This is a genomic window from Bacillus cereus group sp. BfR-BA-01310, from assembly GCF_022664325.1.
GTDB classification, from domain to species: Bacteria; Bacillota; Bacilli; order Bacillales; family Bacillaceae_G; genus Bacillus_A; species Bacillus_A paramycoides.
On sequence record NZ_JAKUHD010000003.1, the window covers coordinates 229393 to 286784 of the forward strand.

Genomic DNA, 57392 nt, shown 5'->3' on the forward strand with positions numbered 1-57392 from the left:
TTTCCGATGGAGAATACGAAGAGAAAGTAAAAGCTTATGTCGTAGTCAATGATGAACGAATCACCATGAATGACATTATCCAATTTTGTAAGGATAAGCTGGTTAAGTACAAGCTTCCTAGTCAAGTGGAATTTTCTAAAGGGTTACCTAAGAACTCAACAGGTAAAATTTTGCGCAGAGAGTTAAGACAATTGCTTGAAGTTAAGTAAGAAACTAATTAACTAACCTTATTATTGAAGGAGGATTATTTATGTCGCTCATTTTAAAGGAAAAAGTTCAAGGACCAGTAGCGTGGAAAAGTATTGATCTAGCTAAAGATGATTCATGGGTTTATTATTTGTCTGAGAAAACAATAGAATCTATCGAAAGCGCTTTATTTCATATTAAACAAAAGGGTTTAAAAGCACCTAATTTTAACAAGGAAGACTTCCTGATTCCAGATCTCTCTGACGAAATTGCATACTTTGTGGAAGAATTAGAGAATGGGAGGGGGTTTCTATTAATTCGTGGATTGCCAATGGAAAAGTATACTGATGAAGAAGTGAGCATTATTTATTGGGGGCTCGGACTTCACATGGGCATTCCGGTATCGCAAAACGCAAATGGTGATCTCTTAGGGCACGTCATTGATCAAGGTCTAAGTTTAGAAAATTCAAATGTACGTGGTTACCAAACGAAACTGCATCTTCCTTTTCACGCAGATGGATCTGATGTCGTTGGATTATTAAGCCTTCGAAAAGGGAAATCTGGGGGATTCAGTAGTATCATAAGCTCAATGGCTGTTTATAATGAAATTCTTGAGAAGTACCCAGAGTATTTGGGAATTCTCTGTCGTCCATTTATCTTTGATCGTCGTGGCGAGGAATCGCCAGGTGAATCGCCAGTATTTACATCACCAATTTTTAGCTACTATGATGGTAAATTGAGCTGCAGATATGTCCGTACATTTATAGAATCAGCACAGGCGAAAACAGGTATCCATTTGTCAAAAGTTGAAATCGAAGCTTTAGATATACTGGATTCCATCCTTCATGATGAAAATATGCATTATAATATGATGTTGGAAGAAGGTGATATGCAATTTGTCAATAATTATACAGTTCTTCACTCACGTACTCAATACGAAGACTATGAAGAACCGGAACGCAAACGCCATTTATTAAGATTATGGCTCACGATGCCAAATGGCCGAGAAATTGCACATGATTTTGCGATGTTTATTGATGAGAAAACAGGTAAAGCAGGTCGCGGCGGTATTCCCGTCCGTAGAAAAACATCTGGTGGTATCATAGAAAGCTTAAAGTAATTGGATTTGAATCACAAAGACTTAACTGTATAAATCGATTCATTAGAACACCAATTGATTCATGTAATGGGGAGCGCCTTTTCAGATGGCAGGAAAAGGTTTTCCCTTGATGGTAAAAATAGGGGGAATTTATACGTCGAGCACACCAAAATATTCTTGGATTATATTATTATTTCTAGTTGCTTCAGGTATGATCAACCAAGTTGATAAAATTGTTATTGGTTTGGTTTCCGTTCCTCTAATGAAAGAGTTACATTTAAGCCCTTCACAATGGGGATTGGTCGGAAGTTCCTTCTTTTGGTTCTTTACCTTTTCCTCTATCATTCTTGGTGGTATGGCCGATTCTAAAAATACGAAAAAAATGTTAACTTGGATGTCGCTGGCATGGTTGATTATTCAATTTCTCACACCTTTTGTTTCTAGTCTATCCCTGCTAGTCTTTACAAGAATGATCTTGGGAGCAGGAGAGGGTCCAGCCCCTGCCTTATCAACGGCAATAATGGGAAAATGGTTCCCGAAACATAGACATGGTATAGGCTTTGGTGCAGTTCTGTTAGGAACGACAGGCGGATCAGCTATTGCTTCACCATTATTAATCTCCTTAATCGATCAATATGGATGGAGATCTGCTTTTATAGCCATGGGGATTGTTGGACTTATTGTGCTAGTTTTATGGGTCATTTTCGGTAAAGAATGTCCACAAGAAATTGGATTGCCTTCTTTTCATCAAGAGGATCAGCATTCATCAACCCTTTCTAAGGTTTCTTGGCGTCAATTTCTTCCGCATCTTTTATCTAAAAATTTTGTTTTTACCGTTTTATGTGGAGGTTGTGCCTATTGGCTTTTGTCTGTTCAAGCAATATGGTTTCCGGCATACTTTACCAAAGTTCAACATTTTAATGGTCAAACATTAAAACTAGCCGTGTCACTACCTTTTCTTTTCGCTGCCATTAGTCAAATCGGATTTTCCATGCTATCAGACCGGATTTATCGCAAAACTGGGGATATTCGTAAAGCACGAATAAATCTTGCCGGTTCCATGATGGTGCTATCTGCTCTTTGTGTGTATATAGCAAATGCTGTGAATTCTTCTGCTGTGTCCATCCTGTTCTTCACCCTTGCTCCAGGTTTTGCGTATGTCATTCTTTCACTCGCACCCGCAATATTTATGGATTTTTTTTCTCCCAAAAACATCGGAAAAGCACAAGGGACGTTCATTGCTCTTGCAAGCTCAACAAGTATTATTGCTCCACTCGTATTCGGATATTTCATCCAGTATGCAGCGACTGAGTCAATTGGATATCGTTATGGGTTTCAAGTAACTGCTTTAGGGATGTTCGTTATCGGATTATTGTTTTGGATCGTTGTACGTCCCGCAAAGCAGAATAACACAAAAATAAAAACAGAGGAGCAAGTAGGGGTACAGTAATAACTTCAACGAAAAATCGTCTTAGTTAGTAAGTATATCAAATTGAGGTATGGTGACCATAATTCTGTTGATGGATTATTTGGTCAATGAATCTATTACTTAGTTTTTTGAAATGGTTGTTTATGAGATTGGATGCCGGTATATATAAATACAACTAATTTATAATTGTAAAAAATAAATTCGTAATATTCAGTGAGTTTATAGGCGTTTTGGAAAATAGCGAGAGGTTCGGGTCAAATGCGGTTAAGACGCTTCGCTTTTCTTCATTGTTAATGATAAAAAAATTCAGTGATCTTAAGTAGGAAAATAACCAAATTAATAAAGGAGGATTATTTATGTCGATCATCTTAAAGGGAAAAATTAAAGGGCGTTCAGTGTGGAAGGGTATTGAACTAGCTAAAGATGATTCATGGATTTATTATTTGTCCGAGAAAATGATCGCTGCACTTGAGAAGGCTGTATTACATGTTCAGCGTAAGGGATTAAAAGTACCTGATTTTGGAAAAGAGGATTTCCCGATTTCGGATCTTGCCGACGAAATCACTTACTTTGTTGACGAACTAGAAAATGGTAGAGGGTTCCTATTGATTCGTGGATTGCCAATGGAACGTTATACGGATGAAGAAGCAAGCATCATTTACTGGGGCCTCGGAATTTACCTAGGTATTCCAATCATTCAAAGTAAAAAAGGTGACCTTTTAGGGCATATCAAAGACGTAGGTCTCGACTTTAAAAATACAAGTGTACGTGGTTACCAAACGAATGTACATCTTCCTTATCACACAGACCTCGCTGATGTAGTTGGCTTACTATGCCTGCGCAAAGCGAAATCTGGTGGTCTAAGTAGTATCGCAAGTTCTATGGCTATTTATAATGAAATTCTGGAGAAGTACCCAGAGTATCTTGGAATTCTTTATCGTCCATTCTTCCATGATCTTCGCGGGGAAGAAGCACCAAGTTCATCTCCGGTAGTTTTATCACCAATCTTTAGTTATTACGATGGTAAATTGAGCTGCAGATGGATACGAAATTATATCGAATCTGCACAAACGAAAACAGATGTTTCTTTGACGAAATTAGAAATCGAAGCATTTGATTTACTAGATTCCCTTACTCATGATAAGAACATGCATATTGATATGATGATGGAACCAGGTGATATGCAATTCGTTAATAATTATACAGTTATGCATTCACGCACAGTATTTGAAGATTATGAAGAAGATGAGCGCAAACGTCATTTATTAAGATTGTGGCTTATGATGCCAAATGGTAGAAAAATTGCCCCAGATTTCGAGTTTTATATCGGAGGAGTACCTGTAAATAGATAAAGTGAAGCTTCTATCAGTGGGGGGCATCCCCTGCTGATGGAAAGCTCATTTAATCGGGCTCTTACTGCCAGTTAATGCGGGATATATATATGGTGAGAAATAAAATCACCATTGTATATTTTTTAATGATGAAGTGAATTTGAAGGTTTCAGGACAGGAAGAAAGGTTTAGGAAATATTTGGGTTAGTTTTAAAATAAATTGAAATGAGGCTGATGTTTCTTGGTAAATTTAGATCCGCAAGCAGAAAAATATTTACAAGTATGTAATCAGATGCCGCCAATTCATACGATGGATCCTAAGGCAGTAAGAGATATGCTTTCCAATGGACCGCGCTCTGCTATAAAATTAGATCGGGTTTCAAAGGTAGAAAATTTAATGATACCGGTGAGTCAAGGTGAAGAAATCAAATGTAGGGTATACATACCGGAGGGACAAGGTCCCTTCCCAATATTTATTTATTACCATGGCGGAGGATGGGTTCTAGGGGACATTGAAGTGGTGGATGCAAGTTGCCGAATGATCGCAAATAGAACGGCTAGTATTGTCGTATCTGTAAACTATCGTCTCGCTCCAGAGTATAAGTTCCCTACTCCAGTTGAAGACGCATATGCGGCATTGGAATGGGTTTATGAAAAAGGGTTCTCCTTTAACGGAGATGTTACTAGATTGGCAGTCGGGGGGGATAGCGTGGGTGGAAATCTAGCAACAGTAGTTACTATGATGGCGAGAGACAGAAAAGGCCCTAACATCACTGCGCAGGCTTTAATTTATCCTGCGACAAATCTTGAGTTTAATACGGAATCCCACCAAACATTTGCAAAAGGATTTGGGCTAGATCGCGAACAGCTGGTTTGGTTCCGTGATCATTATTTAAGGAATGATGAGGACAGGTATAATGAATACGCTTCTCCTTTGGTTGCTGAAGATTTAAGTGGTCTCCCGCCAGCAATCGTAATCACCGCAGAAAATGATGTGCTTCGGGATGAAGGAATGGCTTATGCTGAACGTCTGAAAAAATTTGGTGTACAAGTTGAATATGCATGTGAACCTGGTATGATCCACGGCTTTTTTGCACACATGGCTATTTTCTCTAAGAACATTGAATCAACGGTTTCTAAGATTGACAAGTTCTTGAATACTGCTAAATATACAATAGGGATAGATTGAAATCGAAAAGTTATAAAAAACGAGCCCCAGCTTTTAGCGAAGCTCGTTTTTAAATACACTATTATTGGCAATATAAGATACAGTTACAATATCTATCCTAGCTTTTTAGTAAAAAACGGTATCTCCAATTCCGCCGGTTACTGAAATGACATCACCAGTAATAGATGCCGCCAAAGGTGAAGCCAAGAAGGTAATGACATTAGCAATTTCCTCTACTGTGATCAAGCGACCGATTGCATTGAGTGCGGCCATCTGACGTAAAGCCTCTTCGTTAGTGACTCGATTTCTAAACATTTCCGTATCGACAATCCCTGGATAAACAGCATTGACGTTAATTCCATGCTTTCCTAATTCCAATGATGCAGATTTTGTTAAATGGACAACAGATGCATTACGTGGACCAGAACTAAAATAATTGCCGCCAATTCTAGCAGCCAGACCACTTATACTTATAATACGTCCCCAATTATTTTCTATCATATAGGGAGCTACAGCTCGGATACACCGAAAATAGCCCATATACTTTTCTTCAAAATCTTTCAAAATAAGTTCATCTTTAATACTATTAAAATCTTCTGGCTCAAAGCCACCAACACGGGCTCCACTGTTGACTAAAATATCGATGCCTCCCATTGCTGCTGCTGATTTTTCAACTAAATTTAGAATAGAGTCAGGATCAGTAGTATCTGCTACAATCGGGTAGATATTTCTATTTGTTTCTTGGGCTAATTCCTCTGCTGTAACTTTTAGTGAGGATTCGTTTCTTGAACAAATCGTACAATCTACACCTTCCAGAGCCAACTGGCGGGCAGTAGCTTTACCAATCCCACGGCTTCCTCCAACAATAAGTGCTTTTTTTCCAGATAACTTTAAGTCCATATTTTAACCCCCCGTTTTGATTTAACCGTAAAAGACCAAACTTGGAAATTAATTCCCGGAATATTAAATCATTTCTATTTTTAATTCTACAGATAAATTATAATTAAATAAAATTAAAGATTTTAATTTGTAAATAAGTATTACTAATATAAATAATGAAAACAGGACTGATACTTTACTATTTAAAATGTATAGGTCTTGTACGATCGAATAGGCTCTTCAAGAGGAGGAACGTACTCCTATTCTTGTTTATTCCGCTATTTGTGTCCATCTCAAAGTTGCGAGATGCGAAGAAGATAGGTAAAGAGAGGTGTTTTGTGATTTCATAAATATATTGTAATTGTTTACTTTCTATAACTGTATCCCTGTTGAATATTAGCGATATTTACTTACATATTAAAACTTTTAATTTTATTTATCTGAAAATTATGAATATAATTTAAATAACAATCCATACAGTTGTATCGGTTGTTATTTAAAGCACTTTCGTTTAGGCGGAGAAGGAGGACAGTACTTAAGAATTTATAATTTATTTGACAAAGAATTTGAGAAGGGAGATGGAGTCAATCTTTTATTAGGAAACAATCTATAAAAACATGAGAACGCTTTCATAATTAAGGGGCCCTGTATTAATTTTATACACATTATGAAGAACCGGAACGTAAACGTCATTTACTAAGATTATGGCTCACGATACCAAATGGCCGAGTAGTTGCACGTGATTTTGCGATGTTTATTGATGAGAAGACAGGTAAAGCAGGTCCCGGTGGTATTCCCGTACGTGGGAAAACAGCTGGTGGTATTGTAGAAAACTTAAGGTAAGGGGAGATTGTTATATTGAACACCCCAAAATATTCTTGGATTATATTATTATTTATAGTTGCTTCAGGTATGATCAACCAAGTTGATAAAATTATCATCGGTTTGGTTTCCGTTCCCGTAATGAAAGAGTTACATTTAAGTCCTTCGCAATGGGGATTGGTGGGAAGTTCCTTCTTTTGGTTCTTCACCTTTTCTTCTATCATTCTTGGGGGCATGGCCGATTCCAAAAATACGAAAAAAATGTTAACTTGGATGTCGCTGGCATGGTTGATTGTTCAATTTGTTACACCTTTTGTTTCTAGTCTATCCCTGCTAGTCTTTACAAGAATAATCTTGGGAGCAGGCGAAGGCGCAGCCCCTGCTCTATCAACGGCTATAGTTGGAAAATGGTTCCCAAAACATAGACATGGTATAGGCTTTGGTGCTGTTCTCTGTGGAGCAACAATTGGGCCTGCAATTGCTACACCATTATTAATCTCCTTAATCAATCAATATGGATGGAGATCTGCTTTTCTAGTTATGGGGATTGTTGGACTGATTGTATTAGTTTTGTGGGTCATTTTCGGTAAAGAAAGTCCGCAAGAAATCGGGTTGCCTTCTTTTCATCAAGAGGAGCAGCATCCATCAACCCTCTCAAAAGTTTCTTGGCGTCAGTTTCTGCCGCATCTTTTATCTAAAAATTTTGTTTTTATCATTTTGTGTGGAGGTTGTGCCTATTGGTTATTGTCTGTTCAAGCTATATGGTTTCCGGCATACTTTACTAGGGTTCAACATTTTGATAATCAAACATTAAAATTAGCTGTGTCGTTACCTTTTCTTTTCGCTGCTATTAGTCAAATTGGCTTTTCTATGCTATCAGACCGGATTTATCGGAAAACTGGGGATATTCGTAAAGCACGAATAAATGTTGCCGGTTCCACCATGGTGCTATCTGCTCTTTGTGTATATATAGCAAATGCCGTGAATTCAAGTGCTATATCCATTTTGTTTTTCACCCTTGCTCCAGGTTTTGCGTATGTCATTCTTTCACTTGCACCTGCAATATTGATGGATTTTTTTTCTCCAAAAAACATCGGAAAAGCACAAGGGATTTACGTTGCTCTCGCAAGCTCAACAAGTATTATTGCTCCGCTCGTATTCGGGTATTTCATCCAGTATGCAGCGACTGAGGAAATGGGATATCGTTATGGATTTCAAGTAACTGCTTTGGGAATGTTCGTTATCGGATTATTGTTTTTGATTGTTGTACGTCCCGCGAAGCAAAGCCACACAACTATAAAAGCAGAGGAGCAAGTAAGTATTTAATAATCAATGATGGATCGAGGAGGGAAAGAAAGGAGTAAATATGAAAAGGAGGTTGCATAAATGGATCGTTGTGTACATTGTCATGAAGTATTAGCCATTATGGAGCGGAATCGCAGTGAGTGCTGGAATTGCCAAGAGAAGATGTCTGAGACTTACTCGGATGATTATATTGAAGTAGAAGATGAAGTAAAATAGGTTGTACGACAGAATTTGGAGCTTTGTAGGTAGCAAAAAAAGCAGGATATCCTCTGATTGAACCAACCTAAAAGAAATATTTAAGTGCTTATGAATCGCCAAATCAATTGGAATGATTTCACCTTTTATGACAAGAGGATAATTTTTTATTACGAAATCAGGAGCAAATTTAATGTCAAATTTTCAATGATGACTTGGAAACCTCTATCCATATGTATGGTAATCGTTCAATATTGATACTGTACTCCTTTTTGAATATTAATAATATTTATTTGCACATTAAAATCTTTAATTTTATTTAAATATAACTTATGAGTATAATCAATAACATAGTAAGTTTTAAAGATTTTGAATATTACAAATTTTTAAGGGGGTCTAGAATGTCATCTACACAATTGTTTGATTTAACAGGACAGACAGCAATGGTTACCGGAGGTGGTAGCGGGTTAGGGCGTGTAATGGCACTGGCGTTGGCTGAGGCCGGTGCAAATGTGGTAGTTTGCTCACGTCGTATAGAAGTTTGCGAAGAAGTTGTGAAAGAAATCGAGGCGTTAGGAGGACAAGCACTTGCTTTATCATTGGATATAACAGTTCCTGAATCTATCGCTCAAGGTGTGGAGATAGCGGTTTCTCATTTTGGGAAAATCGAAATTTTAGTCAACAGTAGCGGAACGGTTTTTGAAACACCTGCTACAGACATGCCTTTAGCACAATGGCAAGCTATGCTTGATACAAATGTGACAGGAACATTTTTAATGTGTCAAGCTGTAGGACGACATATGATCGACAACGAATACGGAAAAATCATTAACATTTCGTCTTCAATCGGCTCTAAAGGTACTGACCCAGAAGCTGTAGATTCTGTAGGATATACAACAAGTAAGGGTGCAGTTATGACTTTAACAAAGGATCTTGCAGTTAAGTGGGGCCGCCATGGTGTACATGTGAATTCTATTGCTCCTGGAGTTTTCACTACTGGAATGAATAACCCAGAAATACCGGGAACACTTGTGCATAAGGCCGGTCCGATTATAGCCTCCCAAGTTCCAGTAAGGAGGTTAGGTAGAGACAAAGATTTAGTAGGAGCAGTCCTTTATTTTGCTTCAGCAGCTTCTGATTATTGTACAGGACAAATATTGACTCTTGATGGGGGGCTTGGTGCTAAGTAAATCCCAGCCAAATAATTAAACTTAATTCGTGAATATATCAAATTGATGGTGTAAATTAGTAGAATTTAATTATAAGTTAAAAATAATCAGTTCACTTAATTTTTAATTATGAGCATACTGAAAATGATAAATTTGCAATAGTTAATCAACTGACTGTTGTAAGCGTTATTAATGTGCGGATTTTAAAAAATTGAAAGAGGGGATATAAGTGAGCAACGTAAAAAATGTAAAAGAGGTAGTGGCATTTCATGCCAATAATATTTGTCCGGATGATTTACCTTGGATTCCTTATTTTGGAGATGCGAAGTTTAAATTGCTTAAGGCCAATCCGGTGACAGGACAGACGGTTACGCTATTAAAAGTTCCTGCGGCTATGCAGCTTCCTGCTCATTTTCATCCTGGTACGGTCATTGTTTATACTGTCCAAGGCACTTGGAGATATCTCGAGGATCCTTGGGTCTCCAAAGCTGGTGATGTCGTTTATGAGCCAGCTGGCTCATCCCATACACCTCAAGCTGTAGGGGATGAAGAAGTTATTACGCTTAATATTGTTGAAGGAACATTAGACTATTTAGGTGAGAATGGAGAAATTATTGCCAGAGATAATTGGGAGTCATTTCTGAAAAAATACCATGACCATTGCGCAGCTGAAGGAATTGAACCTGTCGATGTGACTAAATTTTAAAAGATAGATTCGTAGAAAAGAGAAGCTCGACGTTCATGCGACGAAGATGCTCCTCTTTTTTTTTTTTAACTCTTAATAATTTGGGATTTTAGATGATGAATATATTTGTTGGCAAAAGTGGATAAATGTTTATTCTCTGATCGAACCATTCCTAAAGAAATATTTACAGTCCTATGATTTATCAAATCAACCGGAATAATATCACCATTGTTGATAGGAGGATAATTTTTCATTACGAAATCAGGAGCAAATGTAATAGCTAAACTTTCGATGATGGCTTGGAGAACTCCATCCATATTGTTTGATGTAAATAGGATTTTTAAAGGTTTATATTTGTTAAAGAAATCTTGAACAAAATACTGCATAAATTCACCTTTATATGTAACAAGGGTTTGATCAAGTATATCATGCGGAGTTATGGTACCAAGAAACGCTAAGGGAGAATGCTTAGAAACATATACTTTCTGTCGCCCTTCAAATAGGGTTTCAAAAGCTATTCCTTCCATATTTACATTTAAATCCGGCGAATACGTAATCAGACCGATGTCGGTCTTATGCTGTCGAATATCTTCAATTACAGCATGTCCACTTTTTTCGGTAACCTCCACATTTACATGTGGATATTCCTGTCTAAATGCAGCTATAGCTTTCACTAGAAATGTCGTCAATCCGGGTAAAGAAGATAACCTTAGTTCTCCCACTTCTATGGAGTTGAATGAGCTGGCTGTATCCTTTATTTCTTCAATTTTTCTCAGTACTCCGTAGGCAAGTTTTAGAATGATTCTACCTTCATCGGTTGGTACAGCACCGTGGCCCCGTGAACGATTAAGAATCTTAATTCCTAACTCCTTTTCTAAGCTGGTAATGGATTGACTAATCGTAGATTGGGTCACATGAAGATTCTGTGCTGCTTTAGTCAGAGAACTGTGTTTTGAGACCTCAATAATATATACTAATTGCTCAATGTTCATGACCGCCACCCTTTTCGAATATTAGTATTACTTACTTACAGATTAAAATCTTTAATTTTATTTAATTATAATTTATAAGTATAATTGATAACAATGATAAGTTTTATAAAATTTTGAACATTCTAAAAATTAAGGTATCTAGAATGGTACCTAAACAATTGTTTGGTTTAACAGATCCTGAAAGGATTTGTGTTGGTAAAGGAAGATGCAAACGTTGTAGTATGTTCACGTCGTATAGAGGCTTACGAGAAAGTTGTGAAAGAAATCGAAGTATTAGGGAAACGAGCCCTTGTCCTAGCACTGGATGTAACAGATTCTGAATCTGTTGTTCAAGGCAGGGATAAAAAGCAATTTCTCATTGCTCAACTGGATAAATAAAACAGGGGGAGAAGACGGATGAGAACAGAAACTGTTTTAATTACAGGTGCTACAAAAGGAATTGGTTTGGAATTCGTTAAAATTTTCGCAGGTCATAGCTATAATTTGGTGTTAGTCGCCAGAGACGCAACGTTGTTGGAGCAACAAGCCGAGAATTTAAAAAAGGATTATGGTATGCAAGTAAATACTTTTGCCGGCGATTTAGGCAACTATACAACGGTAGAGAGCTTGCATCGATACTTGAAAACCGGGGGAATTGACATCGATATTTTGATTAATAATGCCGGAGCTGGCGGATTCGGACTTATGACGGAAGTAGATATTCAGAAGGAAATGGAATATCTGCAACTCAATATGATTTCACTTACGTATTTAACCAGACTTTTTGCGGATGACATGGTGAAACGAAAGAAAGGTAAAATTTTAAACGTGGCTTCACTGGCGGCCTTTCAGCCAGTTCCACGAATGTCGATGTATGGAGCGAGTAAATCGTACGTCTTATCCTTTTCGGAAGCGATTGCTGAAGAACTGAAAGGAACCGGTGTTCAAGTCTCAGTGCTATGTCCAAGTTTTACCAAAACAACACTCACGCAGCAATTCTCCGGGGCAGGCACGAAGGTGTTCAATAAGAACATGTTGGATCCACAAACGGTTGCCAAGTGCGGATTTGAAGGATTAATGAAGAATAAAAGGGTAATCATCCCGGGCTTTAAAAATAAACTTATGGCTAAATCTGTGGGCCTGTTGCCAAGGAAATGGGTAACCATCTATACCCGAAAACTTCTTGAGCAAAAAGTGTGAATAAACATAAAATTCCTATCTTTGAAGGTATGAGAGTTTTTACACGTATCACCCCTATATAATTTCTGTGGCAAATTGCACAATCGTGCTTAATAAAAGAAATTATCGGGTTTGATTTAGTTGAATAGCAAAGCGGGGGCCATTCAATCTTTAAAGAGCGCTCTCAAACCTTATACGATTTACGGAAAATATTATGCTTACGTTATGATTGGAGGAAGCTTCATGAAGCTGAAAAAAAATTTAAATGAATACAATCAATTCAAACGCGAAATGGAAATATCAGCGCAGAAATATGGATTAACTAATCAAAAAACCGTTGAATTCAGCCAAAAGTTAGATTTAGTGGTCAATGAATTTATGATGATAAAATATTCAGAAGTAAACAAACAGGAGCGACTTGGGTAGGAGCTTATGTTTAATAGATGTTTCTAGAAATCATCTTTATCATATAAAACTGATAAAAAATTTTCCGAAAGAAAACGCAATAATTGTAGGTAGGCAGAAAAAATCAGCTAAAAAAGCCCTGTAAAACAAGTAAAGATATTTCGACCTCTTGGGATGAGATAATTGCAGAACAATTGAAGAAATGAAGGCCAGATAAATTTAAGAAGAAAGTGACCCCACAAAGTAAAGATATTTTCATTTTTCGCTTTGAGAGTAAGTGTTACTGTAAAATATTAATGAAGGGGTGACATTATGTGGGTCTGTACCTCACATATGAAAGAAACATTACTATTGTTAGACACTCCCCATGTTAGCAAAGCTTCGTATCAAATTAAGTGTTCTCTTTGTGATAATCTTGCTACTGCAAAAGTTTATTATACTCATAGAACTTACCATTATACTAAAAAACAATTCATGGATTCTTTATCAAAATCTTCCCCTATAAAATCTGGGTAATAAATTTTTGGACATACAATGCATATCAACTTATGAACAGATAGTTCACGACTATTTTGTAATTGATTCTAAAATAAACTGTAAAAGTCGTCCCTGTTAGTCTACAACTATGTTGTAATAATGAAAAAGAATGGGAGTGTCCCAAAAGTTCATTAAAAATGACCTTTTGGAGACATCTTCTTTTTATTTACCTTTATATGAATGAGGAAATGCTTCATATACAAGTAAATTTGTTGATTTTTTCTATGAATTTGTTTTAGGGGCTTTTTTTGAGTTATTGTTGTCCATTTCCGTAAGTTATGTGCAGCAGAAAGAAGCCCCCATTCCACATCTATTTTTCGTTTGTCATATAACTTCTTTTCTCTGTTTTTGATTGGTAATAGAGACTTGAATCGATTTTGTTTTTCCTTCAAATAAAAATGGGATTAACCCGAGTAGCTATTCAGCTACTTTTAGGCCAACCTCATTATGTGATAGTAGATTCTTCACTAAGTTCCCCGCGATAAAACAAGAAAAGCCATATAAAACTAACGAAAATACAGCATAAAGCTAGCGAACTACCGATTATTTGCGGAGAAAATATTTCTAAAAGCCATCCTGTTATAAACATTGATAACTGAATAAGAGATCCGTAAATGGAGTAGTGGAATGAGAAAACTTTACCAATCATGTTTTCTGACGTATACGTTTGTAGCAATGTCGTATCAAGTGGAACGATGATTCCTCCTGCTATACGCATACAGAGTAATGTAATGATACCGATAATAAGTTGATCGGATAGAATGAATCCGAGAAAGAAAAATCCTTGTAGTAAATAGGCCCAACCAAATGCTCTTTTCATTTTTTCTTCATTTATATATATATATATATATATATATAAATGAATTAACGAGAAGACTACCAATCATAAGTCTCGCTCCTTGAACCGTATATAAAATTCCGACAAGAATTAATGTTAAAATAATTTTTCTTTGTAATATGTATGTATAACCATCCTTTATATCAGTAATAAATGCTTTTTTCGTGTTAAAAGTATTACGAGAAGGGATATGCATTTTATAAATAATAAAGGCTGAAATAAAGTATGACAGGCTGTTCATTAAAAAAGCGATCTCAATATTTAAAGATTGTGCAATAATCCCACCTAAAGAAGCCCCCATAATAGACATAGAACCATTGATTGTACTAGAAAGAGAGTTAGCGGTTACTAAATGATTTCGATGTACGATATTCTTTAGAGTTGATTGCTTAGCGGGCTCGAATAAACAAGAGAGTACAGATAAACATATATTAGAAACGAAAATAATCTCAATTTTATAGAATGCAAATAAGTAAGTGAGGACGATAATCCCTCGTAGAATATCGGTGGAAATCATAATCTTCTTTTTGGAAAAACGGTCTACAATTCCGCCTATGAATGGGCTAAGAAGGAGTTGAGGTAATCCTTTACTCATAAAAGTGAGCGCTATCATAAACGGAGATTCTGTTATGCTATAGACGAATGTTAATAAAGCTACAGTATGAAACCAATCTCCAAGTACGCTTAACGTTTGACCATAAAATAGTTTTTTGAAGTTTTTATTTGTTTTAAGCAGTGTGGAATAAGAAACTGATTGCGCTGACATAAAAACTAATCCCTATCTATTGGTGATGTTTGTACATGCTTTTTCCATTCGCTTAAATACATTTTTTCTGCTTTGGGTAGTCCAATAGGTAATTTTGCAATAAATTCTAAACTATTTCCATCAAGATCGTTAAAATATACAGAGGCGTGTGCTAGTTCGGGAAAAACGATAGGCTCAATTGGTTCCATTCCGAAGTCTTTCCTTGCTGAAATTCCTTTTTGATTTAGCCAGTGTATCGCGTTTTCTAAATCGTGTAAGCTTACTTGGAAAGCGATATGTCGTAAGGATGGATGATAATTAACTTTGTATTCTTTTCCTTCCCAAAGGCCAAGCCAACTTTCATTTTCTACAATCCAAAAGAAGGCGATATCCTTGTCTCTTTTATATAATTTTAGCCCTAGTGATTCGTAAAAAGGTATTGAAACTTCTAAATTATGGACAGGTAAATGTGCTTCATAAAGACCTTTAATCATTATAATCCTCCTTAGTAATAATGTTTCTTATTTCATATTAAACGATGTTTTGTTTATTGAAATCGCTAAAAAGAAGGATATAAATTCATACGAAAGTATGAAAAAACAGCTCAAATATGAGCTGTTTTCGTATAGTTTTTAGCTAACGCACTCATTCATTTTGAGCTTAACGGAAAGGATATTTTATATTAATATCCGAATCCCCCGCCACCCCAACAGCTACATCCGATAATGATTAGAAGGATGAATAGTACGATGAGTAAAGCAAATCCCCCGCCGAAACCAGCGCAACTACCACCAAAGCTCATGTTTTTTCCTCCTTGTTAGTAAATTAATCTATATAATTAATGGATTACTTTATACAGTATGTTTTTATATGGAAAAGGAGCAAGTCTTACTTCTAATTAGACAAAAGCCTGTGAGTTCATTTAGGTTTGATGTTCAGTATACGTCATATCGGGGAGTATTACTGATTGCAAATAGTAGGATAAGTGGTAAGATGACATGGAAGTGTATAATAAGTGAACGAGTTGTTAAATAAATTGTGATGTAACTTACAATTACGTTAAACTTTCTTTTCACAAATATAAAATTTGTAAAAAAACATTTTTATATTTTTTTATGTGTAAAAATGTACTATAATTTTACAAGTAATATTATGGGAAAAGGGAGCTTGTAAAGAGATGGAGATGAGAAATCTACAAGATACTATAGAAAATAATAAGCAAGAATTAATTCGACTAGTTGCAACATATGGATTAGGACATAATAAAGTTTTGTTATTTAGTCGAGATTTAGATATATTAATTAATAAGTTTATGAATATAAAAGACAAAGTGTATAAGTGAATAATCTTTAGTTTTTATATTAGGATTATTTACTTACAAAGGAGAGAACAGTTATTGGAACGTTTACAAGAAGAATTGTATAAACAAATAAAAGAAGAAAAAGGTACAGTTACTATATTTTTAAAGAGCGGAGTAAGAATAGTAGGAAAAGTAGTTGGGGTAGATAAATTTACAATTTTAATGTTAGTAGATGGGAAGCAACAACTTATTTACAAACAGGCAGTATCAACAATTATGAAATAAGACACTCATTTTGAGTGTCTTATTTCATAATTAAACGGTTACTGTTTGCAAGCTTCGACGTCAATGCCAGCAGCGAGTAATTTTTTTTCTCCTTCTTGTTCAATGAGTTTTTGTAATTTGGATAAGAAAGAGTCAAAATCTGTATGTTTACCAACTTGGAAAGTCATCTTATGCTCAATTGGTAGCCACGTATCAATGTCAGCTTCGTTATGCTGAATTTTCACTTCAAGTTTATCAAGCGCGTTAGCAACTTTTGCTTCATACGTTTCTTTCGCTTCGAATTCCATCCATAAATCGTGTAATTCTTCCCCAAGAGGACCTTCTAATGTACGTTTAATATTTAAAATGGCCTCTTGCTCATTTTTTTGTTTTTGTAATTGTAATTCACGGCTATTCATCGTGTCAAAGGCGGGGATGTCACCTGCTTCAGCTTCAACAAGGTCGTGAATAATGACCATTTTAAGTAATTTTTCTATATTTACTTTTTGATCTAAATAAGGCTCAACTAAGATGGCCATTAGCGACATACGCCATGTATGTTCTGCAACACTTTCTTGACGTCCGTTAGAGAGCCAGCTGTGTCGCATTTCGTATTTTAGTTTTTCTGCTAATGCAATGACCTGTAAAATATTATGTTCCATAGGGATCCTCCTCACATTGCTATATTATAATTCTAGTATAGAAATGAAATGTGTCAATTTTATGAGTATATCGCGATAAATAGATGATAGTCGTATAATGGTTATTATATATGAAAACGTATTATTAAAATAAAAAAATGTTTTATAAAAACGAAAAGGAAGGGCAGGAATATGGGAGACGAAAATCAAGTGTTAGTTAGGCCACAAAGGAAAAAGAGAAAGTTTGATATTTCTAGCCCATTTGGCATTTTAATAGGTTTTGTCATTGTAATTGCGGCGATCATGCTTGGCGGTGGTGGAATAAACGCTTTTAAAAATTTTTTAGATGTTTCATCTATTTTAATTGTTATAGGGGGAACAACAGCGACAATTGTGGTGGCATATAGATTTGGAGAAATAAAACATACTAAGATTAGTAGTGCAGGCCAAGGCATTGGTTCGCACTACTATTTTTTATATAGTAGAAGTGAAGAAAGGGTCGTGTATGCTTTAGGATTCCGAATCCGTAAAAAAAATTGACCTTCTTCACTTACCTTATTTGAATCAGTTTTTAGTATGTTGGTCTTCGAGATCGTGTATAAGAAATGGGAATCGATAAGTGTAAGATGAAGACTTCAACTTTACGTCAGGAGGAACCTTATGAGACACGTAATTGCATTTGATATCAGTATGGGTAAAAGTTATATGGTCATTTATAATGCACAAAAACAATGTATCTTTGAAAAAGAAATCAAACATTCAAAGTCTGAATTTGAAGAGCTACAAAAAAAGATACATGAGCTTACCAATGAAACTGGCAAATCACCTGAAATTGTGTTCGAAGCAACAGGTATTTATTCCAGGCAGCTAGAACGATTTATGCAAGATAACCAATATACATATTGTCTATTAAACCCCTTAGAAGCAAAATTACAATGTGATTCCTTACGGATTCATAAAACGGACCGAAGTGATGCACATCGACTAGCCATTACTCATTTTACAGTTACCCGAAGGGTATCTCATGGAACGGACCACTTATTCCATCAGTTAAAGTCTCTTTCGATATTTTATAGCGAACTGGATGGAGAATTATCGATGATTCGTAGTCGTATGCACAAAGTAATTCAATTAACATTTCCTGAATTAGAAAAAATGTTCACTAGTAAATCGGATCTATTTTTAAATTTTGTTCAACTATTTCCCCATCCAGATTGTGTTTTAAATCTTTCTAAAACAATCATAAAAAATCGTATTCGTGCCAATACCAATAAAAAAATATCAACTATCATGGCAGAGAAAAAGGCAATTCAAATACTTGAAATAGCGAAAAATTCCTATCCAGCCGTTTCACAAAATGATGTCCTATGTGATCAACTCAAGGTATACGCAAGGCGTTATCAAGAACTTCTTCATCAAAAGGAACATTGTATTAACAAGATGGTACATCTTGCCGAACAACGTGCAGAATATAGTATCATTTTGAGCCTTCCTGGAATTGGGCCAAATACAGCTGTACGTTTAATGGCTGAAATAGGAGATATTACTCGTTTTGCGAATAATAAGCAATTGAATGCATATGCCGGTATTGATATACGTCGCTTTCAATCTGGTAAAACTTTTTATAAAGATAAAATTAATAAACGTGGAAATAAACATTTACGAAAACTACTTTTCCTGATTATCCAAAATATGATTAAACAACGGCGTTACGGGCGAAATCACATCATAGAGTACTACGATAAATTAAAAACGCAACCCTATAACAAATGTCATAAAGTTGCGTCCATTGCGTGTGTGAATAAGTTACTGAAGCTTCTCTTTCATCTTATTACACACGATATACACTATGATTATCGGTTAACGGCCTAATATCATAGTTTTATTCATCATATCATATCTCCCCCTAGTAAAAAAAAGAATCATATTAGGGGTATTTAGTATGCGTTATACGTGGATACATGTGTGATATAGATTTTTGGTACTCAATCCATCAAAAATCTATAAATACAGGTTGACTAATCGTAAGAAAAAATATACGAAAAGTATTTTTACTGTTTTACATAGAAGAGAGGAGGATTTAGAACAGTTAACGGATTTGTTCGTTGATTTTTCGAAAAAATCTAAAAACATGGTTTACTCTCATTAGAAGTTGATGGAGAGCAAGTAGACAATCCTTTTATTCAAAAGGGGATCCGTTTAATGTTAAGTGGATATGATGAAGCAGAATTAAAAGAAGTATTAATGAAGGATGTTGAAACAGAGGTGTATGAGTTAAGAAAAGGAGCAATATTATTAGATAAAATCGGTGATTTCGCTCCAGCGTGGGGGATGCTGCAAAAGCAATGTCAGAAATGTTTAAAGACAAAATGGATATGACACCGCCAGACGTTAAATTTGTTTCGTTAAAAGAAGAAATGGAATATTTGGGAGAAACGATGGAAGTGGACGAGCTCGTTCAAATTACATTCAATCTTGAAATTGGTGATCTACTTCAATCAAAGATGTATCAAATACTACCAATTTCAGAAGCAAAAGAAATGGTTAGACGACTTCTTTATCCGATGGTGGAAGAGCAAGAAATTCCTGCATCAGTCGTACAGCCAATTGAATATAAAGAAGTCAGACAAGTTGAACCGATATATATGGATATTTTACTATAAAGGTGAGGGTTTTCTTACTTGATGTCCAATTATTTTAGCTATAAGATTTTGTGGTGACGTAAACTTTTTCGGTGAAAATATATTCTAAATACCATATAATATAATTAAGTGGAGTTTTGCTGATATAATATTTTGAGTAACCATTTTTTATTTTTTAATATTTGTTAAAAATCATTTTTTGATACTTTTTATACCCTTTTGTATGTTAATTATTTGACGGATAATTCCGAAATGTTATAATATGGATATGCGAAAATTTCTATTTTCTTAAAAGACATAGGAGTCCGATGAGAATTGTGAGAGGGTGAGGGGAGTGCCACAGATTATGTATCACCACACAGCAATTAATGTATTAAGTCTTTTACAAAACATGTCAAATAATAAAACGAACGATATGAAATTAGAAGCGGAATTTAAAAAAATAGAGAAACAATTCCGAATAGGGTATGAAGAGCTAATTGATTTATATAATAGAATGGTATTATTTCAAATAGATATAGAAAAAAATGGTGGTATGCGAGTATATGAAAAATCAGCGATTACTTGGTTGAAGTCTGAACTAGAACTATTGTATGAAGTATATCAATTTTGTCAACGTCATGGCTTAAACATCGTAAATATTTCAAAATATGTTAGTAAAAATGAACTGAATATTTTTCAAAAAACGGAAAGCCAATTGCAAAACACGTATTATAAATTAAAAAAACAAGAGATCCCGTTTGAAAATATTGAAAAACAAAAGCCGGGGCGAAAACGAAAATATATATCTGTAAAAGAGACGATTGCCCAGACGAAACAAGAAAGCAAACAAGAAGTAAAAGAAGACGTTCGAAGTGAAGAGGATGAAAAAAGCCTCGTAACAGTTATATCAGGTATCGTTGACAACTTTGAAACTATTAGTCAATGTAGTGAAAAGAAAGAACATGAATTACACCAGTTCATGGAAGGGATTTATAAGCTTTCTAGCATGGCTGCAGATCGTTCGAAAGATGAAAAAAATGCACGTGGTCTTGAAGGGCAATTACAGTCGCTACAGGCTGAAAATGAAAGATTAAGGCGAGAGAAAGAAGAACTTGTTCATAATATTAAAGAAATGACGCATCATTTAATGCATTTCATTACGAGCTCTGACATCGATCAAATTCGCACATTGCCTTACTTCGTAAAAGAGTGCAAACAAGATCTCCAGAAGCTAGGGTTATATAACGCACAAGACGGCAAAATGAAAATTATGGTTGACCGCAGTGGACAAGTTATGACCGTAACACAATAAAAAATTGGGTACAAAATAAAAGGGAGATACATAGTGTATATGTATTTCCCTTTTGTTTTGTATGGAATCGCTCTAAAAAAAGAAAAATGTATTTTGTAAAAACATTATTAGTGAAACGTGAACTACCCACCACTTAGTATCTCTTACGAGCTTACTTGAAGTGGGGGCTTCTCGATTAATCGTTACTTTTGATAGCTAACGAATTCGTCTTAGGACAGCCGAGCTAACTCCCTTGTTCCAAAGGTTATTTTGTTACTATTTATGCCAATGCTAATAAGCGTATAGCTTCCTTTTTGATATTCATAGCTGCGTTATAGTCATGACTTATTTTTAGTCCGCAAGTACACTCATACGTGCGTTCAGATAGTAACATATCTTTTCTGCTTCCACAACTACTACACATTTTTGTAGAAGGAAACCACTTATCTATTTTTACAAGTTGTTTTCCTTGTTCTTGTAGCTTATATGCTAAAAATGTTGTGAACATCCTCCAACCGTTGTCCGCAACACTTTTACCAAAGCGAAGTGCTCGTGACATTCCTTTCATATGTAAGTCTTCTATTGCTACAACGTCAAAATTCGTAGCCAATTCTTTGGACTTATGATGAAGAAAATTCTTACGTTGATTTGCGACCTTTTCATGCAACTTAGCTACACGAACGCGTTGTTTATTCCAACGCTCTGAATCTTTCACACGTCTTGCTAATACTCGTTGTGCGTTTGCTAATCGGTCTAACATCTGACGATAAAAGCGAGGATAATTGGCTTTCTCATCTTCGCTACTCACATACAATTCAGCCATTGCGAAATCTAATCCAACCACACTTTCTACTTCTTTTTGTACAATCTCTTTTTCATATTCAGTCAAGATGGACACATAGTATTTACCAGTAGGTGTCATAAAAATTGTACATGATTTGATGATATGGTTTTGCGGTATCTCTCTATGTTGCTTCAGTCGTACCATTTTCAGTTTCGGTAATTTAATATAACCATGAAATAACATAATATTTCCGTTTACCCTATTCGTTGTATAGGATTTTCTACTTTTTTTACTTTTGAATGCAGGAAAATCACTTTGACCACTAAAAAAATTCTTATACGCAGTTTGCAAGTTTAATTGAGCGTTTGCTAACGCTAACGAATCGACTTCTTTCAACCATTCATACTTTGCTTTGTATTTCGCAGGAGTAGGGAATTTTTGTCTCTTCAGTTCTTCCTTGTTTTCTTTATACTTTTCGTATACTTCATTCCGTTCAGCCAGCATTTTATTATACACAAAGCGTACACACCCGAAAGTTTTACGTATCAGATTTGCTTGTTCTTCTGTTGGATACAGACGAAATTTGTATGCCTTATTATGCTTTGTCATATCAGTTCATCTCACTTTTTACCTTGATTTCCCATAGACTGCTTTACTTTATCTACAGCGAACCACCAAATGTGATAACACTACATGAACACTGCGTTATTATTATCTAATTTCATTGTTATACCAAACTTTACCTCTTATAAGGCTGATTATATCAGAGGCGAAATAAATAGGAAAACCAATTTTTTTGGCTACACCAAACCGAAATTCATCTCCCACCTACCGTTGGACTATTGTCCTTAACAACGCTTGAGGAAGGAGACTTCTTTCGGATAATGCGTTAAATTAATAATTTATGGTTAACAATAAATTAGTTATCGACTTGACTTGGAAAAACAGTCCATATCATTAGTTTACGGCTTTGATATGGATGAAAACCGCAATATAAACCTGTTTTTTTGTTGAAATTATAACAAATAGAGGACAGCAAAGTAACTGTCAAAATGTTTTAGCCATAAATTTTAGCATTTAATTTGGCTTAATAGGAAATTCTATTGATAGCAAAGCACTTATCTAATTTTAGTTTTAGAAAGGAGAGAAGCGGATGGATTCAATATGGCTAGAGTATGCTTGGGCATTATTAATTCTAATCGGATTAGAAGGATTGTTATCGGCTGACAATGCCCTTGTACTAGCAGTTATAGCCAAGCATTTACCCGAAGAAGAGAAAAAACGAGCTATAAATTATGGGATCATTATGGCCTTCGCTTTTCGATTTGCAGCCCTTTTTGCCATTTCATTTATTGCAAATGTTTGGCAAATACAGGCGATAGGAGCAGCCTATCTTCTTTACTTAGGATTAAAGCATGTCATTCAGGCGCAATTCGGAAAAGACAATCAAAATATTCATGAGGAAGATGAAAAGGAAGCGGCAGGTAAAAGCTATTGGTTCACAGTAGGAAAGATTGCATTAGCTGACCTTGCTTTTGCGATCGATTCAATATTAGCTGCGGTTGCTCTTGCCCTCGGTCTTCCGGATTCACCGCTAGAAGATTTCGGTGGTATGGATGGAGGACAGTTCATCGTTGTACTTCTCGGAGGGATTGCCGGACTTATCTTAATTAAATTTGCGGCAACTTGGTTTGTACAATTACTTGAGAAACGTCCAGCATTGGAAACAACAGCATATGCAATTGTTGCCTGGGTCGGCGTCAAACTTGCTGTAATTACACTTGCTCATGAGGATATTGGTATTTTAAACCATGATTTCCCGCACAGTACAACTTGGACTTTAATCTTCTACGGAGTATTAGTCGGTATTGCACTAATTGGTTGGTTTGTACCGGGAAATAAGTCAGCTCAGAATAATCCTGAAAGGTAATAAAAAGGTCAGAGCATTATGTGCTTTGTCCCTTTTAACGATAATTATATTGTGTATTTTTCGATTTAACGCTATAATTACAGTGTTAAAGATAGAATCGTGATATGACCTGTTATGAATCTATCATTTTATTTATGAATAAATGGATTGGTATTTTAGCAAGATGTGCTAATAAACTACTCCACCATGATGATAACGTACCAAAAATGTGGTGCGTATATTTTCGTGGTGGAGTTTTTTTATTCTCAAAAAGGGGGAGGAACCACGAACGGCAGCATGGTTCATATTACAATTGACGGCAAAGAATATAGTGCTGAGCCTGGTTCAACTATACTAGGCATTATTAATGAGAACGAAATTGAACATCCACAAATTTGTTACGTGCCGGAAGTGGATCCGATTCAAACGTGTGATACTTGTATTGTAGAAGTGAATGGAAAGCTGGTACGTTCGTGTTCTACAGTAGTGACGGACGGTATGAATATTGAGTTGTCCTCTATTAGTGCGAAGGCAGCGCAGCATGAGGTGATGGACCGCTTATTGGAAAATCATTTACTTTATTGTACGGTGTGTGACAGCAATAACGGGAACTGTAAATTGCATAATACGGCAGAATTAATGGAAATAGAGCATCAAAAATATCCTTACGAGCCAAAAGTTGATGCAAATGAAGTTGATATGTCTCACCCATTTATCCCGTTTTTTTTGAAAAAGAATTATGAAATGTTAGTCGCTTTTCCTGAAGATAAACAGGAAGAAAGTAACGAAGGCGTAGCTCAATTTCATGAACAATTAATGGATGGTGTAGGTGAGCCTTCAGAAGAAATCGTGAAGGCGAATGGAATTCAATCAGTACTACACAATTTAGAAAACGTAACGACTCCTATGTCATACGCGGCGATGCAAACAGGAAATAGTGAAGAATGGGCAAGAAAAAAAGAAAAACTATTACAACTGTTTGAAAAAGGAATCGTCGTTGTGAAACATACGGAGGAGACGAAAGTAACGAAAAAACAACCTGCTGTGAAACAAGCTATTCCTGTAAAGAAAGAAGAGGTAGCTATAAAAAACGAAAAGCAGGAATCTGTACCGTTTATTATTCAAAAAGTAATTCGGATGTTAGAGCAAAATGATGTGGAACAATATTTTATTCATGCATATACTGAAAAGTTAAAAGTGAAGTTTGAGAGTGCAACGATGATTACGGAAGAAGAAGTGATCGGATACATATTGGAAGATATGAGATCTCATTTCAATATGGAAAACGTATTTGAAAAAGAGGTACAAACAATTGCATTAATCGGTCCAACTGGAGTCGGAAAAACGACGACACTTGCGAAAATGGCATGGCAGTTTCATGGGAAGAAAAAAACGGTTGGTTTTATTACAACAGACCACTCTCGCATTGGGACAGTGCAGCAATTGCAAGATTACGTAAAAACAATCGGATCAGAAGTAATTGCTGTGCGAGATGAATCCGCAATGACATGGGCGCTTACTTATTTTAAAGAAGAAGCGCGCGTCGATTATATTTTAATTGATACAGCGGGAAAAAATTATCGTACGTCAGAAACGGTTGAAGAAATGATCGAGACGATGGGGCAAGTAGAGCCAGATTATATTTGTTTAACGTTATCAGCTTCTATGAAAAGTAAAGATATGATTGAAATCATTACGAACTTTAAAGATATTCATATTGATGGTATCGTATTTACGAAATTTGATGAAACAGCAAGTAGTGGTGAGTTGTTGAAAATTCCAGCTGTATCATCAGCTCCCATTGTATTAATGACAGATGGACAAGACGTGAAGCAACATATACATATCGCTACAGCTGAACATTTAGCGAAACAAATGTTACAAACATCGTAAGAAAAGAGGTGAAGAATAAGGCACTTGCCTTATTCAAACGAGTATGAATGGTCTTTATATAGGTTCTATGGGTATGATGAATTACATGCAACGTTTAAATGTTCATGCGAATAACGTCGCAAATACCCAAACAACTGGGTTTAAAGCAGAAAATATGACTTCTAAAGTATTTGATGTGCAAGACGCATATCGCCGTGGAGATGGAGCTACGACAAATATCGGTTCGGTCGATTACGCTGTCGTACCAGCTGCGAGTCATGTGAATTTAGCGCAAGGAAATGTACAAATTACAAATAGCCCTACAGATTTCTTTATAGATGACGGTGCAGCAGGCACATCATCATTTTTCGTTACTTCAAAAAATGATGAAACATTTTTAACGCGAGATGGAAACTTTACAGTGAATAGCGACCGTTATTTACAAACAGCATCTGGCGCTTTCGTTATGGGTGAGAATAATGAACGTATTCGTATTCCAGAAGGAGCAAAGGTGGCTGTACAAGCAGACGGTACATTATACGATGAAGTAACACAAAATAATATTGCCCGCTTGCAAACGAAAACAGAAGATGCAGAAGCGAACGCTCGCCTTGTGCAACGTGAAAATAAAAGCTTTACACTAGCAGAAGGAAACGTTGCTGATTTACCGAACGGAACAGGGGCAGTACGTAATCATATGCTAGAAAATTCAAATGTAGATATGACGAAAGAAATGGCAGATTTAATGACGAATCAAAAAATGATTCAAGCATCGCAGCGTCTTATGACCTCATTTGATAAAATTTACGAAAAAGAAGCGAATGAAATATTGAGATAAGGGACTCCCCGATAGCGGGAGTCTTTCTTTTATGAGTAAAAACAAGTTACGGTTAAAAATTCAGAATTATCAGTTGACTGTATGAGGTTTCTTTTTTATATTAGTAGCTATAGCAATAACTACTATTGGGGAGTGAAGTTTAGAGCTATAGAGATTGTGAGGGATTACTAATGGATGAAATTATAAAGGAATTACATAAGCTAGGTTTTTCTCAATATGAATGTAAAGCATATATTGGTCTATTAAAACATTATCCAGCAACAGGTTATGAAGTTAGTAAACAAACAGGAGTACCCCGTTCAATGATTTATGAGGTACTTGGTAAGTTGATGGATAAAGGCGCAGTGCATTTAGTTCCTTCTGAGCCAGTGAAATACGTACCTGTAGCAGCTACTGAATTAATGGATCGAATACGAAAAGACTTTGAAAGATCCTTTGAATTTTTAGATGAAAAATTAAATTGTTTGGAGCAAGAGCGACAAATAGATGTAATTTCGCATATTCGCTCAAATGACCGTGTTTTGAAAGAAATATGCAATATAATTAATAGGGCAAAGGAAGAGTTATGGATTTCTGTATGGGAAGATCAAGTGCATGAGATTGAACCGTTTATTCATAAAAAGGAGGCGGAAGGAGTACATATATTTTCAATCTTATTTGGTGCTCCGAAAACAAAAATAGGAGCGACATTTCATCATAATTATATGACGCCTCACGTTGTTGAAAAGAGAATGGGGGGGCATTTAACTGTTATTGCGCGTGATGGAGAAGAAGTTTTAATTGCTAATTTTTCAAATGATAGCACTTCATGGGCAGTTACAACATATGATCCAGCTTTAGTTCTCGTTGCTACAGAGTATGTTCGGCACGATATTATGGTGGAAGAAATTACGAAAGAGTTTGGTGCTGATAAATTAGATACGTTATGGCGAGAAAATATAGATTTAGTTCATGTTGTAACAGGAAAACGTAGTATGGAAGAAATGGAGGGAGAAGAAGGTGAGTAAAGCCCAAGCACATATGACATTGCAGAGCGATGATACATTTCAACAAGGCGTAAAGGATTGTTTACCAACTGTATTTGGATATTTAAGCATTGGTATAGCAGCGGGGGTTATTGCAAAGACAGCCGGTTTCTCCGTTATAGAAATTGCTTTTATGTCCACATTAATTTATGCAGGTTCTGCCCAATTCATATTAGCAGGTATGTATGCAGCCGGTGCACCTGCTTCAGCAATCATTTTTACAGTATTTTTTGTTAATCTACGCCACTTATTAATGAGCGCTGCACTCGCACCCTACTTCACGAAAATACCTCTCTTTAAAAACTTAATAATCGGTTCGCAAATTACAGATGAAACTTTCGGTGTTGCTGTGCAGCACGCAGCGCAAAAAGATTATTTAGGTGAAAGGTGGATGCTAGGACTAAACGTAACGGCATATTTAAATTGGATTATCGCTACAATTATCGGCGGGCTCTTTGGTGAATGGATACCAGATCCTCATACGTACGGGATGGATTATGCATTACCAGCAATGTTTATCGGATTATTTGTTCTTCAGCTAATAAGTAGTAAACCGAAACTAGCAATTCATCTTACTGTTGCAATTGTAGCTATTATTATTGCATACGTTTCACACTTGTTTATGCCAGATAGTATAGCAGTTATTATCGCAACGCTGTTAGCAGCAACTATAGGGGTGGTGATTGAAAAATGGAAGTAAGATTAGATATATTATTACTTTTAATTGCGGCAGGAGCTGTCACACTCGTGCCACGTATTTTACCTCTTCTCGTATTTAGTAAACTGCAAATTCCAGATTGGGGTTTGAAATGGTTGAATTATATACCAATTGCGATATTAGCAGCACTTTTAGCGCAAGTATTATTTATGCACGAGACGGTGCAGTGGGATTATATCATTGCGGCAATTCCGACTTTTTTCGTAGCGATATATACTCGTAGTTTATTAGGGACAGTATTAACAGGAGTCATTGTGATTATTATGTTACGTTTTTTTTTCTAACAAGGATTCCATTCATATAATAGCGAACAGTGTAATAATATGAAGCATATAGGGGTGGTGTTATGATACTTTTAACGATAGGTGCTATTTTATTAACATTATTTATTTTCTTTATTATTGGATTCATTACGTTTATGATGTTTGTTGATAAGGCAACACCGCAAATTTATTATACACCTTGTGAATCAGTGACAGTGAAATCTAAAGGTAAAAATAGAAGGAAGAAAAGTTGATGTTGGGCTTTTCTTCCTTCTGTTTTATCTGATTTTTCTGTATAATTTAAGTTAGTTATCCAACTAACTTAAAAGGTGGTGATATAAGTGGCAAAACCGAATGTTATTAACAAACAGAAGTTGCTAGAAGCAGCAAAAGAAATTATTGCAGAGCACGGGATGGAAAAATTAACATTAAAAGCAGTCGCAGAGAGTGCTCAAGTTACACAAGGAACCGTATATTATCATTTTAAAACGAAGGATCAATTATTACTTGAAGTGACTGAATCGTTTTGTAAAGCATCGTGGGAACAAATAGGAAAGGACGTAAAGTCAGAAAAGGCTTTACAATCTGCCAAAAGTAGATGTGTGAAAGATTCAATGTATCATCATTTGTTTTTTCAATTAATAGCTAGTGGACTACAAAATGATACGATGAAAGAAAAAATTGGTGAACTATTACAGTATGAAAATCAAGAATTAAAAGGAGTTTTAGGTAAAAAAGTAGGAGGTGCAATTACATCTCAAATTTCAACTGAAACGTGGAGCATTTTATGTAATACATTAATTGACGGATTGGCATTGCAAGCTTTATTCAATCCATCTTTTTCTACCGATAAAGTATACGGTGATTTGTACATGCTATTGGGAAAATTTATAGCGCCACAAAAGGGAGGTAATGGTAGTGAATAATAAACTTTGGCTCACTATTTTATTTTCTATTGGGGTTTGGTTTGCTGCCTTAGCATTCTTCATTATTTTCGGTTCTTCAGTTTTATTAGAATACACCTCAAATAAATTTTTTCTGCAAATGACGGTTCTCGAATTAGGAACAGCTATAGCTTTATACTTTGTAATGTGGCTATATCAAAAACTAGACACTTCGAAATATGCAGTTATTAAGTTAGGTATATGTGGTACAGCAATTGGTTTAACGTTAGATTCTTACATCTTGTATAACTCTTCTAGTATATTCTCACAATTATCCTCACAGCAAATCATATCATTTACCATGTGGATGGTTATTGCTTATGCTTTCTATTTAATAATTCCTTTAGTCATGGAACGAAAAAAACTATTGTAAAGAGGTTTTTTGATCCTCTTTACAACAGTTACATTCCCGAAAGAACTAACAATAATAAGCCAAAAATAAAACCAATCAAAGAAAGAAAACCAATACAAATGGAGAACACACGATTATTTCTCCATTCGCGCATGAAAACGATAAATCCTAAAATGCAAAGGAAAAACCAAATGGGCAGGAATATGAATTGACTAACTTTCTCAGGAAGCAACGAATAAAAATTTGTTAAATATAATATCCAATTCACAAAAAATAAAGTGCATACGATGAATGATTGTAAGTGTGGTCGTTTTAAAAAAGTTCCTTTTTTTACTGTCATAAAAATGAGAGTTAACACTGAGATAAAGGGCACTATTATGAATATGAGTAATAGCAGTGTAAGTGACATATGAAACTTCTTTACAACATAGTTTTCAAAAGAATTGAATCTATTATATTGTATACTTGCTTTGTAGAGTGCTCGTTATATTTTTCAGAGTATGGATTTAGAAAGCCATGTTCACCGTGTAGTTGTTTTATTTTTAGTAACGGATAATTTTGTTGTTGTAATGTTTCAATTAAAGGGGATACTGAAAAACTAGCTTCTTTTTCAGGGAAAATAAGTAATGTAGCACATATAGGTTTAATGTGAACATAGTCACGTATACGGGAACCGTAACATCCAATGATAAAATTTATTTTCGGATTGTTACTACAGAGCCAGGAAATTGTCGCTCCAATGCTAAAGCCGATAAGTCCTATATGTGTGTAATTACTGGAAAGGCTAGTGACGAGTTCTTCAATTTGTTTTTTTCCACCATCAAATCCAATGTGATTCATAAAATGTTGATATGCTTTTTCTTCATCACTATAATGAAATGAATTTTGTAGTTGTAGAAGGTTAGGACAGAATACATCTGTATTAGATGATGTGAAGTGGTCTATAACATGCTGCATATGATCATTCACACCATATATCTCATGAACAACAACGAGAGCTAATTTTTTCTTCATAGTTACAATGTACCTCTATGAAACTTATATTCTTTCTCGACAAGGCAGATACGCAGGTGGAAGTTTTCATACCATTGCTCACGGCCTCTTTTTTTTGCTTCTTTATGTAAGGCGTTCTTTCTCCAATTTTCAATTGCTTCAAGTGATTCCCAATAAGAAATTGTAATCCCTAGGCCAGATGAATCACGTGAGCTTTCTACGCCTAGAAATCCAGGTTGCTGTTTTGCAAGTTCCTCCATCTTTTCGGCAACGGTACTATAGTCTGTTGTGTCATTTGATAGTTTAGAAGTAAATATAACTGCATAATAAGGACTAGTTTTTTGTGGAGTGTTCTTCATACATTCTCCCCCTTTAAAATCAGTTTATAGTTTGTATTTTAGCACGTAATAAAAAGAAAAGAAGCACGAGGCTTCTTTTCTTTTTATGCGGTAAATTTTAATCCGGCATATATTTTACGACCTTTTTTTGAATCCAGCACACTTGTGCTTCCTGCTTTTGAATATTACGGTATTTCACTGTAACTTGTATAATTTGGTCTGTTGTGAGTGGGGTGTTTGTTTGTACTTGGCAACCACCAGCACTATAATCGATAATGGTTGCTTCAATTGTAATTCCGTTCATATGCAATGTTCCAGGAAACATAAGTGGTTCACGTATGTGCTGTCTTCAATATTGTCGTATCTTTTGCTTGCGAAGGCTAATAAGTAATTCAAAATAAAAAAATGCCACTTCAGAAAATTGAAGTGGCGTTGCTTATATTTCCTCTAAGCTATTAACTGGAACTGTTAATTCGCGTTCTGGATTTGTTACTTCATATATGCGGGCGGTTTCGTTGCTTTCGTCAACGTGTTGAATCATAACAGGCATGCCTTGAAAACTGATATTGGCTTGTTCTGAGGACTCAGAAAGCTCTTTTGCGCGTTGTATATTCATTTATATTCCTCCCATCATTATTATCTTTGCTAAAAAGGAGGGATAATATACCATTTCGAGACATTCTTAAAGTTTTTGTATTATTTGTAATGTTTCCTTAATAAAAGAAGAAAAGATGGAATCCGGATAAGGTTGTATCTTTTGAGCGGCCTCTGTTGCTTCTTCAAGAGCTTTTTTCTTATCGTTAAGTTTTACATAACAAAGGGCACGATATGCACCTGCTGTTGTAAGCCATGCTTGATCAAGTGGATGCGTCATATAATCTGGTATTTTAGCACGTTGAAAAGCTTCCAGAGCTTCCTCGTATTTCTTTAATCCGTACAAAGCTTTTCCGGTTTCGAGGTAGTACAATCCATCCTCTTGAAAAATTGGCTCATCTTTTAGCTTTTCTCGGAATTGTTCAAGATGCTCTAATGCAATTGTATATTCATTAGTAATTGTGTTGTAGTAATACGCTTTTAATATATCTACGATCGCAACGGACAAAGTATCTTCTGTAAAAATGGCAAATTGCTCAGATTTCTTTATGTAATGTAAATACTGTTCTCTATCAGCAGTGATGACTTTTTGGTAAGATAGTATACGGTAAAATTCATCTGTTTTATAATACACTTGATGTTTTTTTGAAAATGCTAATGCCTCTAATATGATTTTCTCACATTTTTCATAATCGCCACATGCAAGTAAAACAATCGCTTCTTTTAAGCACAATTGGATGTGTATAATAAGATCCATGTCTAAATGTTTAGCTTCATAATCATCTCGAATACGAGCAATAAGTTGTAAACATTCTTCATACTGTTTACGTGAGAATAGCGTATAAGACAATATTAATTTTGTTTCCGTACTGTCACGGTATAAAGTATATTTTTCAAAAATAGAAGTTGCTTTTTCAACGAAAGATTCAATGTGGTAATCTTTCATTATAGTTGCAGCTGTTACAAATTGTTTATATAAACGAGCAGTATTTAAAGTAAGAGGTAGCTCTTTTTGAACGATAGGTAGTAAAGTCTCATATACTTCATCATACTTATTTGCTTTTATTAGTTGTTCCATTTGTTGAATGAGTTCTACAATTGCTACATCATCTTCTTCTAATAAAAAACTTGTTTCGCATCCAAGTTTTTCAGCAATATATTGTAATGTTTTCATTGAAGGTGTAGCTTTTCCATTTTCAATTTGACTTAGCATACTTTTTGTCAGTTCTGAACCTGCTAGCTCAGTTTGAGTAAGCTGTTTTTCTTTTCGTAACGTTTTAATTTTTTCACCGAGAGTAGCCATCATATGCTCCTTTATAATTAGAAAGTTAAATACAATTAAACTTTTTGTTGTAAAAATTGGAAAGTTGATTATATAATAAGTTTAACACAATTTAACTTTTAAGGGGAGAGTGTCATTATGGGGGATGTAAGTATAGGTCAAAATGATTCGAAAATGAAGATTGCAACGAGAAATATTATTTTAATGATGATTGGAAAAATGACATCTTTATTAGGTGCAGGTATTTATACGTTTGCAATGGGATTATACGCATTAAAGACAACGGGTTCAGGAATGGGGTTTGCAACTACTCTTATTTGCGGATCGATTCCAAGAATGGTATGTGGACCGATTGCAGGTGCTGTAGCTGATCGTGTGAACAGAAGATGGCTTATTATTGGTACGGACTTATTAAGTAGTTTAACGATGCTTATAATGTTTATTCTTGCCGCTACGTTTGGGCCATCACTTCTTTTTATTTATATATCAGCAGCATTATTATCAATTTGTGCAAGTTTTTATTCTGTCGCGTTTACTTCGTCTATTCCAAATTTAGTGGATGAAGAGCGTATTCAAAAAGCGAGTGCTTTAAATCAAACAGCAGCTTCTTTATCAAGTATTTTAGCACCAATTATAGGTGGAGTTGTATTTGGTTTCTTTTCAATCAAATCGTTTTTTTTGTTAAATAGCATTACTTTCTTTTTAGCAGTTATTGTGCAATTATTTATCGTATTTGATTTATATAAAAAAGAAGTGGCTGAGAATAAGGAGCATTTCTTGACGAGTATAAAAGAAGGTTTCTCGTATGTAAAACAGCAACATGAAATATACGGACTAATGAAGATAGCGCTATGGGTAAACTTTTTTGCGAGTGCACTTTTTGTTGCACTTCCATACATTATCGTTCAAAACTTACATTTATCTTCGAAGCAACTTGGTACTGTAGAGGGAATGTTAGCAGTCGGAATGTTAATTGGTGCGATTGTTTTATCGGTGCGTAAGGAGACGAATAATCTGTTTCGCTCGGTTTACGTTGGGCTGTTTTTATTTGCAAGTTTGAGTTTGTGTACGATTTTCCCATTGTTAGTCACTATTCCAAAAATAGCAAGCTTTATTTACTATATCGCTTTTATGCTTCTAACTGGTATTTCAATGATGGTCGTAAATATACCGATGCAAGTACATATTCAAAAGACGACAGATCCAAGCTATTTAGGGCGTGTATTTGGTTTACTTGAAACAATTTCTACCGCAATCGCACCGCTTGGGATGATTGTATATGGATTTTTATTAGATATGATGCCGACTAGCATTGTTATGATTACCTTAGGGGGAGGATTATTGTTAGTTGTATTAGTGGGAATAAAGCAGCATGGGATGAAAAAACAAGTGAATGTGTCGGCCTGAAATTTAAAATATGACTTAATAATACAAAAATGACCATATTAGTATTTTAGTTTTTGAAACTCTTTTTCATGTATGTTACAGTAAAGTGAGCAGGCAAAGAAAAGGAGAAAACATCATGAAAAAATTAAGTTTTGTTATGCTTTTTCTGTTAGTCGTAATGACTGGATGCAGTAATTATGACACTTATATAGAAACAGGTATGCAATCATTAAAAAATGAAACATATAGTGATGCGATTATGTGGTTTGAAAAGGCGGAAAAAGAGAAATCAGGAAATGAAGCAAAGTCATATAAAGAAGTTGCTCAGATAATGGATCACGGTGCAACAGCATTAAAAGACGGTAAGTATTTAGAAACGAAAGACGATGCAAATGAAGTGTTACAAAAGAAAAAAGACGATGCACTTGAGAAAGCCGTAAAATCAAATGCAGAAGATATGCTTCAAAAAGCGAAAGACGTTGAAGAGAAAGTAAATGAGAGAGTAGCGAAAAGAAAAAAGGTAGATGAAGAAGGAATTGATAAAGTAATTAAAGCTGTTGATAGCATAGATGATGTAAAAGAAAAAGAGAAGAAGGTCTCCGAAGCATTAGATAAGGCTGAAGAGGCACAAGTGAAAATTGAAGCGAAGAAAAATAAATAGAGTTATAGTTTAAAAGAGGGTATCCCATAGTCGAAATTTTTGATTAGGTGATACCCTCTTTATTTCGTACAATAGTACACGAAATTATATGAGCGATTATTCGAATATATCGACCGTAAATCCAAATATATCGGCGATTATTCAAATATATCGACCGTAGATCTAAATATATCAGCGATTTGACAAGCGATATCGATTTCTGGACAAAAAACGACAACTGTAGCATCCTAAATAATAAGAGGAGACTGTCCCGAAATATCTTTTGGGACGTCCTCTTTTTAGTATATATAAATGAAATTAATAAAAGAGCATTAAGCTAAATCAGCTGACACGAACATATCGCTATTTTGAAGGTTTTTAGAGCGCAAACTATAAGCAACCACTTTCTTTTTATGTTGTTTTACAACGTCAACATGCTCTTCATGACCATAAATATAAAATATGAAATCTTTTTTGCCACGTTTTGCATTGATAATTAATGGAGTGCCCTCATTTTGTGGTGGTGCATAATAGCGATCTAAAAATAAACCTTCGTTAAAATCATTAATAATTTGAGATTTCTTATCGCCTTCTAAACTATTTCCATTAATCGTTATAGTAGCATTCTCTTCATCAATTTGCGGATGTGTTTCATATCGGCTAATGATGGATTCAATAACGGAGTTTGGAAGACTAGAAACGATAATTTTAAATGCCCCAAATATAACTAACAGTACAATAAACCAAGTCGTCATATTGTATCATCCCCTTTACACTATTAAATAATATAACCCATATGGTAATAGTACATATGGTGAAGTTTTGTATATTTTGTGAAGAATTTTCCTTTTTTGAACGTTTTTTAACAAATTGAGATGTTTTAAATTTGTAAGGGAATATTTAGTATGATAAAAATGTAAAAGTTTTCTATCGATTATAAGGGGGTTATGAAATGGGGAAATTAGATGGAAAGGTTGCTTTTGTTACGGGAGCTGCGATGGGGAATGGAGCTGGAATTGCTCATGTGTTTGCAGAGCTAGGGGCGAAAGTGTTACTTGTTGATATTTCAGAGACAGTTCATGACACTGCAAAAGAAATTGTTAGTAAAGGATTAGATGCTGTGAGCTACGTAGTTGATGTGGCTAATTTTGACGCTGTAAAAGAAGTAGCGAAAGATGCATATGAGAAGTACGAAAAGATTGATATATTAGTCAATAACGCAGGCGTAATCCGGCTTGCTAATTTTCTAGATATGTCTGATGAAATGCGTGATTTTCAATTCCAAGTGAACATTAATGGTGTATGGAATTTCTCTAAAGCAGTATTGCCATATATGATTGAGAAAAATTACGGGAAAATTGTTAATATGTCTTCTGTAACAGGAACATTAGTAGCTGATGAAGGTGAAACAGCATATGCGACGACAAAGGCAGCGATTTGGGGATTTACGAAAGCATTGGCGCGTGAAGTTGCGAAGCATCGTATTACTGTAAACGCGATTTGTCCAGGTTATATTATGACGCCAATGGCAGAGCAAATTGCAAATGAATCTGATCCCAATAAGCCAAGTAATGTCATCGATGGTATTGCTTCAGGTGTTCCGTTAGGAAGATTAGGAAAAATTGAAGAAGTAGGTCAGTTAGCAGGGTTTTTAGCATCTGATGAATCAAGTTACATAACAGGTACACATATCGTAATTGATGGCGGTAGCACATTACCAGAAACTGTTTCGGTCGGTGTAAAATAAAGTTTAACTAATAACCAGTGGAGGGGCATCCCCACTGGTTATTAGTTAAACGGAACTGGCGTTTACTAGAAGTTAATGTAGGATAAAAAATGATACTAATAGGGATCTGAAAGAGATTTCTTCTAGTATTAAAATCTGTTTTTATATTGTTAGAAAAATCAATTTTGTTACAAAAAGTTGAAATCGAAGTATTTTAAAAGAAAAAGGTTTATAATAAAAATATAACTAATTACAAGGAAGTGTGACTATGAGTACTGTAGCAATCGTGTATGGTATTATTCTTTCTACAATTTTTGTTTTATTTTTCGTTGGAGTGTCACGTTATATTCATAAATGGAAAGAAGGCGTTGCGAAATTAAATCACATTGAAGAAGAACTTAGTGATTTAATGTTACATCATGGTAAGTAAAAGGTTTATTTTTTAACTAAACAATGTGAAGAATATCACAAAACATGCTCTCATAATGACAGCATGTTTTTTTGTTATGTTGTTAATAAGCACATCCATCAAATTTTTCCATACGATACAGTGTGAAATCAGAAATGTTCGGAGCGGGATAGAGGGGGAAAATAAGTAATTCAGGCTATATTACAGATAATAAAAATTTTAAGAAAAGCTCAGGAACTCCAAACCTTTTCTTTGACTCAAGAAAAAATGAAGAAACCTATGGAAAGTTAAAAAATAATATAGATTACTTTATTCGAGATGGTATAACAAGTGAAGAATTTAGAAATTAAATTATAATAATATGATTTAATTATATAAATAAAAAGATGCTTTGTATAAAGCATCTTTTTGTTTGTTTTATAAGAAATGTACTCAAAGGAATTAGCCGATATCTAACCGAATTAATTGAATAGATGCGTTAATGGCAGGAGCGCCAGTAGTTGTAATAATGAGTAATAAAGTTAATAAGGTTTTACATATAAGTAGGTTGCGATTTGAAAGTAAATGATTTTAATGGGAAAGGGTTGGATGTTATGACTACAATATATTTCGTTAGGCACGCTCACTCTACATATACAAAGGAAGAAAGGGAACGTCCCTTATCTGAAAAGGGTTGGCTAGATGCAAAGAACATAACAAGCTTGTTAAAAGATGAGAAGATTGATGTTGTTATTTCTAGTCCATACAAAAGAGCGATTCAGACCGTTGAAGGAATTGCAAGTGTAAACAAACTATCAATACAACTGGAAGAAGATTTACGGGAAAGGTTATTAAGTAAAGATCCAGTAGAGGATTTTAATGATGCTATTCAGAAAGTGTGGGAAGATTGGACTTTTGTATATGAAGGCGGAGAATCAAATGATGTAGCGCAAAAGCGTGCTGTAATATGTATGCAAAATATATTGGAAAAGTATAAGGGGAAGAATATTGTAATAGGTACTCATGGGAATATTATGGTGTTACTGATGAATTATTTTGATGCTACATATGATTTTCATTTTTGGAAAACACTTCTTATGCCTGATGTATTTAAGTTAACTTTTCATAATGAGAGTTTAGTTTCTGTCGGAAGAATAGAGCATACAGGTTATCAGATAAATAATTTGTAAAAGTTTATCAAAAAAAGAGGAATAAGAGAAGTTATTGTAGAAGTATGACTTTGTAACATAAAAAATATGTTAAAGGAGGCTGTTTACATGTTTGAGAAAGAGAAAGACGGGCTTATTGAAGTTCACAACGTATATGAAATTGCACCAGCAGATGGAACAATTATTGGTATGGCAACGGAAGAAGAAATGGAAATTGCTGCTGAACTTGAGTTACAGTACTATGCCCATTCTCGTTTATTAGAAGCAAATATTCAGTTAGACGGTTCCTCCTATAAAGGATTGCTTCAGGAGTTCCAGGAGTATGAAAGAAAATCAATGAACTTTTGGCGAGCGATACATAAACGTTTAGCTGTGCCATGGGCATGGGTACTGCGTATTGATGTTGCGAACGGCCCTATATATGTAAGCAATGGGAATTCGTATTATGAAGAAGTTGATGATGAAGAAGATTATGAATAGATAAGTAAGGAAGCAGCTTTAGTTGCTTCCTTTTTTTATTTACAATGGGTAAATTGCTTCAATGATAATATCTGGTCGATCATTTTCTATACCGTGACCAGCATGTTTGGCAAGAATATATTTGCTGTTTATTGAGAGATTTAATTGTTCACGTATAAGTTCTTGCCACATCTCTTCAAGTTGTGTAGCTTCTTCTTTTGGCATATCGCCCTCAATCATTTGAGTAATAGAATAATGGGGATCTCTGCCGATAACGGTTAATGGTATTTCTAATGTTTTATATAGTTCTTTTATTGAGCGAGCGCAATTTTTCCACTCCGCCAGTTCAGAAGCTGTCGCTTTATATAATGAAGGCGATATAGAAAATTCGATATGATGTTCTGATTGATTGATGAGTGTAGGTTTTAGTTCAGTATAAAGTGCATCTACATCCATTTTGGAGTAAGTATGATATTTTTGAAGACAAATATCATCAGAATCAGTTTGATCAGAAATCGGTAAATGAAGCTCATCTAATCGGTGTAAGTTCATGGAGGTAGAATCAACTAAAATAAGTGCTTTTATTTGGTCCTCATGTAACATTGCAAAATGTTGTGCGCATAAACCCCCGTAGGAATGACCGATTAAAATGATTGGCTCGTGAATAGCTAGTTCATGTAGCAACATATGTAGTTCCTTTGCAACTTGCATAGTTGTACGTGGATTATTTCCAAGCTCACTTTCTCCATAACCTGGGCGATGGTATGAAATGACTGTAAATTTTTGTGAAAGCTTTTCTATAATAGGAAGCCAATCATAAAATGAGCAGCCCATTCCTGTTTGAATCACGACAGTTTGTTTACTATTACCTCTCATATATACTTCTATTTTTCGCCCGAGTATTTCTACTATTCTATTAATGTTAAATCCCCCTAAGCTTGAAATAATTTTTGACAAGCAAAGGCGATACACCAGGCGCCTTTGCCGAAGAGTATAGATGTACTAAGTGAAAAAGAGTTCTTTAAACCGATATAAACAATAAATAATAGTAATGCTGATGCAGGAAATCCATATAATACGCCCATAGTGAATTGACTTAACTCCTGTTTACTCCCACCTTCGAAAGAAATCCAAAATAAACTAAGTAAACTAATAAGAGGAAGGGCTGCGATAAAGCCACCAAGTGTACTATAATATTTAGCAAATTCGGTTACAACGCCAATAATGAGGGCGGAGACGATAATCTTAACGAGGAAATGCATATTTTGCCTCCTTAGCTAATAACGAAAAAGCTTTATCAATTAATTGTTGCTCTTCTTTTGATAGCTGTGACTCTAATATTTGTATCTTTTTTTTATCTAGTAAAGTATGCTTTTCTAATACTTCGATGCCTGTTTTTGTTAATGCAAGGTTCACAACTCTTTCATCTTGTTTATTTCTTTTTTTAATGATAAATCCCTTTTGAATAAGACGTTTTACATGTTCGGACGCTGTATTATGAGATAGACCAAGTTCAGAAGCAACTTTTCCAATTGTTATATCTTTCTCACGAGAAATGATTTGTAAAATGCGGATTGCTTGGTGAGAAAGATTGTCTTCATATTCATATCGTAAGTGGTAGTATATTGTCTCCCAATGTTGATTGATGTCTTTCATATGCGTAATCCTCCATTTTTTTATGTCGTATAATAAGATATATTCGTTTATTAAGAATTAAAATCCTCTTATTTTCATAATAAATGTTGAAAAAGTTTATTTTTAATGAAATATAAGGTAATCTATGTGTAAAGGTATACATTTAGCAAGAGAGAGGATGATAGCTGTGAATACATTTAAATGGATTAGTCATGAAAAGATGTATGTAGATCAAATACATGTTGAAAAATGTGGTCCTCTTTCAGTCGGCGTATATGGGGGGAGTCAAGAGAGTGATGCATATGAAAGAGGAGATGCAGTGCTAGCTTGGTGGGATCCGAAATTAGAATTTGAATTTGTTATGATATTTGATACACACCATAAAACGAAAAATATACATTATATAATAGAGGCCATTTCAGAAAGAAAAGAAAAACTAAAAGAGTTATTTTCATACCCGATACATTTAGCTTTTCATCATACACATATGTACTTATTAGCTTTATTTACAGATGAGCTATTTATTGAGAAATGCGATCAAGATGATGAGGAGCTCGCATGCTTAATTTGTTTGCGAAAAGGCGAGTTTTTATATTGGTTATCAGTTGGTGATTGCTTCGCGTATTTATTCCATTCTGAGAAAACGAAAAATGGAAAGGGTAGGCTAAATAAGCGTAAGAATTATGAATATATAGGAAGAAAAAATGTTTTTGCAGCGAATACACCTTGCTTTACATCAGGCGTAAGGGGATTAGAAAGAGGCCAGAACCACATTGTAATGGCGACGGATGGTATTTTAGAATATGATAAACGAAAGTTTGATGATGATCAATCTTTAGTAGAAATATTACACGACGGAAATTGCTTACAGATTGAGCCTGTATTAACAAATGTACTTGAGTGGAAAGGTAGAGATTGTGCCACTATTATCGGATGGTCCATCGATACTGAAGATAGACAATGTGCAAATTAAGAACTGAAAAGGAGTTCAAGGGTTTTTATCCTTGAACTCCTTTTTATTAAGCAATATGAATGTGATATGTTTTTAACCATTCATTCACTTGGAGCATATACTCCATAGCACTTCTTGCTTCAAAATTGTTAATCTCTTTATTACTTTGATTAGCAATTGCAAGTATTGTGGAATGGTTAATAAGTGAGAAAACAGGATTGTTTTTATTGCTGCACATATCAAGTGTTAAATTGTGAATTGTTTGTAAATAGTGTGGGTCTTGTGAAGTTGGATAAGCACTCTTTCTTCTATTTCGCACGTCGTCTGGTAAAGCAGGTTTCAATGCTCTACGCAAAATACCCTTTTCAATATTATCAATACTTTTAATGTTGAAAGGAACGTTCCATAAATATTCAACAAGTCTGTAATCACAAAACGGTACACGAACTTCAAAGCCAACAGCCATACTCATACGATCTTTACGGTCGAGTAAGAAGGGAAGGAATCTTGTTAAAAATAAATAAAACATTTGACGTTGTTTCGCTTCTTTTTTACTTTCTCCTTCAAGGGTAGGTACTTCCAAAATAGCTTCGTGGAATCGTTTATCAATGTAATGCTCAGGATTACATTGATTCGTTACGTCATTTAATAATAGAGAAGATGTGTTTTTCCAGTTTGTTAACCATGGAAACTTATCTACATATAATAACTCTTCTTGATGAAACCAAGGATACCCCCCGAATACTTCATCGGCCGATTCGCCAGATAAGGCAACAGTTGCGTCTTTTTTCATTTCGCAAAATAGTAAATATAGTGAAGTTTCCATTTCACCAGCACTCGGTAAATCTTTCGCATGAAGGGGAACAAATAAGTGATTTGCTAATTCTTCTGCATTAACAATAATATCATGATGTGATGTTCCTACGTGCTCAGAAACACGTTTTACCCAAGGGGCATCTAGACCAGTACGAGCAAATGTAAGTTCGAAATCTTTAGCACTGTTTACAAAGTCAATTGAATACGTGTGAAGTGCTTTGTGTTCCTCTACAAATTCTTTACCTGCCAATGCAGTAATTCCACTAGAATCTAACCCGCCTGATAACATACAAACGAGGGGAACATCGGCAATTAATTGTCTTTTTACTGTATCTTGTAAGATAGATAAAATATGTGAGGATGTGTCTTCAATAGAATCTGTATGGATCTTACTTTCTAAATTCCAATACTTCTTAACTACTTTTTTATCACGTGTGAACGTTATAGAATGTCCAGCACGAACTTCTTGAATATGTTTAAAGACGCCACATCCTGGAGTTCGAAATAAGCCTAATCCAAATATTTCATTTATTCCGTCTGTATCAAGTTCAGCAGGAACAGATGGGTGAGCTAATATCGCTTTTATTTCAGAACCGAAAATAATGCTGTTATTTCTTTCTGTATAAAAGAGTGGTTTTACCCCTAAATGATCTCTTGCTAAAAACAATTGTTGCTTCTGATCATCCCATATTGCAAAAGCGAAAATTCCATTTAAATGTTGTACGCAATCTTCTTTCCATTCTAAATAAGCATGTAGTAACACTTCTGTGTCTGAGTGTGTTTCAAATGTATGACCTTGTTGTTGAAGTAATTCTCTAAGCTCACGGAAATTATAAATTTCACCATTATAGGTAAGAGCATACGTATAATCTCCAGCACGAAATGTTTTTGGCTGCGTTCCTCCTTTAGGATCGATAACAATTAAACGACGATGTGCAAATGACGCGTGACGTGAAAACCAAAAGCCTTCAGCATCAGGACCACGATGCTGAATACTGTTCGCCATCTTTTTTAAAATAACATGTTCATTTGAAAGATCCTCTTTCCAATCTACCCAACCTGTAATTCCACACATATACATCTCATCTCCTACATTTAAATTATAAAATGGAAATAAATTAATTGAATAAAATGTACATCAAGTTTAAAGGTAACTACATAAATATTGTACTACATTAAATACTTTGTAGACTTGAGAAAATTCCCTTCAAACTTACATTTATATGAGACAATGGCTAAGGAAAAGTATTCCATTACATACAAAAAATAAAAAAGATGAGAGAAAAAATTTTCCAGAACGTTATATAGGATGTAAAAGCTTTTACAAAAAATAAGGGGAATCGCTACATGAAATCAAATGAGAAAAATTTTATTAAAAGATTACAGCGGCAAAAAGAAGATGCGCTAGAATTTGTTGTTGATACATATTTACCATTAATAAAAGGAATCACGCATAAAGTACTGCTGCCAATTCAAAATGATGGACTGATAGAGGAATGTATAAATGATATTTTCCTATCTGTTTGGAATAACGCAAATAAATTTCATGGAGAACCAAATGATTTTAAAAAGTGGATTGCGGCGATTGCTAAGTTTAAAGCAATTGATTATTACCGAAAAGCGAATAAAAAAGTAGAAATTATTTCAGATGAATTTAATGTAAGCACAGAAAAATCGGCAGAAGACGAATTAATCGTTATGGAAGATAGAGAAGAATTAATAAAACTCATTAATCAATTAGAGCCTATAGATCAAAAAGTGTTCATTATGAAATATCTCCTCGGTTTAAAGACAGAAGAAATAGGAGAAAAGTTAGGGTTAACTCGATCAGCGGTAGATAACCGTATTTATCGAGGGAAAAAGAAACTACAACAAAATGCTACGAATTTTAGTTTTGGAGGTAGTGCAATATGAAAGACATTTATGAACTATTAAATGATATTGATATAGATGAAAAAGAACTTGAGGAAATTGAGGCTTCTGAAATTGAAAAAGAAAAAGTGAAACGTAATTTAAAACAATCGATACGTACGAAGAAAAAGATGAAAATTTGGAAAAAGAGTGTTGCTGCTGCCTCTGTTTTAGTAGGCTTATCAGTCGCAACGCTTGGTATTGGATTTCCTACTTACGCTGGAGGACTGCCAATAGTAGGTGACATATTCCGATTTTTAGATAATGGTAGAACAGGGCTATATGAAAATTATAAAGAGTTTTCAACTGAGTTGAATATGACAAAGGAGAGTAATGGGGTTAAGGTTACAATTAATGATGTAATTTCTGATGGCAGAACAGTATCTATAACGTATTCACTAGAAAGTGAGCAAGACTTAGGGAATGATCCTATCATATTAGGTGGATTGGATATAATGGACGCTCATGGTAGTACAGGAAGTGGAAAAATGACTAAAGTTACTGAAAAAAAGTATGTGGGTATGGTAACAACGACACATCATGATAGTAATAAAAAGGACAAAGTAAACTTTAGATGGAATATAGAGAGAATAGAGATGTCAGATAGGAAAAAATCAATACAAGGAAATTGGAATTTCGCGTTAACGGTAAAATCAGTGGATAGTAAAGAAAGAACAATTGGTGGGAGTTCGGAAAAAGAAGGTATAAAAGTAAATATGGAAAAGGTCGCAATGTCGCCGGTTTCATTTATTCTTTATTACAATCAAGAGGTTTCTAAGGGTGCAAGAAAAGAGTGGGATAGTGTAGATGTTGAATTGAAGGTTAAGGATGATTTAGGTAATGATTATTCTGGTGAAGGAAATGGGGGAAGTGGTAACGATCCTTACAATATTCGATGGAGTGCCACATTCCAAAAATTGAACGAAAATGCAACAAAGCTTATCGTTACACCTCATGTGAACTTACGAGTGCATACACCTGAAAATCATGGTGGAGTGGAGTATGTGAATGGAAAAGAGAAGAAAATTGAAGTGCCAAAAAAAGAAGCGAAGAGTAAAGATATAGTGTTAGATGATATTGTAATTGATTTAAAGAAATAAATAGAGAGACTGCCTGAAACAAATAGGCAGTCTCTTTTCGTTAAGAACTAGTAACGAGCAATGCATGTGGATGCTGCGTTTTATACTCATCTTTCCACGGAATGTTTAGTTGTTCCCACGATTCGCCGCTATCATTGGATTGAAACACGCCATTATTATTTAAAGTGTAAAACGTATGTGGTTCTGCTTGGTTTGTAGCAAACATCGAAATGACTGTGCCAATTGCAGATGGTAGTCCTTGCTGTACTTGTTGGAAGGGAGTATCTTTCGTTTTACGATAAATATAAGATTCATAAGGAATACGGTGATGAGCAAGATCAGCGCTCGGTGCGGCAGAAACGAGAATCGTATCACAATCAACTGGATCGATGGCCATGCTGTATAAATAATGGTGCTCAAGACCTGCACTACATGATATCCAGCTACTTCCGTTGTCGTAACTTTCTAGATAAGCGCGATCAGGACCGTTCATAAATCCGTCACCGCATGATGCATATAGGCGATTTGGGGCTTCGGGATGCATAATTAATTGATGAGCATCAATAGGAGCACCGAATTTTTTATCAGTCCATGTATGCCCTTTATCATTACTTTGAATAACAGCACCAGCTTCGATTGAAACGTGGATTGTGCTTGGATTGTTTGGGTCAATCGTAATCCAGCGTACGTGATGGGTAAAAGGTCTAGGCGGGAAAGCCCACGTATAAGAAGATAATAATGATTTCATATTTTTTAGTTCAGTCCAAGTTTCACCGCCATTTTCAGAACGGAATAAAGCGCTCGGTTCTGTGCCGACATAAACGACGCCATATCCGTTAACTTGTTCATTAGAGCTTATCGTTATGGAAGTGATAGAAGAATGTAAAATACCATCTTCATTCGGAAAATCAAAGTAACGATAAGAGTCCCCAATTGGTCTCCACGAATCCCCGCCATCATCGCTTAACCATAAACCCCGGCCGAATGTTCCGCAATATACACGGTTTTTTTGAAATGGATCAACTGCAATACAAGTAGGTTGCATATTTTGTAAGTGATATGTGGTTTCGTAGTTACCATATTGTTCTTTTACTACAACGAGTTCACGCTCCATACAAAGAAATAGTCGTTTCAATTTCATAACCCCCTTAAAAATTCTTTCATTAGTAAACAATATGAAAATAAAAAAGAAGTAGTCTTGTTTTTAGTTGAGAAAAAGGAATTACTTGAAAAGTAGCGAAGTGTGTATACAGAAGGAAGCGGGATAAAGTGAAACTTTAATCAGTGGGGGTTTTGTACATCCCCCACTGATTATTAGTTGAACCAATCGGGCGTTTACGGGCAGTTGATCTCCCATCTAACTTCTTTGCTCCAGCCGAATTTTGAGATGGGAGTCTTACTGCCCGTTAATGCGGGATAAAGAGAGAGAGCTTGTTGCATACTAACATACAGTTATTGCACTTAAAGGAGCATTTGTATGGGACACTCACATGATCACGGTCATTCAAAAAATAAAAAGGCGTTACTAATTGCCTTCCTATTAACGACAAGCTTTATGATTGCTGAAGTTATTGGGGGATTTGTAACAAATAGTTTAGCACTATTATCTGACGCGGGGCATATGTTAAGTGATGCGGTATCTTTAGCTTTAAGTTTACTTGCGTTTAAGCTCGGAGAAAAAACAGCAACTACCGCGAAAACATACGGGTATAAGCGAGCCGAAATGTTAGCGGCATTATGTAACGGTGTCGTTCTTATCGTGATTTCTATATACATTTTTATTGAAGCAATTCGTCGTTTTAAAGAACCAGTTGAGATTGCTAGTAATGGGATGCTCATTATTGCTGTACTTGGTCTGCTTATTAATATTTTATCAGCTTGGATATTAATGAGAGGCGGAGATGTGAAAGGGAATTTGAATTTAAGAAGTGCTTTCTTACACGTACTAGGCGATCTATTAGGGTCAGTCGGAGCGATTATTGCTGCGTTACTTATTAAATTTTTCGGATGGAATGTTGCAGACGCGGTTGCTAGTATGCTTGTGTCTATTTTAGTCATTATTAGTGGGTGGCGTGTAACACGTGATACAGTCCATATATTAATGGAAGGTGCACCGCAGCACATAGATGTTGATGAAGTGAAAAATACATTATTAACGATTGCAATTGTAAAAGAAGTTCATGATTTGCACATATGGTCTGTCACATCGGACTTTCAAGTACTAACTTGCCACCTGATTATTAAAGGTAATGAAACGCAAAGTGTATTAAAAGAGGCTACGGATGTATTAAAGGAGAGGTTTCATGTAGAACATGTCACCATTCAAGTAGAGATAGACGGTGAATTTAATCATAGTGAGACAACTTGCAAAGTATGAAAGAAAAAGGATAAGAAAAAGTGTCATAACATTTTTCGCACGACATACATATATATAATGTGGCCACAAATACTTTGTAAGGTAAATATTTCATAAGATTACTTTACTTATAAAGAATCATCTTTTATAATCAGAAGTGGTAATTGATAAAGATTATCATTTTCAATGATCGTAGAAAGGAGTTTTTTAAAAGATGAGTAGTCAACTCCGTTTTGCTGTTGAAAATCGTAAGAGGCACTTAATTGATGAGTTAATTGGAGCAGGGGTGTTTAAAGTTCGTGATCGGCAATTATACGAGCTTTCTTTAGAGGAATTGGAAAAAGAGTACGAAGATATGGAAGATTATGCAGATATTCAGGCATAGCTAAATAGATTAGTAAAAGATGAGCTGGTTACGATTTTGTGTAACCAGCTCTATTATTATTTCGTAGAAATCATTTTTTGGATTTCTTTCATTGGACGGAGCCAGTTTTGAGACATCATTTGTTCCATTTGTTTTTCGTCCTGCTTTTGTAGTGCTTGAATTATAGAGTGATGTTCTTCAATAGATTGACTTGCAGGAACAAAGTTTTGGAAAAACAAATATTCAAGGCGTAAAACGTGAAGTTGCGTATTTTCTAGAAAAGGTTCAATATATGGATTTTTAGCAATAGAAGTAATTGTATTGTGAAATTGAATATCTAGTTCTAAAGCTCGTTTCGAATTTTTTTCATTTATAGATTGTTGAAAATCAGCATTAATAAATGAAAGTTGTTGTATATCAGTTTCTGTAATTCGTTGAAGTGCTTGCTTTCCTATAATAGAGTGAAGACCAGCCATCGTTTCATAAATGATAGATACATCGTCTAACTTAATAGGAGCGATTTTCGTTTTTTGCCCAGGTACCATTTCCACTAATCCAGAAAGCTCTAATATTTGAAGTGCTTCTCTTACAGGTGTTCTGCTTACTCCTAAAGCTTCAGCCAATTCCACATCATTAATTTTTTCATCAGGTTGTAAAACACCTTCAATAATCCAATCTTGTAGTTGATTTAAAACGAGTGATTTTGCTGAAACTCTTCCTGGTTTTTTATAATTTTGAGGAACAGGCATAGGAAATTCAATCCTTTCATTGTATATTTTTCTTTTTTGCATTAACCAGCTTTAATTTCGGTTTTCCTTCATCCGGTTTTTGGCTTAATATGAGCACCATTACAATGACACAAAAAGCACCTATTAACTGAAAAGATTGAAATGGTACGTGCAAAATAAGCACAGAAGAAATAATAGCTGCGAGCGGTTCTGTGCAACCAAATAATGTTGTTTCTTTCGGAGTAAGGTATCGTATGCTGTCTAAGTATAAATAAAACGCGATAAGTGTTCCGAAAATGACTACAAATATAATAAGGGGGAGGGTATTTAATTTTACGTATTTTGTCGTTGATAATAAAATGAATTCATTTGTGGAAATAAAGTGTAAAATCGTTACACCAATTCCCCCAATGACCATGCCCCATCCAACGATAACGGATGAAGACCACTTTTCTAACAATTCTTTTGAATACAAACTATAAAATGCAAGGGATAGTCCAGATAAAATGCCCCAAATGATAGCTGGTGTAGAAACAGCTAAGTTATGAACAGAACCGTTTGTTAGTAAGAGAAAAGTCCCTACTAATGAGAGGGCAATTGAAATAAAATCAATTTTTGATGGACGAACGTTCCATCTGAAAAGTAAGTATACAGTGATAAATATAGGGGCTAAATATTGTAATAATGTTGCAACGGCAGCATTTCCTTCTTTAATAGAAGCGAAGTACGTGTACTGTACAGCAAGCATGCCTAATAGACCGAACAAAATCATCTTATTTGCATCAGACTTTTGTTTCCAAATGCCGAATATCTCTTTTTTTCTCGTTCCGAATGATGACATAATGAGCAAAATAGCACCGGATATAAGCAAACGAATCGTAACTAACCATTCAGTAGAAACGTTTTCATATTGAAAAAGTTGTTGCGCAGCTGTTCCGGATAAACCCCATAAACAAGCGCCGATTATGACCATTATAATTCCTTTTAATCGATTTGGATCCATAAGGTTTATAGCCCTCCTTTCCAAAATATATATTGTATATAATATGCAATATATCACAGAACGGATTATTAATAAAATGAAAATTCTAATTAAAAATAAAATTGTTTATTAAGAACGATAATCCCTTTTTGTGTATGGTAAAATTTGTTGAGAGGGTGGTGTTGAAATGTTAGCAGGGTTTTTGATTTGTTTAGTTGTCGGATTACTTATCATATTTTTAGGATATCAAATACACGTGAAAAAGAGATTGTTTCTGTTGGCAGGTTATCAAGAAGAAATGTTTATTGGAGATAAAAATAAATTAGCGAAACTTTCAGGAGTGTTTTCCTATATAGTCGGAGTTGCCACAATAATATTACCGTTTGGCTTAGAAAAAATAGGTGATGTAGTTGGTGCCGTATATGCTGTATTAGTTGTTTTAGGCACAATTGTGTTTCTTATTAAAGTAAGTCTGTTAAATAAGAGTACTACAAAGTGAAAAAAGGCTTCATTCTACGGAAGCCTTTTTATTTTTGGTTATGAAGTGTAAGTAAAAGCTGGAATAGGATCAACAAATATATTCCAATCTTGTTTCATTTCTTTTTCTGTTAATAGACAATCATCTAATGATTGTTCAATCAAAGAACGATTCATGTCAATGCCGATAAATACGAGTTCAGTTATTCGATCTCCGTATCGGTCATCCCAGTTTTTCAACACTTCTGGTTCCTCTGTAATCAATTGATTTTTTTCAGCCTCAGGTAATGCTGCAATCCATTCACCAGCACCTTGTATTGTAATAGAGGAACCCGCTTGAGATAGAAGTCCTATCATATTATTGCGAGATGCGAGCCAGAAAAATCCTTTCGCTCTTACAACATCTAAAGGCCATTTTTCTAGCCAATTCATAAGGCGTTCAGGGTGGAAAGGATGTTTACGACGGTACACAAAGGAATTGATACCGTATTCTTCCGTTTCTGGTGTATGGTGTTCACTATTTAACTCTTGAATCCATCCCGCTGATTGACTGGCTTCTTCATAATTAAATAAATTAGTGTTTAAAATTTCTTGTAATGGTACTTGGCTAAATGAAGATTCAATAATTTTTGCACCGGGATTTAATTTCTTTAGTAAATGATGAAGTTCTATGATATCTTCTTTTTCTAGTAGATCTACCTTATTAAGAATAATGACATTCGCAAACTCAATTTGATCTATTAATAAATCAATAACTTCCCGAGTATCATTTTCATCGATTGCTTGTTTGCGGCTTAATAAACTTTCTCCATCTGCAAAATCATCCCAAAATCTATTTGCATCTACAACTGTAACCATCGTATCGAGACGACAATTTTTCGTTAAATCGATATTAAGTACTTCGTCAGTATAAGTAAATGTTTGAGCAACTGGAATAGGCTCACTTATACCAGAGGATTCAATCACAATATAGTCAATATCACCATTTTCAACAAGACGATTCACCTCTATCATTAAATCTTCTCGTAGTGTACAGCAAATACAACCATTTTGAATTTCTACTAATTTTTCCTCCGTACGTGAAAAACCTCCCTTTTTGATAAGAGAAGCGTCAATATTTACTTCACTCATATCATTAACGATAACAGCTACTTTTAAGTTGTTCTTATTAGTCAAAATATGATGCAGTAAAGTAGTCTTTCCAGCTCCTAGAAAGCCGCTTAGTACAGTAATAGGTATCTTTTTCATAGAATAATTCCTCTCTTTTAAATCGTAATGATTACGTTTTATGATAAGTGATAGGAAAGAAAAAATCAACAACAAATCATAATGATTACGATTTAAGGGTAGAAATAGACTATAAAATTTTTGTTGTTGTAGTAGGGAGCATGTGGACAAGCATACAGTTAAAAATAAATTAAATGGAGGCGAGAATATTGGTCTTTAATAGAATTTCAAAAGAATAAATTCTGCATATTTTTATGAAATATAATCATAATCGCGATGCCCAAAAAATAAAGATAAGAGTAATTTGGTTTGTTAAAAATATGTGTATAAGAAGATATGGGATGAACTGGATTACTCATAAACCATCGTTTGAATTTGATAATTTTAGTCATATTATTTGGTCGCAATCTGCGTGGAGTGGACATTTAGATTTCGTAGATGTAAAAATGACTCGGAGCTGCAACATTTTCTTTCTATAGGCACGAACTGATTACGATACCGGTACCTTATACTGATTCTTCACCAAGAAGAACCTTTAGGCTTTTGCCAAACCGCCATTCAGCTCCCACCTACTCATTGAACCATGTCCTACCCATTCCTTGAGGTGGGAGTTTTCTGTCGGGAAATGATAAATAAAAGAGGGGCATGCATCTGTTAAATGATGCGTGCTCTTTTTGTTATGGGGAAATATAGTACTACATATGGGTTGAAGGCAGTAGTAAAAAGTTTTGTTGTGGTAAAATTAAAAAGTTATTATTTGGTAATTATTTCTAAATAAATAAAAATACAACATTTTTTATATTTTTCATTGCGAAAAGAGCCATCTACTTTTACAATAGAAAGGGTTGTGAATATATTATACTGGAAAAATAAATCGAAATAATATGAAAATTTTGTTTTGTCTTCGCTAATTGTATACTACATACACGTGAGACTACATACATCATGTTATCGACTTGTAAGGAGAGAAAAAAATGAAAAGTGTAAGATTACCATCGATGCTAGAAATTATTATTCTTTTATTCCTATTTCTTGCTGTCGTCTTTTCCTTCCAAACGATTTTTGATCTCCCAATTCAATTAGCGCTATTTATTTCATGGTTTTTAGTTATTGCGCTTGGATTAAGATTAGGATTTCGTTATCAAGAATTGCAAGATGCAATTACGAAAGGGATTTCTAATGGATTAGAAGCAATTCTTATTTTAGTTGCAGTTGGGGCTTTAATTGGAACGTGGATTGCTGGTGGGGTTGTACCTACATTAATTTATTATGGATTAGAATTCATTCACCCTAGCATATTCTTATTGGCAACTTTAATTATTTGTTCAATTACGTCTATCGCGACAGGAACATCATGGGGAACGGTTGGAACAGCTGGTATCGCTATGATGGCGATTGGTGAAGGGCTTGGATTACCACTTCCGCTTGTAGCTGGTGCAGTCCTTTCAGGAGCTTATTTCGGGGATAAATTATCACCACTTTCTGATAGTACAGTTCTTGCAGCTTCTATGGCGAAAGTAGATGTTATTGCTCACGTTCGAGCTATGCTCGTATTAGACGTTCCGGCGTATATTATTACCAGTATTATGTTTACTGTTGCTGGATGGATGTATGGCGGGGATAATGTAGATTTAAATAGAGTAGAGTTTTTAAAAGAAGCTTTATTAAAGGAATTTGATATTAAAATATGGATGCTTGTTCCAGCGGTAATCGTTATTGTACTATTGGCGATGAAGAAACCATCTATGCCAACAATTGCTATGGGAGCATTAATTGGTGCAATTTGGGCAACTCTTTTCCAAGGAATGCACTTTGGAGAGGCAATTGGAACAGCATATAACGGATTCTCAATTCAATCTGGTGTTGAGTTTGTCGATAAGTTATTAAACCGTGGTGGAATTAATGGTATGCTTGGTTCAGTAGCCGTTATTATTTTCGGCTTAGGTTTTGGTGGATTACTTGAAAAGCTTGGTGTTCTAAAAGTAATCGTATCGAAATTTGAGAAGAAATTAAATTCTGCAGGTAATGTAACATTGTCTACTTTAATCGTTGCGTTTTTAGCTAACATATTTGGTTGTGCGATGTACGTATCACTTATTTTAACACCAAAAATTATGGAAGATAGCTATGATAAATTAAAAATAGACCGCCGCGTATTAGCGCGTAATTCAGAAGTAGGTGGAACGTTAACTTCTGGTATGGTTCCGTGGTCTGATAATGGTATTTTTATGGCTGGTATTTTAGGTGTCGCAACGTTCTCATACGTTCCGTTTATGTGGCTAAGTTTCGTTTCACTTATTTTAGCAGTTATTTACGGATATACAGGCAAGTTCATTTGGTATGTAGATGACGTTGAAAAAGGAAAGCAAGTATCGTAAAAAAATACCTTCTGCCATCGCAGAAGGTATTTTTTTACGTATGAATGAGAATTCTTATCATTCGAACGAAAGTCTGTTAAAATAAGAGATGTAAGTATTTTATTTTCAAGGGGATGAAAAAATGGAGTACAGAATTGAAAGAGATACATTAGGAGAAATGAAAGTTCCAGCTGATAAATTATGGGCAGCACAAACGCAACGTAGTAAGGAAAATTTTCCAATTGGAACAGAGCATATGCCGCTTGAAATTGTAAAAGCATTTGCGATTTTAAAGAAGAGTGCAGCGCTTAGTAATCAAAAATTAGGGAAGTTATCAGAAGAGAAAGCGCAAGCAATTGTGGAAGCTGCTGATGAAGTTATCGTAGGGAAATGGAATGAACATTTTCCACTTGTAGTCTGGCAAACAGGTAGTGGTACACAATCGAATATGAATGTGAATGAAGTAATTGCAAATCGTGGAAATCAAATTTTGAAAGAAAAGGGATCTGACGTACATATTCATCCGAATGATGATGTGAACATGTCCCAAAGTTCAAATGATACATTCCCAACGGCGCTTCATGTAGCGTGTGTAATTGCGGTAGAAAATCATATATTACCAGCTATTACGAAATTAAAAGAAACGTTAGCAGAAAAAGTAACTGCATTTGAACATATTATTAAAATTGGTCGTACGCATTTACAAGACGCAACACCGTTAACGTTAGGCCAAGAAATTAGTGGTTGGCACCGTATGCTTGAAAAAACAGAGCGTATGATTGCAGATAGCAATACATATATGAAAGAATTAGCAATTGGTGGTACGGCAGTTGGAACAGGAATTAATGCGCATCCTAAATTTGGCGAGATGGTAGCAGCAGAAATTAGTCAATTTACAGGTAAACAGTTTGTGTCTGCATCAAATAAGTTTCATGCGCTAACGAGTCATGATGAAGTTGTATTTACACATGGAGCATTAAAAGCATTAGCGGCTGATTTAATGAAGATTGCTAACGATGTGCGCTGGCTTGCAAGTGGTCCACGTAGTGGTCTTGGGGAAATTACTATTCCTGCAAACGAGCCAGGAAGCTCTATTATGCCAGGTAAAGTAAATCCAACGCAAAGTGAAGCGTTAACAATGGTTGTCGCACAAGTTATGGGGAATGACGCAACAATCGGATTTGCTGCGAGCCAAGGTAACTTTGAGTTAAATGTATTTAAACCAGTTATTGCTTATAACTTCTTGCAATCTGCTCATTTATTAGCTGATGCGATTGTTTCATTCAATGACAAATGTGCAGTTGGTATTGAAGCAGATGAAGAAGTAATTAATGAAAATGTAAATCGTTCATTGATGCTTGTAACAGCGCTAAACCCACATATCGGATATGAAAATGCAGCGAAAATTGCAAAGCATGCTCATAAAGATGGATTAACTTTAAAAGAAGCAGCACTGCAATCGGGATTACTAACAGAAGAGCAATTTGATGAAATTGTAGACCCGAAAAAAATGATTGCTCCGAAAGAATAATGGAACAGGCCAAGGTTCTTAGTTTAGAATCTTGGCATTTTTTATTGTATTTCAGTTTTTAATGGCTTGCGGGAAGGTAAATACGTTTAGTGGGTCATATTTTTTATTTATTTTTCTTAATTTGTTTGCATGTGTTCCGTAGTAAGCAGTCATGTAATCTTGTAAACGACTGTACGGAAAATTGACAAATGAGCCTTCTGTTAAGGATTCAATATGCTCAAATCGTTTTTCTAACCATTGTACATTATCCTTTTTTAAGATTGGATCTTCCCATATAGATTGAATCCGGATAATATAATAGGCATCTCGGTAATAAAAAGCAGTTTCATCTTTATTTATTTCTTTTACTTTCCCACCTAGCGGATAGAGGCTTATCGCTGCAAAAACACTGCCGGTCGCTCTTTTTTGAATAAGACTAATGATTTGTTCTATTTCTTCCTCATTATATTGTTTCTGTACGAATCGTCCTGTAGATTTAAATTGTTCAGAGGGTGGATATGAAGACTGTACGATTTCCATTGCCTCGAGAAAGCTAATATATTGTAAATTTGTTGTTACACCGTCTATATGAAGTAAATCTTGTAAAATGATATTAGCTTCTTCTGGTGTCCCGTAAAATAAACCTCGTCCATATATTGCTAGTCCTTCTGTGGCTGAATTATATATACTTGCACCAATAGTCATCTTATTATTTAAATCTACTAACCAATTTTGCCATACATGAAGAAATTCCTTTTGGATGTTTACTGAAGCATTTGGCCAATATAGTTCAACTAAAGTAACTTTATCAACTTTTGGAGGGAGCTTAAAAGTTAGCGAAACGACAATGCCAAAGTTTCCGCCACCAGCGCCGCGGCAAGCCCAAAATAAATCTTTATGGCAAGATTCATTAGCTGTAATTACGCTACCTTTGTAGTCAATCAATTCTAGCTCAATTAAATTGTCGCAGCCAAGGCCGAAATATCTACTAGAGTAGCCCCAACCGCCGCCTAACGTATATCCACTTACTCCAACAGTTGGACAAGTTCCTCCTGGAAATGGGTAACCTTTTGAAGAAATAAAGTCATAGACTTGTTTATTTTGAGCACCTCCTTGAATTTTTATTGTATTTTTATCTTGATTAAACTGGATGCAGTTCATTCTACTTATATCGATTACAAGGACGTTGTTGCCGATAGAATACCCTTCGTAATGGTGCCCGCCAGACCGAATGCGAATAGCAATTTCATTTTTTCTTGCCCAAATAATTGCATTACTAACATCCCATTTTGTATAGCAATAAACAATAGCTAAAGGGAATTTTTGAACAGCACGATTCCATTCTTGTCTAGCGTCTTCATATTCATAATCATATCGTGTAATAATTTCACCTGTTAATCCTTCATAACTTAACTCATACATGATAAGCACCTTTCATTCGTTTAGAGTAAGAGTTCACTTTTTTAGAAATAGTGTATGTTCGTATTGTTTGTTGGTGATGGAAAGATAGAGATATCTTTTTGGAATAAAAATAGGCTAACTTAGAAATTAGTTAGCCTGAGCGAGCGATTAATATGTAAATAGTATGAATTAGTGGGGGATCAATCGATTACTTTCATATGTGGGCAGTTCTCTTTTAAGTATGAAATGAATTGTTCCTCTTCTTGCGGTACAAATGATGTTACTGAATCGAATAGATTATAATAAATTTCTAATTGTTGTCTTGTCCATTTTTCGGAATAAAGTTTTGTACCAGAGTATTTAATGTGACGTATATCTTCAAACGGAATTTTAGTGCGGAGAATGAACCCATGTTTAATAACAAGAGAAGATTGCGTTATTTTGTAATGAGAAAAATAGAAAGAAGAGAGATTCACGATATTTAAGAGCATCATGAGTGTGAAAAAAATTGAATTCTCATTTTGAAAGAAAAGAGAAATAAAAAAAACAACTATAAACAATGAAATTAAAATGATATGAAATGGTTTTTTTTTCGCTTTAAATTTCAAGTAAATCACCTCGGTATACCAGTTATTAAAATAATTAAATCACAATATGATAATGAAACGTAAACTTTTTTGATGGGATAAATTTAAATGAAGTTTTTCAACAGTGGAGTTGCATAAAATGACTTGCAGAAAAAGAGTTAAAGTAATAGTCATAATTAGTTGTACGATAATCATTAGTGGTTGTTCAAATAGATTTGTTGAGGATGGAAATGGAAAACATGTATTTGTACAAGTAAGTAAAGTTTT

The 57392-nt window shown here is 35.0% G+C and carries 60 protein-coding genes and 10 pseudogenes (1 of these 70 running past the window's edge); 46 read left to right on the plus strand and 24 right to left on the minus strand.

The window, feature by feature from the left end; genetic code table 11:
- From MR109_RS09265 to MR109_RS09285, 5 genes are all read left to right on the plus strand, one after another.
- On the plus strand, positions 1-209 hold the final stretch of the coding sequence (locus tag MR109_RS09265; protein ID WP_242271838.1) for a long-chain-fatty-acid--CoA ligase. It extends 1306 nt beyond the left edge of the window; the window shows 209 of its 1515 coding nt (coding positions 1307-1515); its start codon lies beyond the left edge, outside the window; its stop codon occupies positions 207-209.
- A gap of 41 nt (positions 210-250) precedes the next feature.
- Positions 251-1306 (plus strand): TauD/TfdA family dioxygenase, encoded by a 1056-nt coding sequence (locus MR109_RS09270; RefSeq protein WP_242271839.1) that lies wholly within the window; start codon positions 251-253, stop codon positions 1304-1306.
- 85 nt (positions 1307-1391) lie between these two features.
- Positions 1392-2735, plus strand: coding sequence for an MFS transporter (locus MR109_RS09275; RefSeq protein ID WP_242271840.1), 1344 nt, complete (start codon positions 1392-1394; stop codon positions 2733-2735).
- Between the two features lie 335 nt (positions 2736-3070).
- Positions 3071-4066: a TauD/TfdA family dioxygenase gene (locus MR109_RS09280; protein WP_242271841.1), complete on the plus strand. Its 996-nt coding sequence runs from the start codon at positions 3071-3073 to the stop codon at positions 4064-4066.
- Positions 4067-4442: 376 nt separating this feature from the next.
- Positions 4443-5234: an alpha/beta hydrolase gene (locus MR109_RS09285; protein ID WP_242271842.1), complete on the plus strand. Its 792-nt coding sequence runs from the start codon at positions 4443-4445 to the stop codon at positions 5232-5234.
- Positions 5235-5339: 105 nt separating this feature from the next.
- On the opposite strand, the gene MR109_RS09290 is transcribed toward MR109_RS09285, so the two are convergent.
- Positions 5340-6113 (minus strand): SDR family NAD(P)-dependent oxidoreductase, encoded by a 774-nt coding sequence (locus tag MR109_RS09290; RefSeq protein WP_002171251.1) that lies wholly within the window; start codon positions 6111-6113, stop codon positions 5340-5342.
- Positions 6114-6950: 837 nt separating this feature from the next.
- On the opposite strand from MR109_RS09290, the gene MR109_RS09295 reads away from it, so the two are divergent.
- The 4 genes from MR109_RS09295 (at position 6951) to MR109_RS09305 (ending at position 10289) form a co-directional block, all read left to right on the plus strand.
- Positions 6951-8240 carry an MFS transporter gene (locus MR109_RS09295; RefSeq protein ID WP_002171252.1) on the plus strand — a complete coding sequence of 430 codons (1290 nt, stop codon included), beginning with the start codon at positions 6951-6953 and terminating at the stop codon, positions 8238-8240.
- A 60-nt stretch (positions 8241-8300) separates the two neighbouring features.
- On the plus strand, positions 8301-8435 hold the full coding sequence (locus MR109_RS30035) for a hypothetical protein (RefSeq protein WP_002171253.1): 135 nt from the start codon (positions 8301-8303) through the stop codon (positions 8433-8435).
- Positions 8436-8815: 380 nt separating this feature from the next.
- Positions 8816-9604: an SDR family NAD(P)-dependent oxidoreductase gene (locus MR109_RS09300; protein ID WP_098473019.1), complete on the plus strand. Its 789-nt coding sequence runs from the start codon at positions 8816-8818 to the stop codon at positions 9602-9604.
- Between the two features lie 208 nt (positions 9605-9812).
- The gene (locus MR109_RS09305; protein WP_002171255.1) at positions 9813-10289 is read left to right on the plus strand and encodes a 2,4'-dihydroxyacetophenone dioxygenase family protein; all 477 of its coding nucleotides are present in this window, start codon (positions 9813-9815) and stop codon (positions 10287-10289) included.
- A 65-nt stretch (positions 10290-10354) separates the two neighbouring features.
- Here the strand turns inward: MR109_RS09305 and MR109_RS09310 are convergent, their stop codons facing one another.
- Complete coding sequence (locus MR109_RS09310) at positions 10355-11260, minus strand: LysR family transcriptional regulator (protein WP_098473021.1); 906 nt, start codon at positions 11258-11260, stop codon at positions 10355-10357.
- Positions 11261-11452: 192 nt separating this feature from the next.
- On the opposite strand from MR109_RS09310, the gene MR109_RS09315 reads away from it, so the two are divergent.
- The 3 genes from MR109_RS09315 to MR109_RS09325 all read left to right on the plus strand — a co-directional run bounded on the left by MR109_RS09315 (position 11453) and on the right by MR109_RS09325 (position 12844).
- Entirely contained in the window at positions 11453-11638 is a 186-nt protein-coding gene (locus MR109_RS09315; RefSeq protein ID WP_242271843.1) for an SDR family NAD(P)-dependent oxidoreductase, read from the plus strand.
- 18 nt (positions 11639-11656) lie between these two features.
- Positions 11657-12439, plus strand: a complete 783-nt coding sequence (locus MR109_RS09320) for an SDR family NAD(P)-dependent oxidoreductase (RefSeq protein WP_242271844.1) — start codon at positions 11657-11659, stop codon at positions 12437-12439.
- A 222-nt stretch (positions 12440-12661) separates the two neighbouring features.
- Entirely contained in the window at positions 12662-12844 is a 183-nt protein-coding gene (locus MR109_RS09325) for an aspartyl-phosphate phosphatase Spo0E family protein (protein ID WP_098319550.1), read from the plus strand.
- A gap of 961 nt (positions 12845-13805) precedes the next feature.
- Here MR109_RS09325 and MR109_RS09330 read toward each other — a convergent pair.
- The 3 genes and pseudogenes from MR109_RS09330 to MR109_RS09340 form a co-directional block, all read right to left on the minus strand.
- Positions 13806-14964, minus strand: a pseudogene (locus MR109_RS09330) (MFS transporter).
- Between the two features lie 5 nt (positions 14965-14969).
- Positions 14970-15437 carry a VOC family protein gene (locus MR109_RS09335; protein ID WP_002171260.1) on the minus strand — a complete coding sequence of 156 codons (468 nt, stop codon included), beginning with the start codon at positions 15435-15437 and terminating at the stop codon, positions 14970-14972.
- A 188-nt stretch (positions 15438-15625) separates the two neighbouring features.
- Complete coding sequence (locus MR109_RS09340) at positions 15626-15745, minus strand: YjcZ family sporulation protein (RefSeq protein WP_000007804.1); 120 nt, start codon at positions 15743-15745, stop codon at positions 15626-15628.
- A gap of 323 nt (positions 15746-16068) precedes the next feature.
- Here MR109_RS09340 and MR109_RS09345 point away from each other — a divergent pair.
- Positions 16069-16285 (plus strand): annotated as a pseudogene (locus tag MR109_RS09345) (Spo0E family sporulation regulatory protein-aspartic acid phosphatase).
- A gap of 54 nt (positions 16286-16339) precedes the next feature.
- Positions 16340-16528 (plus strand): RNA chaperone Hfq, encoded by a 189-nt coding sequence (gene hfq, locus MR109_RS09350; RefSeq protein WP_002171262.1) that lies wholly within the window; start codon positions 16340-16342, stop codon positions 16526-16528.
- A 38-nt stretch (positions 16529-16566) separates the two neighbouring features.
- Here hfq and MR109_RS09355 read toward each other — a convergent pair whose 3' ends face one another.
- Positions 16567-17169, minus strand: coding sequence for an HD domain-containing protein (locus MR109_RS09355; RefSeq protein ID WP_048373336.1), 603 nt, complete (start codon positions 17167-17169; stop codon positions 16567-16569).
- A gap of 171 nt (positions 17170-17340) precedes the next feature.
- Here MR109_RS09355 and MR109_RS09360 point away from each other — a divergent pair.
- The 5 genes and pseudogenes from MR109_RS09360 to MR109_RS09380 form a co-directional block, all read left to right on the plus strand.
- A pseudogene (locus MR109_RS09360) lies at positions 17341-17571 on the plus strand (chemotaxis protein MotA); the annotation flags it as partial.
- A gap of 237 nt (positions 17572-17808) precedes the next feature.
- On the plus strand, positions 17809-19020 hold the full coding sequence (locus MR109_RS09365; RefSeq protein ID WP_242271845.1) for an IS110 family RNA-guided transposase: 1212 nt from the start codon (positions 17809-17811) through the stop codon (positions 19018-19020).
- Between the two features lie 157 nt (positions 19021-19177).
- Positions 19178-19485: pseudogene (locus MR109_RS09370) on the plus strand (MotA/TolQ/ExbB proton channel family protein); the annotation flags it as partial.
- A pseudogene (locus MR109_RS09375) lies at positions 19473-19799 on the plus strand (chemotaxis protein CheC); the annotation flags it as partial. The pseudogenes MR109_RS09370 and MR109_RS09375, both read left to right, overlap by 13 nt.
- 337 nt (positions 19800-20136) lie before the next feature.
- Complete coding sequence (locus MR109_RS09380) at positions 20137-21084, plus strand: DNA-binding domain-containing protein (RefSeq protein WP_242272027.1); 948 nt, start codon at positions 20137-20139, stop codon at positions 21082-21084.
- Positions 21085-21343: 259 nt separating this feature from the next.
- On the opposite strand, the gene MR109_RS09385 is transcribed toward MR109_RS09380, so the two are convergent.
- Complete coding sequence (locus MR109_RS09385) at positions 21344-22456, minus strand: RNA-guided endonuclease TnpB family protein (RefSeq protein ID WP_374202573.1); 1113 nt, start codon at positions 22454-22456, stop codon at positions 21344-21346.
- Between the two features lie 544 nt (positions 22457-23000).
- On the opposite strand from MR109_RS09385, the gene MR109_RS09390 reads away from it, so the two are divergent.
- From MR109_RS09390 to MR109_RS09440, 11 genes and pseudogenes are all read left to right on the plus strand, one after another.
- Entirely contained in the window at positions 23001-23777 is a 777-nt protein-coding gene (locus MR109_RS09390; protein WP_242271846.1) for a TerC family protein, read from the plus strand.
- A 104-nt stretch (positions 23778-23881) separates the two neighbouring features.
- Complete coding sequence (locus MR109_RS09395) at positions 23882-24073, plus strand: hypothetical protein (RefSeq protein ID WP_082182971.1); 192 nt, start codon at positions 23882-23884, stop codon at positions 24071-24073.
- Positions 24054-24470 (plus strand): annotated as a pseudogene (locus tag MR109_RS09400) (2Fe-2S iron-sulfur cluster-binding protein); the annotation flags it as partial. The gene MR109_RS09395 and the pseudogene MR109_RS09400, both read left to right, overlap by 20 nt.
- A pseudogene (gene flhF / locus MR109_RS09405) lies at positions 24471-25649 on the plus strand (flagellar biosynthesis protein FlhF); the annotation flags it as partial.
- A gap of 43 nt (positions 25650-25692) precedes the next feature.
- Entirely contained in the window at positions 25693-26466 is a 774-nt protein-coding gene (locus tag MR109_RS09410) for a flagellar basal-body rod protein FlgG (RefSeq protein WP_277930984.1), read from the plus strand.
- A 170-nt stretch (positions 26467-26636) separates the two neighbouring features.
- Positions 26637-27473: a TrmB family transcriptional regulator gene (locus MR109_RS09415; RefSeq protein ID WP_242271849.1), complete on the plus strand. Its 837-nt coding sequence runs from the start codon at positions 26637-26639 to the stop codon at positions 27471-27473.
- Positions 27474-27486: 13 nt separating this feature from the next.
- Complete coding sequence (locus MR109_RS09420) at positions 27487-28191, plus strand: AzlC family ABC transporter permease (RefSeq protein ID WP_277930991.1); 705 nt, start codon at positions 27487-27489, stop codon at positions 28189-28191.
- Positions 28182-28493, plus strand: a complete 312-nt coding sequence (locus tag MR109_RS09425) for an AzlD domain-containing protein (protein WP_242271851.1) — start codon at positions 28182-28184, stop codon at positions 28491-28493. Before MR109_RS09420 ends, MR109_RS09425 begins: the two co-directional genes overlap by 10 nt.
- 62 nt (positions 28494-28555) lie before the next feature.
- The gene (locus MR109_RS09430; protein ID WP_000602235.1) at positions 28556-28726 is read left to right on the plus strand and encodes a DUF3951 domain-containing protein; all 171 of its coding nucleotides are present in this window, start codon (positions 28556-28558) and stop codon (positions 28724-28726) included.
- An 87-nt stretch (positions 28727-28813) separates the two neighbouring features.
- Positions 28814-29398, plus strand: coding sequence for a TetR/AcrR family transcriptional regulator (locus MR109_RS09435; RefSeq protein ID WP_242271852.1), 585 nt, complete (start codon positions 28814-28816; stop codon positions 29396-29398).
- Complete coding sequence (locus MR109_RS09440; RefSeq protein ID WP_242271853.1) at positions 29391-29789, plus strand: DUF5367 family protein; 399 nt, start codon at positions 29391-29393, stop codon at positions 29787-29789. Before MR109_RS09435 ends, MR109_RS09440 begins: the two co-directional genes overlap by 8 nt.
- A 28-nt stretch (positions 29790-29817) precedes the next feature.
- On the opposite strand, the gene MR109_RS09445 is transcribed toward MR109_RS09440, so the two are convergent.
- The 6 genes and pseudogenes from MR109_RS09445 to MR109_RS09470 form a co-directional block, all read right to left on the minus strand.
- On the minus strand, positions 29818-30177 hold the full coding sequence (locus tag MR109_RS09445; RefSeq protein ID WP_242271854.1) for a hypothetical protein: 360 nt from the start codon (positions 30175-30177) through the stop codon (positions 29818-29820).
- Between the two features lie 11 nt (positions 30178-30188).
- On the minus strand, positions 30189-30782 hold the full coding sequence (locus MR109_RS09450; RefSeq protein ID WP_242271855.1) for a dienelactone hydrolase family protein: 594 nt from the start codon (positions 30780-30782) through the stop codon (positions 30189-30191).
- Positions 30783-30784: 2 nt separating this feature from the next.
- On the minus strand, positions 30785-31120 hold the full coding sequence (locus MR109_RS09455; RefSeq protein ID WP_178940325.1) for an antibiotic biosynthesis monooxygenase family protein: 336 nt from the start codon (positions 31118-31120) through the stop codon (positions 30785-30787).
- Between the two features lie 83 nt (positions 31121-31203).
- Positions 31204-31448 (minus strand): annotated as a pseudogene (locus tag MR109_RS09460) (PilZ domain-containing protein); the annotation flags it as partial.
- 87 nt (positions 31449-31535) lie between these two features.
- Positions 31536-31715: an H-type small acid-soluble spore protein gene (locus tag MR109_RS09465; RefSeq protein WP_048373351.1), complete on the minus strand. Its 180-nt coding sequence runs from the start codon at positions 31713-31715 to the stop codon at positions 31536-31538.
- A 66-nt stretch (positions 31716-31781) separates the two neighbouring features.
- Complete coding sequence (locus tag MR109_RS09470) at positions 31782-32996, minus strand: helix-turn-helix domain-containing protein (protein ID WP_242271859.1); 1215 nt, start codon at positions 32994-32996, stop codon at positions 31782-31784.
- Between the two features lie 117 nt (positions 32997-33113).
- On the opposite strand from MR109_RS09470, the gene MR109_RS09475 reads away from it, so the two are divergent.
- Together MR109_RS09475 and MR109_RS09480 are read left to right on the plus strand one after the other, a co-directional pair.
- Complete coding sequence (locus MR109_RS09475; protein ID WP_242271861.1) at positions 33114-34382, plus strand: MFS transporter; 1269 nt, start codon at positions 33114-33116, stop codon at positions 34380-34382.
- Positions 34383-34497: 115 nt separating this feature from the next.
- Positions 34498-35022 (plus strand): COG3014 family protein, encoded by a 525-nt coding sequence (locus tag MR109_RS09480; protein ID WP_242271863.1) that lies wholly within the window; start codon positions 34498-34500, stop codon positions 35020-35022.
- A gap of 311 nt (positions 35023-35333) precedes the next feature.
- Here the strand turns inward: MR109_RS09480 and MR109_RS09485 are convergent, their stop codons facing one another.
- The gene (locus MR109_RS09485; RefSeq protein WP_098473068.1) at positions 35334-35756 is read right to left on the minus strand and encodes a YfmQ family protein; all 423 of its coding nucleotides are present in this window, start codon (positions 35754-35756) and stop codon (positions 35334-35336) included.
- 197 nt (positions 35757-35953) lie between these two features.
- On the opposite strand from MR109_RS09485, the gene ucpA reads away from it, so the two are divergent.
- The 5 genes and pseudogenes from ucpA to MR109_RS09510 all read left to right on the plus strand — a co-directional run bounded on the left by ucpA (position 35954) and on the right by MR109_RS09510 (position 38764).
- The gene (gene ucpA / locus MR109_RS09490) at positions 35954-36748 is read left to right on the plus strand and encodes an SDR family oxidoreductase UcpA (protein ID WP_025150595.1); all 795 of its coding nucleotides are present in this window, start codon (positions 35954-35956) and stop codon (positions 36746-36748) included.
- 247 nt (positions 36749-36995) lie between these two features.
- The gene (locus MR109_RS09495) at positions 36996-37157 is read left to right on the plus strand and encodes a hypothetical protein (RefSeq protein ID WP_002171285.1); all 162 of its coding nucleotides are present in this window, start codon (positions 36996-36998) and stop codon (positions 37155-37157) included.
- A gap of 161 nt (positions 37158-37318) precedes the next feature.
- A pseudogene (locus MR109_RS09500) lies at positions 37319-37405 on the plus strand (cupin domain-containing protein); the annotation flags it as partial.
- A gap of 324 nt (positions 37406-37729) precedes the next feature.
- Positions 37730-38305, plus strand: coding sequence for a histidine phosphatase family protein (locus MR109_RS09505; RefSeq protein ID WP_242271864.1), 576 nt, complete (start codon positions 37730-37732; stop codon positions 38303-38305).
- Positions 38306-38392: 87 nt separating this feature from the next.
- Positions 38393-38764 (plus strand): hypothetical protein, encoded by a 372-nt coding sequence (locus MR109_RS09510; protein ID WP_071720813.1) that lies wholly within the window; start codon positions 38393-38395, stop codon positions 38762-38764.
- Positions 38765-38803: 39 nt separating this feature from the next.
- Here MR109_RS09510 and MR109_RS09515 read toward each other — a convergent pair whose 3' ends face one another.
- The 3 genes from MR109_RS09515 to MR109_RS09525 are packed head-to-tail and all read right to left on the minus strand — an operon-like array spanning position 38804 to position 40399.
- Positions 38804-39715 carry an alpha/beta fold hydrolase gene (locus tag MR109_RS09515; RefSeq protein WP_242271866.1) on the minus strand — a complete coding sequence of 304 codons (912 nt, stop codon included), beginning with the start codon at positions 39713-39715 and terminating at the stop codon, positions 38804-38806.
- Complete coding sequence (locus tag MR109_RS09520; protein WP_242271868.1) at positions 39676-40005, minus strand: DUF3147 family protein; 330 nt, start codon at positions 40003-40005, stop codon at positions 39676-39678. Before MR109_RS09520 ends, MR109_RS09515 begins: the two co-directional genes overlap by 40 nt.
- The gene (locus MR109_RS09525; protein ID WP_242271869.1) at positions 39989-40399 is read right to left on the minus strand and encodes a MarR family winged helix-turn-helix transcriptional regulator; all 411 of its coding nucleotides are present in this window, start codon (positions 40397-40399) and stop codon (positions 39989-39991) included. Before MR109_RS09525 ends, MR109_RS09520 begins: the two co-directional genes overlap by 17 nt.
- Before the next feature lie 124 nt (positions 40400-40523).
- On the opposite strand from MR109_RS09525, the gene MR109_RS09530 reads away from it, so the two are divergent.
- Positions 40524-41351, plus strand: a complete 828-nt coding sequence (locus MR109_RS09530; RefSeq protein WP_242271870.1) for a PP2C family serine/threonine-protein phosphatase — start codon at positions 40524-40526, stop codon at positions 41349-41351.
- Between the two features lie 46 nt (positions 41352-41397).
- On the opposite strand, the gene asnB is transcribed toward MR109_RS09530, so the two are convergent.
- Complete coding sequence (asnB, locus tag MR109_RS09535; protein ID WP_242271871.1) at positions 41398-43221, minus strand: asparagine synthase (glutamine-hydrolyzing); 1824 nt, start codon at positions 43219-43221, stop codon at positions 41398-41400.
- Between the two features lie 272 nt (positions 43222-43493).
- Here asnB and MR109_RS09540 point away from each other — a divergent pair, with 272 nt between their 5' ends.
- The gene (locus MR109_RS09540) at positions 43494-44060 is read left to right on the plus strand and encodes a sigma-70 family RNA polymerase sigma factor (RefSeq protein WP_071720806.1); all 567 of its coding nucleotides are present in this window, start codon (positions 43494-43496) and stop codon (positions 44058-44060) included.
- The gene (locus tag MR109_RS09545) at positions 44057-45157 is read left to right on the plus strand and encodes a DUF4179 domain-containing protein (RefSeq protein ID WP_242271872.1); all 1101 of its coding nucleotides are present in this window, start codon (positions 44057-44059) and stop codon (positions 45155-45157) included. The genes MR109_RS09540 and MR109_RS09545 overlap by 4 nt, the downstream gene beginning before the upstream one ends.
- Positions 45158-45197: 40 nt before the next feature.
- Here MR109_RS09545 and MR109_RS09550 read toward each other — a convergent pair whose 3' ends face one another.
- On the minus strand, positions 45198-46271 hold the full coding sequence (locus tag MR109_RS09550; RefSeq protein WP_242271873.1) for a WD40/YVTN/BNR-like repeat-containing protein: 1074 nt from the start codon (positions 46269-46271) through the stop codon (positions 45198-45200).
- Positions 46272-46613: 342 nt separating this feature from the next.
- Between MR109_RS09550 and MR109_RS09555 the strand changes: the two genes are divergently transcribed.
- Together MR109_RS09555 and fbpA are read left to right on the plus strand one after the other, a co-directional pair.
- Positions 46614-47513, plus strand: a complete 900-nt coding sequence (locus tag MR109_RS09555) for a cation diffusion facilitator family transporter (protein WP_242271874.1) — start codon at positions 46614-46616, stop codon at positions 47511-47513.
- Positions 47514-47706: 193 nt separating this feature from the next.
- Positions 47707-47877, plus strand: a complete 171-nt coding sequence (gene fbpA, locus MR109_RS09560) for a Fur-regulated basic protein FbpA (RefSeq protein WP_048373384.1) — start codon at positions 47707-47709, stop codon at positions 47875-47877.
- A gap of 56 nt (positions 47878-47933) precedes the next feature.
- Here fbpA and MR109_RS09565 read toward each other — a convergent pair whose 3' ends face one another.
- Positions 47934-48605: a GntR family transcriptional regulator gene (locus MR109_RS09565; RefSeq protein WP_071721031.1), complete on the minus strand. Its 672-nt coding sequence runs from the start codon at positions 48603-48605 to the stop codon at positions 47934-47936.
- 16 nt (positions 48606-48621) lie between these two features.
- The gene (locus MR109_RS09570; protein WP_071720799.1) at positions 48622-49587 is read right to left on the minus strand and encodes a DMT family transporter; all 966 of its coding nucleotides are present in this window, start codon (positions 49585-49587) and stop codon (positions 48622-48624) included.
- A 166-nt stretch (positions 49588-49753) separates the two neighbouring features.
- Here MR109_RS09570 and MR109_RS09575 point away from each other — a divergent pair, with 166 nt between their 5' ends.
- On the plus strand, positions 49754-50065 hold the full coding sequence (locus tag MR109_RS09575; protein ID WP_071720797.1) for a DUF3784 domain-containing protein: 312 nt from the start codon (positions 49754-49756) through the stop codon (positions 50063-50065).
- A gap of 38 nt (positions 50066-50103) precedes the next feature.
- On the opposite strand, the gene MR109_RS09580 is transcribed toward MR109_RS09575, so the two are convergent.
- Complete coding sequence (locus tag MR109_RS09580; RefSeq protein ID WP_242271875.1) at positions 50104-51291, minus strand: GTP-binding protein; 1188 nt, start codon at positions 51289-51291, stop codon at positions 50104-50106.
- Positions 51292-51611: 320 nt separating this feature from the next.
- Here MR109_RS09580 and MR109_RS09585 point away from each other — a divergent pair.
- The 3 genes and pseudogenes from MR109_RS09585 to fumC all read left to right on the plus strand — a co-directional run.
- A pseudogene (locus tag MR109_RS09585) lies at positions 51612-51704 on the plus strand (class I SAM-dependent methyltransferase); the annotation flags it as partial.
- A gap of 540 nt (positions 51705-52244) precedes the next feature.
- Positions 52245-53648, plus strand: a complete 1404-nt coding sequence (gene nhaC / locus MR109_RS09590) for a Na+/H+ antiporter NhaC (protein WP_098473078.1) — start codon at positions 52245-52247, stop codon at positions 53646-53648.
- A 121-nt stretch (positions 53649-53769) separates the two neighbouring features.
- Positions 53770-55158, plus strand: coding sequence for a class II fumarate hydratase (gene fumC, locus MR109_RS09595; protein ID WP_242271876.1), 1389 nt, complete (start codon positions 53770-53772; stop codon positions 55156-55158).
- Between the two features lie 51 nt (positions 55159-55209).
- Here fumC and MR109_RS09600 read toward each other — a convergent pair whose 3' ends face one another.
- Positions 55210-56559 carry an FAD-binding oxidoreductase gene (locus MR109_RS09600; protein ID WP_242271878.1) on the minus strand — a complete coding sequence of 450 codons (1350 nt, stop codon included), beginning with the start codon at positions 56557-56559 and terminating at the stop codon, positions 55210-55212.
- A gap of 179 nt (positions 56560-56738) precedes the next feature.
- A complete protein-coding gene (locus MR109_RS09605) occupies positions 56739-57155 on the minus strand; it encodes a PH domain-containing protein (RefSeq protein ID WP_242271880.1) in 417 nt (138 codons plus the stop codon).
- Positions 57156-57392: the final 237 nt, after the last annotated feature.

Bases quoted from the DNA above. Each gene is read 5' to 3' on its own strand.
- MR109_RS09270 (WP_242271839.1), top strand. From the start codon at position 251: ATGTCGCTCATTTTAAAGGAAAAAGTTCAAGGACCAGTAGCGTGGAAA.
- MR109_RS09275 (WP_242271840.1), top strand. From the start codon at position 1,392: ATGGCAGGAAAAGGTTTTCCCTTGATGGTAAAAATAGGGGGAATTTAT.
- MR109_RS09280 (WP_242271841.1), top strand. From the start codon at position 3,071: ATGTCGATCATCTTAAAGGGAAAAATTAAAGGGCGTTCAGTGTGGAAG.
- MR109_RS09285 (WP_242271842.1), top strand. From the start codon at position 4,443: ATGATACCGGTGAGTCAAGGTGAAGAAATCAAATGTAGGGTATACATA.
- MR109_RS09290 (WP_002171251.1), bottom strand. From the start codon at position 6,113: ATGGACTTAAAGTTATCTGGAAAAAAAGCACTTATTGTTGGAGGAAGC.
- MR109_RS30035 (WP_002171253.1), top strand. From the start codon at position 8,301: ATGGATCGTTGTGTACATTGTCATGAAGTATTAGCCATTATGGAGCGG.
- MR109_RS09300 (WP_098473019.1), top strand. From the start codon at position 8,816: ATGTCATCTACACAATTGTTTGATTTAACAGGACAGACAGCAATGGTT.
- MR109_RS09310 (WP_098473021.1), bottom strand. From the start codon at position 11,260: ATGAACATTGAGCAATTAGTATATATTATTGAGGTCTCAAAACACAGT.
- MR109_RS09320 (WP_242271844.1), top strand. From the start codon at position 11,657: ATGAGAACAGAAACTGTTTTAATTACAGGTGCTACAAAAGGAATTGGT.
- MR109_RS09325 (WP_098319550.1), top strand. From the start codon at position 12,662: ATGAAGCTGAAAAAAAATTTAAATGAATACAATCAATTCAAACGCGAA.
- MR109_RS09335 (WP_002171260.1), bottom strand. From the start codon at position 15,437: ATGATTAAAGGTCTTTATGAAGCACATTTACCTGTCCATAATTTAGAA.
- MR109_RS09340 (WP_000007804.1), bottom strand. From the start codon at position 15,745: ATGAGCTTTGGTGGTAGTTGCGCTGGTTTCGGCGGGGGATTTGCTTTA.
- MR109_RS09355 (WP_048373336.1), bottom strand. From the start codon at position 17,169: ATGGAACATAATATTTTACAGGTCATTGCATTAGCAGAAAAACTAAAA.
- MR109_RS09365 (WP_242271845.1), top strand. From the start codon at position 17,809: ATGAGACACGTAATTGCATTTGATATCAGTATGGGTAAAAGTTATATG.
- MR109_RS09380 (WP_242272027.1), top strand. From the start codon at position 20,137: ATGTATCACCACACAGCAATTAATGTATTAAGTCTTTTACAAAACATG.
- MR109_RS09385 (WP_374202573.1), bottom strand. From the start codon at position 22,456: ATGACAAAGCATAATAAGGCATACAAATTTCGTCTGTATCCAACAGAA.
- MR109_RS09390 (WP_242271846.1), top strand. From the start codon at position 23,001: ATGGATTCAATATGGCTAGAGTATGCTTGGGCATTATTAATTCTAATC.
- MR109_RS09395 (WP_082182971.1), top strand. From the start codon at position 23,882: ATGACCTGTTATGAATCTATCATTTTATTTATGAATAAATGGATTGGT.
- MR109_RS09410 (WP_277930984.1), top strand. From the start codon at position 25,693: ATGAATGGTCTTTATATAGGTTCTATGGGTATGATGAATTACATGCAA.
- MR109_RS09415 (WP_242271849.1), top strand. From the start codon at position 26,637: ATGGATGAAATTATAAAGGAATTACATAAGCTAGGTTTTTCTCAATAT.
- MR109_RS09420 (WP_277930991.1), top strand. From the start codon at position 27,487: ATGACATTGCAGAGCGATGATACATTTCAACAAGGCGTAAAGGATTGT.
- MR109_RS09425 (WP_242271851.1), top strand. From the start codon at position 28,182: ATGGAAGTAAGATTAGATATATTATTACTTTTAATTGCGGCAGGAGCT.
- MR109_RS09430 (WP_000602235.1), top strand. From the start codon at position 28,556: ATGATACTTTTAACGATAGGTGCTATTTTATTAACATTATTTATTTTC.
- MR109_RS09445 (WP_242271854.1), bottom strand. From the start codon at position 30,177: ATGTCACTTACACTGCTATTACTCATATTCATAATAGTGCCCTTTATC.
- MR109_RS09450 (WP_242271855.1), bottom strand. From the start codon at position 30,782: ATGAAGAAAAAATTAGCTCTCGTTGTTGTTCATGAGATATATGGTGTG.
- MR109_RS09455 (WP_178940325.1), bottom strand. From the start codon at position 31,120: ATGAAGAACACTCCACAAAAAACTAGTCCTTATTATGCAGTTATATTT.
- MR109_RS09465 (WP_048373351.1), bottom strand. From the start codon at position 31,715: ATGAATATACAACGCGCAAAAGAGCTTTCTGAGTCCTCAGAACAAGCC.
- MR109_RS09470 (WP_242271859.1), bottom strand. From the start codon at position 32,996: ATGGCTACTCTCGGTGAAAAAATTAAAACGTTACGAAAAGAAAAACAG.
- MR109_RS09475 (WP_242271861.1), top strand. From the start codon at position 33,114: ATGGGGGATGTAAGTATAGGTCAAAATGATTCGAAAATGAAGATTGCA.
- MR109_RS09480 (WP_242271863.1), top strand. From the start codon at position 34,498: ATGAAAAAATTAAGTTTTGTTATGCTTTTTCTGTTAGTCGTAATGACT.
- MR109_RS09485 (WP_098473068.1), bottom strand. From the start codon at position 35,756: ATGACGACTTGGTTTATTGTACTGTTAGTTATATTTGGGGCATTTAAA.
- ucpA (WP_025150595.1), top strand. From the start codon at position 35,954: ATGGGGAAATTAGATGGAAAGGTTGCTTTTGTTACGGGAGCTGCGATG.
- MR109_RS09495 (WP_002171285.1), top strand. From the start codon at position 36,996: ATGAGTACTGTAGCAATCGTGTATGGTATTATTCTTTCTACAATTTTT.
- MR109_RS09505 (WP_242271864.1), top strand. From the start codon at position 37,730: ATGACTACAATATATTTCGTTAGGCACGCTCACTCTACATATACAAAG.
- MR109_RS09510 (WP_071720813.1), top strand. From the start codon at position 38,393: ATGTTTGAGAAAGAGAAAGACGGGCTTATTGAAGTTCACAACGTATAT.
- MR109_RS09520 (WP_242271868.1), bottom strand. From the start codon at position 40,005: ATGCATTTCCTCGTTAAGATTATCGTCTCCGCCCTCATTATTGGCGTT.
- MR109_RS09525 (WP_242271869.1), bottom strand. From the start codon at position 40,399: ATGAAAGACATCAATCAACATTGGGAGACAATATACTACCACTTACGA.
- MR109_RS09530 (WP_242271870.1), top strand. From the start codon at position 40,524: ATGTGTAAAGGTATACATTTAGCAAGAGAGAGGATGATAGCTGTGAAT.
- asnB (WP_242271871.1), bottom strand. From the start codon at position 43,221: ATGTGTGGAATTACAGGTTGGGTAGATTGGAAAGAGGATCTTTCAAAT.
- MR109_RS09540 (WP_071720806.1), top strand. From the start codon at position 43,494: ATGAAATCAAATGAGAAAAATTTTATTAAAAGATTACAGCGGCAAAAA.
- MR109_RS09545 (WP_242271872.1), top strand. From the start codon at position 44,057: ATGAAAGACATTTATGAACTATTAAATGATATTGATATAGATGAAAAA.
- MR109_RS09555 (WP_242271874.1), top strand. From the start codon at position 46,614: ATGGGACACTCACATGATCACGGTCATTCAAAAAATAAAAAGGCGTTA.
- fbpA (WP_048373384.1), top strand. From the start codon at position 47,707: ATGAGTAGTCAACTCCGTTTTGCTGTTGAAAATCGTAAGAGGCACTTA.
- MR109_RS09565 (WP_071721031.1), bottom strand. From the start codon at position 48,605: ATGCCTGTTCCTCAAAATTATAAAAAACCAGGAAGAGTTTCAGCAAAA.
- MR109_RS09570 (WP_071720799.1), bottom strand. From the start codon at position 49,587: ATGGATCCAAATCGATTAAAAGGAATTATAATGGTCATAATCGGCGCT.
- MR109_RS09575 (WP_071720797.1), top strand. From the start codon at position 49,754: ATGTTAGCAGGGTTTTTGATTTGTTTAGTTGTCGGATTACTTATCATA.
- MR109_RS09580 (WP_242271875.1), bottom strand. From the start codon at position 51,291: ATGAAAAAGATACCTATTACTGTACTAAGCGGCTTTCTAGGAGCTGGA.
- nhaC (WP_098473078.1), top strand. From the start codon at position 52,245: ATGAAAAGTGTAAGATTACCATCGATGCTAGAAATTATTATTCTTTTA.
- fumC (WP_242271876.1), top strand. From the start codon at position 53,770: ATGGAGTACAGAATTGAAAGAGATACATTAGGAGAAATGAAAGTTCCA.
- MR109_RS09600 (WP_242271878.1), bottom strand. From the start codon at position 56,559: ATGTATGAGTTAAGTTATGAAGGATTAACAGGTGAAATTATTACACGA.